We start from the raw sequence: 57,671 nt of genomic DNA on the forward strand, positions 1-57,671 counted from the left end.
TAAGCCACAATTTTTTGCAGCGGCCGGTCAGGCTCCTGTTTGAAACTGACATCGGCATCAATGACATCCATACGCCGGATCCTGTTTTCCATTCTGCTCTCGGTCAATTTTGTGGCCGGACCGGCCGTTGCCGCCTCGGACACGTTTTCGACCGAAGAACTCCTCGCAGGTTTTCACAAGACCGTCTTCGGGCTGGAATACCGCACCTGGAGCTGGCGGCCTTATCTGGTGAAAAAATATACGGTTCCGGTGCGGTTCTACGTCCATAATCTTTCGCGCAAGAACCGCGCGGGAACCGTGAATGCCTTTGTCCGCAGCCTGGGACGCAAGATCCACGGGCTGACAACGGATTTCGCCAGCAGCGCCGACAGCGCCAATTTCCAGATCTATGTCGTCGACCGCTCGCAATACCGGGAAGTCGTTCAAAAGGATGTCTACAAGGACACGAAGATCGATCCCCCGGGCCGATGCCTTGTCAGGGTCGTATCCGGGTCCCGGGCATCAAGCGATCTGCCGCCGTCATCGTCTCCGACGAAGGCGAATTTCTGTTCCACCGTTGCCTGGTCGAAGAGGTCCTTCAGGGGCTCGGCCCCATGAACGACGACGATACGCTGATCCATTCGGTCTTTAACGATCGGTCGCATCACAGCCGGTTCACGGCCTTCGACCAGATCCTTTTGAACATGCTCTACGACCCGCGGATCAAGCCGGGCATGTCGACGACCCAGCTTCAGAACATTCTGCCCCTGGTCGCCCGTGACGCCCGCCGTCGGGTAAATTAACCAGATTTTTCCGAATTTCCCTTTTGAATCATCGGTGTCGATTTCACGGTCGGCAGAGCGCCGCTGCCATTAATTATTCGTAAATCGTAAATCGAAACCGAACGCTAACCATCCTCGCAATTTCTGCGCATGGTTACGCCGCGATTCACCAATACCTATCCTTCCGTTTCTAACATGATTGCCAGTGTCTTAAGCCGCGGCCTCAAATTTGAGGCAACGCGCCGGACAGGTCTGATGATTTGTAGCGAGTCCATCGATGTACCGATCTATTCCATTGGCAGTCCTGATTGCCCTTGCCCCCGTTTGCGAGCCGGCGTTCGCCGGTAACATCGGCCGCGCGGCACCGCCGCCGCTGGTGCTCAGCCCGAACCTGACCGAGCCCTGGATCCTGCAGCTTCAGCCACAGCGCCAGCGGCAAATGCAGAGGCGCCAGGCCCAGCCGCCCAGAACACGCAACTGGCTGTTCGGCGGACATCCGCAAACGGCATCCCGCCGGCAGACCGCGTCGGTACAGACGGCCACGCGCCAGCAGCCGCGGCAGATCTCTCCCAATTTCCTGCCGACGATCGTGGATTACAACGGCCCCTACAAGCCGGGCACGATCATCATCAATACCGAGCAGCGTTATCTCTACCTGGTACAGCGGGACGGGACCGCGCGCCGTTACGGTGTCGGTGTCGGCAAGCCCGGGTTCGAGTGGGCAGGCACCCACAAGATCACGCGCAAGGCCGAATGGCCCGACTGGCGCCCTCCGAAAGAAATGCTTCAGCGCCGCCCGGACCTGCCGACCTTCATGGAAGGCGGGCCGCAAAACCCTCTTGGTGCGCGTGCGCTTTATCTCGGCTCGTCGCTTTATCGCATTCACGGCTCCAACCAGCCATGGACGATCGGCCATGCCGTATCGTCAGGGTGCATCCGCATGCGCAACCAGGATGTCGAAGATCTTTATGAACGCGTCGGTGTCGGCACCGAGGTGCACGTGATCTGAGGTCGATTACAGCACAACGTTTTCTACCCGCTACCCTTTCCATCGTCATCCCGGCCAAGCGAAGCGCGAGCCGGGACCGGAGAGGCCCCGGGCTAACGACGTCGGCGGGTTTGCCCTTACAAAGACCTTGGCTCTCCGGTCCCGGATCTCCGCTGACGCTTCGTCCGGGATGACGAAATCGGGTTTTGTGATTTAGCTCAGACCGCGAACGACAGGCGGTGCGGGCGGTCGAAATAATCCTGAAACAGGGCACGCCATTGCGCCTTGTCGCCGGTCCATTCGCTGTGGTCGGGTTGAAGGACTGTCAGTTCAGGATGGGTGATGCCACCGTGGCGATCCGGATAACTGACCACGAGATACTCGCAAGCCCTGCCGAGAAACCGGTCGACTGCCGTCTGCAAGCGGTTCATCTCACCGGCATGAAAGGCGATGGACCCCATTTCGGTTTCGACTGCCACCTCGGTCAGATTGTTCTGGCTGTTGGAAATGACGAAGACGACACGACGGCGGTTCGCGAGGTCCGCGAACTTATCCCTCAAGTACCCGAAGCGCGACAGCTCCTCATCGATATGCGCATCAATATCGGCATCTTCGTCTTCCACGCGGAAATGGTGCAGAAACCGGATCCCGTAGGGCAGCCATGTCGGATGCCCCGGTCCGGGCTCGATCTGATCCCGTGTAAAGAGCGGAAAGTCATCCTCAAACAGGGCGGCCATCCCACCCACCGGCGTAATGAGCCCATCGAAGAAATGCCGCTCCCGCTCGAAGGGTTCTCCCAGCGCACCGCTGAGGACATCCAGACTGGTGCGGATCTGGCGCGAACTCTGGCACGACATTCCGAGGCTGATTATGGCTGTATGGCTGCTTCCGGCCGACACGACTTCCACCTGATTTTCCGACCCGCTCAATATGGAGGCGCCAGCCGCAGATTTCAAAATGTCGACCGGACAGTGCGGTCCGCGCAGATACAGGCGGCTACAGTCGGTAGACCTGTTCCAGCCCTTCCGGCACCGGCCCGCCGTAGACCCAATCCAAAAGTTCCGCCGTGTGCACGATCGGCAGGTCCGTTCCCATCCCGATCTGCGTCATGCAGCCGATGTTGCTCTCGTGGCGACCAGATCCGGCGCTGTCTTTTCAATGTTGGCGACCTTGCGGTCCCGCAGCTTCCCGGCCAGCTCGGGCTGCAGGATGTTGTAGGTGCCAGCCGAACCGCAGCACAGGTGGCCTTCCGGGACATCTTTGACGACAAAGCCTGCCACCTTCAGCAAATCCTTGGGCTCACGGGTGATCTTACTGGCCATGCTGCATCGAACAGGCGGAGTGATAGGCAACCGTCAGGTTCGGAGCGAAGGCCGGCTCGCCCAGTTCGACCCCGGAAAGGAATTCGGTGATGTCCTTCGTCAGCGCGGACACCCGTTCCGCCTTTTCGGCGTAAGCGGGATCCTCGCGCAGCATGAAACCGTAGTCCTTGACCGTGGTGCCACAGCCGGACGCCGTGATCAGGATCGCATCGAGCCCCTCGCCCTTAATCTCGCGGGTCCAGGCATCCACATTGCGCCGGGCATTCTCAAGCGCGGCCTCTTCCTTGCCCATGTGATGCACCAGCGCGCCGCAGCAGCCCTCACCCTCCGGCAGGACGATCTCGTAGCCGGCACGCTGCAACAGGCGGATCGTCGCCTCGTTGATCGACGGCTTCAGGACAGGTTGGGCGCAACCAGACAGGATCGCGACCCGCCCCTTCCGCTGGCCCGTCTCCGCGGGAAAGCATGCCGGCCCCGCCATATGCGAGACCCCGGCGGCCTTCGCCGGTGCCAGTTCCAGCATGGCGCCCATCTTCGCGAAGGATCCGCCGAAGGATTTCAGAAGACCGGCCATGGGCCGCGCGAAGAACGCGCCGACCAGCGCCAGCCGGAACCGGCCCGGATAAGGCAGGACGAAGGCAAGCAGTTCTCGAAGCACCCGGTCGGCCAGGGGCCGCTTGTAGGTCCTGTCGATATGTGCCCGGGCATGGTCGACCAGATGCATGTAATGCACTCCGGACGGACAGGTCGTCATGCAGGACAGGCACGACAGGCAGCGGTCGATATGCTTGACGATCCGGGCATCCGCCGGCCGGCTGTTTTCCAGCATGTCCTTGATGAGGTAGATCCGCCCGCGGGGACTGTCGAGTTCGTCGCCCAGCAGTGTGAAGGTCGGGCAGGTCGCGGTACAGAAACCGCAATGGACGCATTTGCGCAGGATCTTTTCGGATTCCGCGACAGCACTGTCAGATAACTGCTCGGCGGTGAAATTGGTCTGCATGCGTCCTCGGTTTCGTCAATCGGCCGTCAATCCGGCCCACGCGACCGGCCTGTCGTGTCACTGCCGGCGGCGATCCTCTCCCTTTGTCATCAGACCTATAGCAGATGCTTGAGCCGCAACGAACCCGATCTCCCGCACAGGACTTTCGAAATTCCGCGAAAAGTTCACAGCTCGATGAACGGAATTTGAACGACGGTTTCAGGCACCATTCAAGGTAGCACCCCCATATGTCCTCCCGTGGGTTTGATTAAGACATACTTTTGGAGACACATTATGCAGACGAAAACACTTTTCCGGACCGCCCTGACCGCAGCAGCGCTACTGACCATGACCTCCGCAGGTTTTGCCAAGGACTGGGTAGAAAAGGTCAGCGTCAAGCAGGACGGCATCGACGTGAAGGTCATCGAGGTTTCCGCCGACGCAAACGGCTACACCAAGATCAAGACACCCAGCCACCGGTTCCTTTTGAACCTCTATGCCAAGGCCACCAACGGCGAACGCATTGTCGCCATGAAGCTCGGTGCTTTCCATAACGTGCTTTATTTCGAAGGCAGCGGGACCTCCTGGAACAAGAGCTTTGCGCACAGAGATGTCGGTTCCGGTTCCAAGCGGACCGTCAGCATCGGCTACAAGCCGGACATCCCGCTGCAGAAGCTTTCCTGGCACGGGTCCGATCCGAAGAAGCAGTGCGAACTGAATCTCAAGAACCAGATGAAAAAGGGCCTGTCGAAGACAGACGTCCTGTCGAAAGACTGGACGGTGAAGGCCCGTGCCTATTTCGAACTCGACGCGGTCGCCGCACACAAGAAGGCTGCGGAAAACAACAAGTGGAGCCTCAAGAACACCGCCAACCAGCGCGGTGGCATGACCTATGACCTGACCGTCAAGTGCAACGCCGGCCTGAAGAAGGCCCCGCCGCGCGCCTGATCCGGTCCGTTACCGCCTGACCGTTATTTTAAAAAAGCGCCGGGGAAGCGAATTGCTCCCCGGCGCTTTTCATCCGCGATATCGAGAGTTCAGGGAACCATCCGTCCAGGATTGAGAATCCCGTGCGGATCGAACTGCTCCTTGACCCGGCGGGCCAGGGCCGCAAGCGCATCCGGCTGCGGCTGGAAGACGGGAACGGATGCCCGCACCGGGGCGTCGGCCCGCACAAGCGTCGCGTGACCGCCGCCGCAATCGGCGACTGCCGACCGGATCGGTACATCGTGAACCTCGCCGTCGAGACAGTTCAGCCAGACAAGCCCTCCGGACCAGTCGTAAAACGCCTGCAGGTCCAGCTTGTCCCGCAATCGCGCGACCAGCTCTGCGCCAGAGGCCGGCGAAACGGAAATGCGCCAGACCGGCGTTTTGGCGCCGGCGAACGGCATCACGTCACGGATCCTCGCCCACAGGGCTGTCGATTCGTTGTTTTCGACGCGGCTGGGCGCGCCGAAAGGTGCAAGCAGCTTCCTCAAAGTGTCGAACCGGTAGTCGACCGAGGTCGCGAAGCCTTCCAGCCTGAGCAGCGTCCGGCTTTCTCCACCGTCAATGCCGGCTGGCAGATGGGCCGCGCCGGAGACTTCCCCCGACGACCCCATGGCCGCGCACATGGCCTTGACCGCATCCTCGTCCGACAGGCCAGCGAGGCAGAAACTCGCGCTGGTTTCCGGCTTCGGATTGACCTTCAAGGTGACGGTGGTGGCAACTGCCAGGGTTCCCCAGGATGAGCAGAGCGCACGCGGCAGATCGTAGCCGGTGACGTTTTTCACCACCCGGCCGCCGGAATTGAAGACCTCGCCGCGGCCGGAGACCGCTTCCATACCCAGAATATGATCGCGGGCAGCGCCTGCCTTGATCCGGCGCGGCCCGGAGAGATTGGCGGCCAGAACCCCGCCGATCGTTCCCCTGCCCACCGCTTCGCCCAGAAGCGGGCCGTAGTCCATCGGCTCGAACGACAGTTCCTGGCCGCTTTGAGCAACCAGCGTCTCAACGTCGGCGATCGGCGTCCCCGCCTTGACCGTAAGCACAAGTTCGGCCGGCTCGTAGACGTCCACGCCGCTCAGGTCCGACAGATCCAGCACATGGGCCGCCTGGACCGGCCGGCCGAGGGCACGCTTGGAACCCTGGCCGATGATTTCCAGCGGCGTATGCTCGGCGGCGGCCCATTTGACCGCCTCGCAGGTTTCGCGCGTGTCGCGCGGCTTCAGTGTCGCGTCCATGGCTTTTCCTAAAAACGGGGGATGTCCGGAAACGGAAGCTGTCCCTTGTGGACATGCATCTTCCCGAGCTCGGCGCAGCGGTGCAGCACCGGGAACACCTTGCCCGGGTTCAACAGGTGCTTGTCGTCGAAGGCGCATTTGACCCGCTGCTGCTGTTTCAGGTCCTCCTCGGAAAACATGTCTGTCATCAGGTCACGCTTTTCGATGCCGACCCCGTGCTCGCCGGTGAGGACACCGCCGACCTCGACGCAAAGCCGCAGGATATCCGCGCCGAAGGCTTCGGCGGCATCCAGTTCGCCCGGCTTGTTGGCGTCATAGAGAATGAGCGGGTGCAGGTTGCCGTCTCCAGCATGGAACACGTTGGCGACCCGCAATCCGTGCTTGTCAGAAAGCTCGCGCATGCGCGCCAGCACTTTCGGCAGTTCCCTGCGCGGGATCGTGCCGTCCATGCACAGATAGTCGGGTGAAATCCGGCCGACCGCCGGAAAGGCGGCCTTGCGCCCCGCCCAGAAGGTCATGCGTTCCTCTTCGCTCTCCGAAATCCGGATGTGGCCCGCCCCGTTCTTGCCCGCAATCTCCTCGACGAGGTCGATCAGATGGTGGACTTCCGCCTCCGGTCCGTCGAGTTCGACTATCAGGAGCGCCTCCACGTCCCGCGGATAGCCCGCGTGGACGAAATCCTCGGCCGCGTGAATGGCCGGCTTGTCCATCATTTCCATGCCGCCGGGAATGATACCGGCGCCGATGATATCGGCCACGCAGCGTCCGGCATCCTCGCTGGACTGGAAACCGATCAGAAGCGCCCGGGCGGTTTCGGGCTTTTGCAGGATGCGCACCGTCACTTCGGTGACAACGCCGAGCAGGCCCTCCGATCCGGTCATCAGGCCGAGCAAGTCATACCCCTCACTGTCGAGATGCTTGCCGCCCAGGCGGATCACCTCGCCGGTGATCAGCACCATTTCCAGGCCGAGCACATTGTTGGTCGTCAAGCCGTATTTAAGCGAATGCACACCGCCGGAATTTTCCGCAATGTTGCCACCGATGGAGCAGGCGATCTGGGACGAGGGATCCGGCGCGTAGTAAAAACCTTCGTGCTCGACGGCCCGGGTAATCCCGAGATTGGTGACGCCCGGTTGGACGACGACCGCACGGTTCGGATAGTCGATGTCGAGCACCCGGTTGAACTTCATCATGGACAGCAGGACGCCGTCGGCGAGCGGCAGCGCGCCGCCGGACAGCGAGGTCCCGGCACCGCGCGGCACCACCTTGACACCGTTTTCGTGGCAGTAGCGCAGGACCCGCGACACCTGGTCCACCGTCTCGGGCAGTACCACGATCAGCGGCAGCTGACGGTAGGCCGTCAAGGCATCGGTTTCATAGGGGCGCATTTCGGCTTCGTCATCGATCACCCCCTCCCCGGGCACGATGGCCTGCAGCGCTTTGACGATGTCCGCCCTGCGCGCGATGACCGCGCTATCCGGCTTCGGCATTGCGATCGCAGTCATGGCCTCTCCCTTTCCATTTCCGAACAAATATGATCTATTATTGCCGAAAAGACGTATAATCAATCCGGTTGATCGCGTCGGGATCCGGCGACTTGCCAATCCTGTCAAAAAACCGGGCCGGACGAAACGTCGACAAAGCAATAATAATCTTTCCGGGCAGTTGAAAATGAGCAATCTCACGGACATGGAGATTTTCGCCAGGGTCGTCAGCGCCGGCAGCATGTCGGCGGCGGGCCGGGAGATGTCGCTTTCCCCCGCGGTGGTTTCCAAACGGATCCGCAGGCTTGAGGACAAGCTCGGCACCCGGCTCCTGCAACGCACGACCCGCCAGATTGCCATGACCGAGGCGGGGCAAGGCTTTTACGAGCGGGTCGTGGCCATTCTTGCTTCCGTGGAAGAGGCCGAAGCGTTTGTTTCCCGCGGATCCGCTCAGGCGCGGGGCACGCTGAAGGTAGCGGCTCCGACCTCGTTCGGCCGGCTGCACATCGCGCCCTATCTCGGCAAGTTCCTGAAAGACAATCCGGACCTGTCGATCAATCTCGACCTGGGCGACGACTTCGTCGATATCGTCGGTGAGGGCTATGATCTCGCGATCCGGATTGCCGAACTGTCCGATTCCAGCCTCGTAGCGCGCAGGCTCGCCCCGGTGCACAGGATCCTGTGCGCTGCCCCCGGCTATCTGGCAGAACACGGTGAACCGGCCTCCATCGACGATCTTTTGGAAAACCATGTCTGCCTGGCGGCGGTCAATCAGGACCCGTGGCGCCTGATGGGCCCGCACGGCATCGAGACGGTGCGCACAATCGCCCCGATCCGGACCAATTCCAGCGAGGTCGTTCGCGAGTGCCTGCTGGCGGGCGTCGGCGTCGCCCTGCGCTCCACCTGGGACATCGGCCCGGAATTGCGGGACGGAAAACTCAAGATCGTCCTGCCGCAATACCGCGCGTCAAAGGATGTGGGCCTGCACGCCGTCTACCCCAGCCGGCGTTTTCTGCCGGCGAAGGTCCGCGTCTTCATCGATTTTCTCGCAGGACTATACGGCCCTTCCCCTTATTGGGACGCCGGGCTGGACGCATGGCTGGACGCTCCCGGCACAGCCAAGGCAAGCTGAAAAGTCACCCTTAGGTATCGGTTGCAAATTCGGACACGAAATGTCCCTTTTGGGATAAGCGGTTTTGCCACGAACCTGCGACATAGGCGCTCAAGTCCGGGAAAACCGAACAAGTTTTCCGGCTGCTCCCTTGCGTTGGGCTTCGTTTTTTTGTTCTAAAACTGCTATGTGATTACGTGTCTTTGAGGGAGAATGAAATGAAGCGTCTCGTAATGATTGCCGGTACGGCTCTCCTTGCCCTGACCGTAACCGCGTCGGCTGAAGGCGATGTGGACAAGGGCGAGAAGGTCTTCAAGAAGTGCAAGGCTTGCCATGCCGTTGGCCCCGATGCCAAGAACAAGGTCGGCCCGGAGCTGAACGGCATCGTCGACCGCAAGGTCGCCAGCATTGAAGACTTCAAGTACTCCCCGGCCATGAAGGAATTCGCAGAAGGCGACAAGGTGTGGGACGACGCGACCCTTCACACCTACCTGGAGAAGCCGAAGGATCTCGTCCCGAAAACCAAGATGGCCTTTGCCGGTCTGAAAAAGGATAAGGACCGCGACGACGTCATCGCCTATCTCGCCCAGTTCAACGCGGACGGCTCGACGAAGTAAGCGGTCACTCCGCAGAAAACAAAAAGGCCGGCTCCCCGCGAGCCGGCCTTTTTCCTTTGAGTTGCGTCGAATTACTTTCCCGTTTCGTCGTCGGCGCTTTCCGCGTGATGAGAGCGGATCCTGCGTACGATCAACCAGATCCCGACAACGACCACCGGCACCGCGAGCCCCGTGGTGACTTCCGGGCCGGGCATCGGAACCCCTGCCGTTTTTACGCCCTTGGCGAGGTAAGACAGCAGACCGATGACATAGTAGCTGATGGCGGCGACAGACAGGCCTTCGACCGTCTGTTGCAGCCGTAGCTGAACCCGGGCGCGCCTGTTCATGGATTCCAGCAGGCTCCGGTTCTGCTGTTCCAGATCCACATCGACACGCGTACGCAACAGCGTTGTCGCGCGCGCCAGCTTCTCAGACAGCTTTTCCTGACGCATTTCAAGCGCCTGGCAGGTGCGCATGGCCGGGCCGAGCCGACGCCCCAGAAATGCGGACATGCTCAGATCGCCTTGGGCCGCCTCTTCGCCCAGGGAGCGCAGACGGGCCAGGACGATCTCGTAATAGGCCCGGCTTGCGGCGAACCGGTAGGAGCTTGCCGCGGCCGCCGCCTCCAGGCTGGCAGCCAGCCTGGACAACTGTTCGAGCAAGGTCCTGTTTTCTTCCAGACCGGCCGTGTCCTGGATACTCTTGGTCAAGCCGACCAGTTCCGTCTCGATCGCGCCGATGTCGGATTGTCGGCTGTTCGCCTCGAACAGACCGAGCAATGCCAGGGTCCGGTACGTCTCGATTTCCAGAAGCCGTTGCACCAGGGCGCCGCACTGTACCGGCGTCATGGCTTCGTTGAAAACGACGATCCGGGTCAAGCCGTCCCCGTCCGGGCGGAAATCGGTTGCCGCAAGCCCGGTGCCGTTTTCCACCTTGAACACGGTCAGGCTTGCCGGGTCATAGTGGCTTCGCCAGTCCTCGGATGCCGGCGCCTTGCACAGATCAAGCCTGGTGGACACCAGCATCGGCCCCGGCGCCCGGAACGCAACCCCGAACGGATGCGTGACCGGCAGCGGTCCGAAAGGTTCCGAAGACGTTGCCGGGCCGTGCCATGTGTAGGTGATAAACTCGGTGTGCCATTCCCAGCTCAGCGTGCCGCCGCCGAATTCCAGAACGTGATGCCGTGCCGATTTTCCGGGCCCGGCTGCGCCCTGGCTGGCGCACAGGTCTGAAAACCACTTGTAATCGGCCGCCGCCTGTTCGGGCGTCGTGGTGAAAGCATAATGAAGGATGACGCTCGGCGCCGACAGCGGCCGAAAAGGACGGGCATGCACCTCACCCAGAACCGCCTCGCGCATGGGATGCGTTTTGAAGGCCGGTAACGGGTTCGCCCTGTCCTTCGAATTTTCGCCCATGACGTTTGCCAATCCTTCCGTCTACCAGGATGACCCCGATGATCCAGCCTGAGAATGGCTTATGGAGCGGAGCCTTGTCACGAGTTTTGGTTGGAAACGGCACGCGTTATCCCGCCGCAGGCAAAGATCCACAGGGATTTTCAACACGACGTCACAACTGAATGCAAATTCGAGAAACAATTCTCACCTAGCGAGAAATCATAATCCGTTGCCGGCAAATTTCTCAACCCGTTGTCGCACCGCAAAATTTCCACACCATCCCCGGACCTGATTTCTTGGGTCGACGCACCCTAGGGGCCACGCGTTGTGGTCCGTCCGAACGGGCGATGTCAGATGTCTCAATGGACCGACCGGTTCTATCCGGTTCTCGCATTTTATAAATGCATTCTATTATTCGCATTTTTCGAAATTGTTCTGGAACAATTTCGGTCTTTCCACGATCGCCAGACCGGCCCACTCGGACGCCAGGTAAACAGCCCACACGGATCACAACCCGACGCAGATGCGAAACAGACATTCTGCAGCGCAATATAATCATGCATAACTATTCCTCGAAAATATTGCTTAACAACTTAAACAAATAACTCAATATCCGGAAAAATCACTAGAATCCGATTTAACTCTATAAGCTTCAAAACACAGATCCTCTTGTTCTTCCTCAGGGATAATGGTTTCCTAACCCTGTTTAGGTCCGGCAAATCCATAAACAAAGCCGGTATAAACGGGAGGAAAACCATGACTGATACACTGAACAGGAGACGGTTCCTGAAAGGCAGCGCGCTTGCCGCCACAGCAACGGCAGGCACTCTTGCCGCGCCCGCCGTAGCGCGCGCCGAGCCGACCGTCCTGAAGATGCAGGCCGCCTGGGGCGGCGGCATCTTTCTTGAAAACGCCAAGTCCTACGTGGACACCGTTCATGCCATGGCCGGCAAGGATCTGAAGATCGACCTCCTGCCGGTGGACTCGGTCGTCAAGACCAGCCAGATGCAGGACGCCGTGCACCGGGGCGTGCTCGATGCGGCCCACTACGTTCCGGCCTACTGGTACTCCAAATCGAAAACCGCGTCCCTGTTCGGCACGGGCCCGTGCTTCGGCTGGTCGTCTCAGGAAGTGCTCGGCTGGGTCAATTACGGCGGTGGCCAGGAGCTGTTCGACGAACTGATGGCTTCGCTCGGTCTGAACGTCGTTTCCTTCTTCAACAGCCCGATGCCGGCACAGCCGCTCGGCTGGTTCAAGCAGCCGATCACCGACGCCGCGCAGATGAACGGCCTGAAATACCGCACGGTCGGCCTTGCCGCCGATGTGATGCTGCAGATGGGCCTTTCGGTCGTGCAGCTTCCCGGCGGTGAAATTCAGCCGGCGATGAAGTCCGGGCTGATCGACGCGGCCGAGTTCAACAACCCGACCTCCGACCGTGACTTCGGTATGCAGGACGTGTCGAAGGATTACATGCTGGCGTCGTTCCACCAAAGCCAGGAATTCTTCGAAATCACCTTCAACAAGAAGAAGTACGAGAACCTGCCGTCCGAGCTTCAGGCCGTCCTGAAGCATGCTTCGAACGCCGAGAACTCGAACTTCTACTGGCACAACACCAAGCGCTACGCGGAAGACCTCGTCAAGCTGCAGACCGAACAGGGCGTCAACGTTCATCGCACGCCGGATGCGGTCATGGCTGCTCAGCTCGATGCCTGGGATGCCGTTGTCACCCGCATTTCCGAGGAAGATCCCTTCTTCGCCAAGGTGATCGAGTCGCAGAAGAAGTATGCCAAAGAGGTGATGGGCTACCTGAACCTCAACCAGCCCGACTACAAGCTGGCCTACAAGCACTACTTCGGCTGATCCGAGCCCTTTTTGCCGGATGTTGCCGCGGGGACCCGTCACGGGCCCCCGCGCATTCCTGCCTGCAAACCGCCAGAGGCTGACGTGACAAGACTAATCTATACGATCGAAGGGCTGAGCGTCTGGGTCGGCCGGGCCTTCGGCTGGTGCATTCTCATCCTCACCCTGTCCGTTTCCTATGAAGTGTTCGTGCGCTACGTGCTGAATGCGCCGACCGTCTGGGCCTTCGACATGATGGTCCAGATGTACGGCGCCCTGTTCCTGATGTCCGGGCCCTATGCCCTGGCCCAGGACACCCATGTGCGCGGCGACGTTCTCTACCGCCTGTTTCCGGTCCGCTGGCAGGCCCGCATCGACTTCCTGCTGTACCTGCTGTTCTTCTACCCGGGCATGCTGGCGCTGTTCTGGTACGGGGCGGAAATCGCTTCCGACAGCTGGCGTTACAAGGAAGTGAGCTGGAACAGCCCGGCCCGCATCCAGATCTACTTCTTCAAGACCCTGATCCCGGTGGCCGGTTTCCTGCTGATGCTGCAGGGACTTGCCGAACTCGCACGCTGTTGGCGCGCCATGAAGACCGGGGAATGGCTACCGCGCCTGACCGACGTGAAGGAAACGGAGGACATCCTGGCCGAGGATCCCTTTGAAGACCAGCCCGCCGCCGGCCATTGACCGGACAGCATGTCTCTTTGATGAAAGTGTCCTGAGATGACGAATCCCGAAGTCGCGATCCTGATGCTGTGCCTGTTTATCCTGCTGGTGCTGCTCGGCTTTCCGATCGCCTTTACCCTTCTCGCCATGGGCGTTGCCTTCGGCTACTACGCCTATTATTCCGGTGCGGAAACCTTCGCAGACCTGTTTTCCAACAACATCTTCTATCTCCTGAACCAGAACACCTATTCGGTGATGGAAAACGACACGCTGGTCGCCATCCCGTTGTTCCTGTTCATGGGGTACGTGGTCGAACGGGCGAATATCGTCAACCGCCTGTTCTTCTCGCTGCAGATGGCCGCCCGCAACCTGCCCGGCTCCATGGCGATTGCCGCCCTGATCACCTGCGCGGTGTTTTCAACCGCATCAGGAATCGTCGGTGCCGTCGTGACGCTGATGGGACTTCTGGCCTTCCCGGCCATGGCCAATGCCAATTACAACAAGCAATTCGCCTCAGGCGTGATCTGTGCCGGCGGTACCCTCGGCATCCTGATCCCGCCCTCGATCATGCTGATCGTCTATGCGGCGATCGCCGAGCTGTCCCCGCTCCGCCTTTACGCGGCAGCGGTCTTCCCCGGGCTGATGCTCGCTGGCCTCTATATCCTCTATGTGATCGCCCGGGTTCTCCTCAATCCCAGAATTGCGCCCAAACCGCAGCAGGAAGATGTACCGCCGGTGGCGAAGATCTACACGGATCTGCTGGTTTCCTTCGTGCCGCTGACCGTGCTGATCATGCTCGTCCTCGGCTCCATCCTGGGCGGACTGGCAACGCCGGCGGAAGCAGCCGCCATGGGAGCGCTGGGAGGCCTGTTCCTGGCGTCTCTCTATCTTGGACCGACGGAAGACATCCTGAGGAAGTGCGTCACACTGAAAGACCCTGTCCCGGCCGGGCTCGCCGTGGTGTCGTTCGCAGTCTTCATCCTGACCGCCAAGGAACCGAAGCTGTGGCAGATGATCACCATTCCGGTTCTGGGCGCGCTCGCGGGCCTCTGGCTCTCGTGCCTCCGCCACGCCCACAAGGCGGTCTGGGTCCGACTGACGGAAAGCGTGTTCCTGACCGCCAAGGCAACCGCCATGGTGTGCTGGCTGTTCGTCGGCTCCTGGACCTTTGCGTCCGTGTTCTCCTATCTCGGCGGCCACGACATCATCGAACAATGGTTCCTGCACATGCAGCTTGAACCCTGGCAGTTCCTGATCCTGGTCCAGCTAATCATCTTCTTCCTCGGCTGGCCGCTGGAATGGTCCGAAATCCTGATCATCTTCGTACCGATCTTCCTGCCCATGCTCGATACGTTCAACGTCAACCCGTACTTCTTCGCAATGCTGGTAGCGCTGAACCTGCAAACCTCGTTCCTGACACCACCCATGGCCATGTCGGCCTACTATCTGAAAGGCGTGCTCAAGAAGGAGATCGAGCTGGTTGACATCTTCAAGGGCATCCTGCCGTATCTCGTGATCGTGATCTTCAGCATGGTGATGCTGCACGAGTTCCCCGCGATTGCCCTGTGGCTGCCTGATTACCTGTTCGGACCCTATATTCCATGAACCTGACACTGCCTGAAAATGACATCCTCAACCTCAGTGCCAGCGAGGCGGCCCGGAAAATCCGGGCCGGCCTTCTAACTTCGACCGACCTGGTTTCCGCCTGCCTTGAACGGATCGACGAGACCGACGGGCAGTTGAAAGCCTGGGCCCATCTGGACCGGGATAAGGCGCTGGCGGAAGCCGGCGAAATGGATGCGATCCGCCAATCGGGCCGCCCCCTCGGGGCCCTGCACGGCGTGCCGGTGGGTCTGAAGGATATCATCGACACGAAGGATTATCCGACGGAACGCGGGTCTCCGGTCTTCACAGGACGCAAGCCGGATCTGGATGCGGCCGTTGTCGAGCGCCTGCGCGATGCCGGGGCGGTGATCCTGGGCAAGACCAAGACGACCGAACTGGCCTTCGTTCATCCGGCCGACACCACCAATCCGCATAACCCGGGCCATATTCCCGGTGGATCTTCAAGCGGATCGGCAGCAGCGGTTGCCGCCCATCAGGTGCCGCTGGCGCTCGGCACACAGACCAACGGGTCGGTCATCCGCCCGGCGTCCTTCTGCGGCACCTACGGCTTCAAGCCGACCCGCGGTGTCATCTCACGCCGCGGCGTGCTAGCGACATCGGGCTCGCTCGACCAATTAGGCGTCTTTGCCCGCACCCTGGAGGACAGCGCGCTGCTGGCGGACGCGATCAAGGGCTACGACCAGACCGACGACAAGTGCTATCCGCACCCTCGGCCGGCCATGCTGGAAGGCTTTCAGGCAGAGCCGCCGGTGGCACCATCCCTGGCCTTTATCGACCTTCCCTTTGCCGATCGCCTGAGTGCGGATAGCCGGGCCGGGTTCGAGGAAATCATTTCCGCGCTCGGCGGGCGCGTGGAGCGGATCCCGGCGCCGCCCGCCTTTGCCGGTCTGGTCGAGGTGCAGCGGGTCATTCACGAATACGAGATCAGCCAGCTTCTGAAGGACACCTTCGACACGCATTGGGACAAGATCAGCGCGACGCTGAAGCCGGTGATCGAACGCGGACGATCGATTCCGGCCGCGGTCTACGAGGACGCCCTTTCGGTGGCCGAAGCGGCCGACGGTTTCTTTGCGGCCTTCTTCAAGGACTACGATGCGATCCTCAGTCCGAGCGCGGCCGGAGAAGCCCCGAAGATGGGGCCGAGCACCGGTGATCCGATATTCTGCACGATCTGGACGCTGGGCGGGTTGCCTGCGGTCTCCATGCCCCTGCTGGTCGGCGAAAATGGCCTGCCGATCGGTGTCCAGCTCATCGGTGCCGTCGAGCAGGACGACCGGTTGATGCGAACGGCCAGCTGGCTTCTCAAAACATTGAACGACGCCTGAGGCGAAACAAGGAGTTTCACATGTTAGGACGCAACAGCAAGATCCTCCTGGGGCTGATCGGAACCGCGCTGGTCTCGGTCTTCGTGATCGGGCTGGCCTACAGCATCTCCACCGGTTTTGCCGGTTTCTGGGGTGGTTTTCCTTGCTGGATCATCGTGATCTTCGTCTTGTCGCTCGCCGTCACCGACTATGTCCAGGAATGCGTTCTGGGCAAGGACGGGAACAACAAGAATGGCTGACAAGCCGGTCCTGTGGCTGCCCCGGCGGGTATCCGATGCGACCATCGCGCGGGCCCGGGAAAGCTACGAGGTTATCCTCAACGAGGCCGACGACGTCAGCACGGCCGACGAGATCGTCGCCATGAGCGCGCGCGTCGACGCGATGATGCCGTGCCACTCGGAGATCTTTTCAGCCGATGTGGTGAGCCGGCTCGATCCGCGCCTGAAGATCCTCGCCAATCACTCCGTCGGCACTGATCATTGCGATCTCGCTGCCCTGAAGGCGCGCGGCATTGCCGTGACCAACACGCCGGATGTGCTGTCGGACGCGACCGCCGAGATCGCCATTCTGCTGATGCTCGGTGCCGCGCGGCGGGCGGTCGAAGGCGACCGGATCGTCAGAAGCGGCGCGTGGGACTTCTGGAGCCCGTCCTTCATGGTCGGCAAGCAGGTCAGCGGCGCGCGGCTCGCCATCGTCGGTATGGGCCGGGTCGGCCAGGCCCTCGCCAAGAAGGCCCGTGGTTTCGACATGGAGATCCACTACTACAACCGGCAGCGCCTCCCCGAGGACAAGGAATACGGCGCGACCTATCACAGCTCGCTGGAAAGCCTCCTGCCCAACGGCGACTTCCTCTCGCTTCACTGCCCCGCCACCCCGGAGACGAAAAACCTCCTGAATGCGGACACCTTGAAGTTGCTTCCAGCAGGCTGTGTGGTCGTCAATACGGCTCGGGGAGCATTGGTCGACGAGGCGGCGCTGATCTCCGCGCTCAGGTCCGGGCACGCGGCTGCGGCCGGGCTGGACTGTTTTGCCAAAGAACCCGGCGGCAATCCGGCATTCGCAGACTTCGAGAATGTGTTCATGCTGCCCCACATCGGCAGCGCAACGGTGCGGACCCGCGATGCCATGGGCTTCCGTGCCCTGGACAATCTCAACGCCTTCTTTGCCGGCAAGACGCCCAGGGATCTTCTTTAGAGAGAATTGGATAATTTAATTGACCAATTTTACTCGCCGGGTCATTAAGATCCGGCGGGCGCGGTTTTGTGTGTCCGATACGAGTATCAACAGCAGGCACAAGCCATGTTCCGAAAGGCGCCATCTCTGAGGACCGCCGACGCCGTCGTGCAGCAGATCGAGGAGCTGATCCTCAACGGTGTGCTCCGACCGGGCGACCGGCTGCCGCCGGAACGGGAACTGGCGGGTGAGATCGATGTCTCCCGTCCCGTCCTGCGGGAGGCGCTGAAGCTCCTGGAGGAGCGCGGGCTGCTGACCAGCCGGCAGGGCGGCGGCACCTTCGTCGCCGATGTCATCGGGCCGATCTTTTCCGAACCGATCATAGCGCTGATCGAGCGTCATCCGGCGGCGATCGCCGACTATCTGGAATTCCGGCGCGACATGGAAGGCACCGCGGCAGCCCATGCAGCCGAGCGGGCCACTGCCTCGGATCGCAAGATCCTGAGCGATATTCTCGCCCAGATGGACGCGGCTTACGAGAGCGGCGATGCGCAGCGAGAAGTTGGGCTCGATGTGGAACTGCATCATGCGGTCGGCGAAGCGGCGCACAACATCATCCTGCTGCACGCCCTGCGCTCGTGCTACCGGCTTCTGGAAAACGGTGTCTTCTACAATCGCCAGAGGCTCTATCACCATCCGACCGCGCGTCGCACCGTCCTGGAACAGCACAAGCAGATCGTCGATCGCATCCTCGCCGGCGACCCCGACGGGGCGCGCCAGGCGTCCCACGACCATATCGATTTCGTTGCCGCCGCCTTGAAGGAGGCGGAACGCGCCGAAGGCTGGCAGGAGGTTGCCGACCTCCGGCTGAAACAGCGCCGCCAGACTCCAGGCCAAAATCGCACTGCCACCATTAAAAGTTAGATTTCCAGACCAATCGAGGAAAGCCCATGTCCGCCGTTACCTGCATTGCCGATCTGCAAGCCCTCGCCAGACGCCGTGTCCCGAAGATGTTCTATGAATATGCGGACACCGGCTCCTTTACGCAGAGCACCTATTACGACAACGAAGCCGCCTTTCAGCGCCAGAAGCTGCGCCAGCGGGTCGCGGTCAACATCGACAACCGCAGCCTCAAGACGACCATGATCGGCGAGGATGTGTCCATGCCGGTGGCGCTTGCCCCGGTCGGCCTCACCGGCATGCAGCATGCCGACGGGGAAATTCTCGCGGCCCAGGCGGCCGAGCAATTCGGCGTGCCGTTCACGCTGACCACGATGAGCGTCTGCTCCATCGAGGATGTGGCGGAACATACGACACGGCCGTTCTGGTTCCAGCTCTATGTGATGCGCGACCGCGGCTTTTCGGAATCGCTGATGACCCGGGCGCTCAACGCCGGCTGCTCCGCCCTCGTGCTCACGCTTGACCTTCAGGTTCTGGGGCAACGGCACCGGGACATCAAGAACGGCCTGTCGACCCCGCCGAAGCCGACGCTGCCGGTTCTGCTCGATCTCGCCTTCAAGCCGCGCTGGTGCTGGAACATGCTGCAGACCAAGCGGCGCCAGTTCGGCAACATCCACGGCCACGTCAAGGGCGTGGAGGACATGTCCTCGCTCGCGGAATGGACCAACAGCCAGTTCGACCCGACCCTCGACTGGTCGTCGGTGGAATGGGTCAAGAAGCACTGGAACCGCAAGCTGATCCTGAAGGGCATCAACGACGTGGAAGACGCCAAGATCGCCGTTGGAACCGGCGCAGACGGGATCATCGTCTCCAATCACGGCGGCCGCCAGCTCGACGGTGCGCAGGCCTCCTACGACGTTCTGAAGGAGATCGCCGATGCGGTCGGCGACAAGATCGAGGTCTATATGGACGGCGGCATCCGCTCCGGTCAGGACGTCTTCAAGGCCATCGCCATGGGGGCGAAGAGCACCTTCATCGGCCGCTCCTACATCTACGGCCTCGGCGCTATGGGCAGGCCGGGTGTGACCAAGGCACTGGAGATCATCCGCAAAGAACTGGATGTGACCATGGGCCTGTGCGGCGAAACCGACATCACCAAGGTGGGCCGGCACAACCTGGTGCTCTGAAGGCCCGGAATCCTTAACTTACGACCGATCGAGCAGCGCGACCCATGCTTCGGCGATCGCCTGCCCGGTCCGGTCGGACGCGGCCGCGTGTCGGTTCGCCTCCTCAGCGAAGCGTTGCGGCCAGTCGGGATCGTGGTCCTGGATCCGTTCGGAGAACAGCTCCGACCACAGCTTGACCTCCGGCAGCGCCACCTCGAAATGAAACTGGGTCGCATAAGTGGCGCGGCCCAGCCGGAAGGCCTGATGCGGCGTGGCATCGCTGCTGGCCAAATGCACGGCGCCTTCCGGTAAGGAAAAGGTGTCCGTGTGCCAATGGAAGATCGGCGAGCCTTCGGCCAGAATGCGGCCGATCGGATCGTCGCCCGCCGTGTCGACTGCCCGCACCTCGTGCCAGCCGAACTCGATCGGACGGTCCAGAATGTTCTCAGCGCCGAACGCCCGCGCAATCAGCTGGGACCCCAGGCAAATGCCGAGTACCGGTTTGTCTTGTTCGTGGAAGTTCCTGATGAGACCGCAGACTATCGGTAGGAAGGGATAGCCTTCGTCGTCGAGCGCATTCTGGGAGCCGCCCAGGACGACGAGCCCGGATCGTCCCGCGACCGTTTCGGGCACCGGCTCACCGGCATGGGCCTGCACGATGTCATAGGTGACCCCGGCTTGGTCGAGGGCCCGGCCGACATTGCCCATCGGGGCATCCGGATAGTTTTCAATCACCAGGACGGACATGGCCGGCAGCTCCAGATTACTGATTCTCTTCACGTATCATGATAGACTGCACCGCATCCGGCGAGACTTTCCTTGAAGGCCCGCAATGTCCGCAAGCACACCCCTGCAAAACCGGGTCACGCCGACCGGCGAGATCATCGCCACGCCCGCACGCGGCCTGTTCATGGGCAACCGGGGCGGCCGGATCCATGATCCGGAAACCAAAACCCTGACCAATCGACGTTGGGCCTCACGGCGCTGGATCTGCTGCGTCACCGATTTCAAGGGCCGGAGCCGAGAGATCATGGGCGACGGCTACACGGAACTGTTTTTTCTGGACGAGCCGACCGCGCTTGCCTCCGGACATCGCCCCTGCTTCGAGTGCCGCAGAGAAGACGCCAAAGCCTTTGCCCAGGCCTTTCCCCGGGACCGGTTGAAGCAAGGCGCGGCCTCCGCTGGCGCCATGGATCTACTCCTGCAGAAAGACCGGCTTGACGGACGGGGGCAGCGACACTTTCTGGCCCGCCTTGCGGATCTTCCGGACGGCACCTTCGTCGAGATCGACGACGTGCCTTATGCGCTCTTTGACGGCGACTTGATCGCATGGACGGTGGACGGATACAGCTCCTCGACGAAGCCCCGGCCAAAAGGAGACGTCACAGTCCTGACACCGAAATCCATATGCGAAACGCTCGCCAACGGCTACCGGCCGCACTGGCATCCGAGTGCCCGCACAGCGCTCCGGTAATGTTCAAATTCTCTGATCAATCGATCACGAACAATCATTTGTATTGAAACGATTTCGGGCGCAGATTGCATCCTGCACATCTGACCGGGATCTTCATGTCCGTTTCCACGTCCATTGACACCAGCCGGGAGCCGGTTCTGACGGCCACCGACTACGGCCTCTATGGCGCCACCGTCCTTGCCTGGGGCTTCAGTTGGATTGCCATGAAGGGGCAGGTCGGAGTTGTTGCGCCCGAAGTCTCCGTCTTCTGGCGGTTCGTGCTGTCCGCAGCCGTGATGTTCGGCTGGAGCCTCTACCGGAGACACGACCTCCGGTTCGGCTGGCGGGCACATATTCGGTTCGCCGGGCTCGGCGCCTTGATCTTCTCGACAAACTTCACCTTATTTTACTACGGCGCCCAGCTACTGCCGTCCGGTCTGCTTGCAGTGGTGTTCTCGCTGACATCCGTTTTCAACCTGTTCCTGGCCTTCGTCCTGTTCCGGCAAAAACCGGGGCTTGCCACGCTCGCAGCCGGCCTGATCGGCTTTACCGGGGTTGCCTTGATGTTCTGGCCGCAAATCATGGGCGCGGACATCGATTATCAGGCAGCCCTTGGACTGCTGCTGTGCACGCTCGGAACGGTTTCCTTCTGCCTGGGCAACATGCTGTCGGCCTCGACACAGCGGACGGGCATTACGGTCACGCCGGCAACGACCTGGGGCATGTTTTACGGTGCCGTCTTTCTCGGGGTCTTCGCCGCTGTCAGGGGCAACAGCTTTACCGTAGAGTGGACCGTCACGTATCTCGGCAGCCTCGTCTATCTCGCCGTGATCGCCTCGGTGATCGCCTTTGCCTCCTATCTGCGGCTACTCGGCCGCATCGGCTCGGCGCGTGCCGGCTATGCCACGGTCATCTTTCCCGTCATCGCCCTGGCGGTTTCGACCGTGTTTGAGGGTTACCACTGGACGGGCGGCGGCCTTGCCGGCCTGCTTCTGGTGCTGACCGGCAATGTCATGATGCTGAGGAAGCGCTAGCGGATCTATTCCGCAGCCATCTGGTTCGCCACGTTGCCGATGGCCGCGACGATGTGATTGCACAAGGTGTCGTGCATCGGCTGGCGCGCGGATACGGACCGCAACAGGCTGATCTCGCAAGGTGGCAGTGCCGGAAAACCGTCCTTTTCCTCCAGAATGCGCATGCCGTCACGGACCGCGCTTTCCGGGAATACCGTGACGGCCAGCCCCGCCTGCACGGCCCCGACCAGCGCCGACGCGCTGGAGCTGACATAGGCGACCTTGTAGGATCGGTCGACCCGGTCGAGAGCCTCCATGGACAGACGCCGCCAGGAACAGGTCGACGGTCCGACCGCCAACCGGATCACGTCCATGGCATGGGCGCAATGCTGGCTGGAGGACACCCAGTAAAGAGGCTCGCGGCGAATGACTTCTCCCCGGGATTCCGACTGGTCGTCGGAGGTGACGATGGCCACGTCGAGCTTGCCCTCGTGGATCTCTGTGCCCAGGCGTGTGCTACCAGCGCATTCCACCTGGATTTCGATCGACGGATTGAGCCGGTTGAAAGCCGCCAGAACCTGGGGCAGCAGGCGATCAGCATAATCGTCGGGGACACCCAGCTTCACCTGTCCGACTTCCTTGCGGTTGCCGAATGCGGACAGGGTCTCGTCGTTGAGGCTGATCATGCGCCGGGCATATTCCAAGAGGCGCTGCCCGTCTTCCGTCAGGCGGGACTGCCGCCCGTCCTTGGCGAAGATCGGCAGGCCGAGACGCTCTTCCAGACGGCGCATCTGCATGGACACCGCCGACTGGGTCTTGTGCACGGCTTCCCCGGCCTTGGTGAAGCTTCCGAGTTCCGCGATCGCCAGGAACGTCCGCAGCTGATCGATGTCCAGCACATGATTCATGAGAGACCTGCCGACTGGTGTTCATATAAGAGATTTTGATTGTTTAGGCATTATACATCAAGAGCGTTTGCACACCAAGAGGGGGACGTGCCTACCCGCAGGAAGGCATCACCGCCAAGGCGGACTTGAGAAAATTGTATGGATTTTACCCGACAAAACCAAACTAGAAAGAGTTTTTTCTTTTTAATTTCATGTACTTATTAATTCATAACGATATGTGATTGTTCCAATAAAAAACATTCGTTGGATATATGAAAGCGAATGCGCCATCTTCCAATTGTCCCAAGAAGACGAACCGCCGCAGCGCCGGCGCCGAGAGAACCTGCAAACGCCGTTTGCCGGTAACAGGAGAATTTTGCCATGACGCATTTTGCAAGACTGAGCCTGACTGCAACCATCGGCCATGCGATTGCCTGTGCATGGCGCACTTTTAAAAACCGGCGCGAGATCGTCAAATTGTACGAGATGTCGGACAGCCAACTCGAGGACATCGGCCTGACTCGAGGCGATGTTCGTCGCGCCTTACAGCTTCCTCTCTTCGTCGACCCGACTCCCGTTTTGAACGGCTGGGCGGACGAGAAGCGCGTGAGCTTCCGTCCGATTGTCCAGGACCGTTTGCCGACCGAACTCGGCACCAATCCGGACGCTCCGGAGAGCACTGTCATCAAGTTTTCAGAGCGTAAGCCCAAACTGGCCGCCTGATCCGATCTGCTACTGCAGCCCCGTCGGCACCTGTGCTGACACCTCACTGGCCCGCCACCCCCGGCGGGCCTTTTTTTTATTTCGAGTTCCCCAAATCGCGGGCGGCACGATTGAAGAAGTTGTCGAAGGCCTCGAACTGACTTGACTGAAAGTCCCGGCCCGCGGCCATCCAGTTCGCCATCATGGCATCGAATTCGGACCCCTCAGCCTGGTCCACGGTTTCGCCGTCATCGACGATGGCGTCTTCCTCCTCCGTATCGAAGTCGGCTTCGAGTTCGTCCTCTTCTTCCGGATGAGCCTCTTCCGTTTCCGTGCGTTGCAGAGGCTTGAGGAATTGGGACCAGAAGGCATTGACCGCCTCCGCATAGCCCTGGACGTAATCCATCGGCTTGGGAACCGGCTTCGGCCGTCCCCGCACGAACCCCCGCACGAAGGCATCCAGAAGCTCCTGAGCCTCACCGTGCAGATAAGGCCTGACGACCTGCGACATGGCCAGGGTCGCGGCGACAGGCATCATTTCCTGAACCGCCTTCTGTTGCAGCCCGGTTGCCTGGGCAATCTGTTCGGCGACCGCCTTGCGCACGAATTCAGGTCCGAAGAACGGCGACAGCTGTTCGTTCGAGAAGTCCTGCCCGGTCTTGCCGAACAGTTTCAGCGGATCGAAGAAATTGATCGGCTCCGCCGCCGGTGCCCGGAAGGGCGACAGCGACTGCGGTCCGAAATGCCGGAAGCCGGCCATCGCGGCGGGCATCAGGCGGGACATAGCATCGCTCAGGTCCTGGTTCGTCCAGCCGAAACGCTGCCGCATGTCTTCTGCGACAGCCGCCAGATCAAACGGATAAGTGAAGCCGGAATCATCTGCCATCGCCAAAGCCCTGAAACGTTTCGCCAATCCGCATGATCGGCGTTCGGCTCGCTCAGGTCAATTCGCGGTTTTTCATCAACTGCGAAAATAGCGAATGTTCAGGGATCAGACCCTAATAAGCATATTCCTTAAAGATGTGGCTGAGATCGCCATTCCAGCTGCCGTTGTAACGTTGCAGCAGGACGTCGGCCGGACACATGCCGGCCGCCAGACCTTCCTCGATCGGCGCCAGGTGTACCCGTTCGTCCAGATCACCGTCACTCAAACGGGCGCGCCGCTTCAAGCCTTCGCTGGAAAGCGCCAGGGCTTCCTTGGCGATATTCAGGACGGTGCCGGACCGGAAAGCGGTCTGCAGGGCGTCCTTGGGAACGCCTGCCCGCAAGGCGGCCCGCTCTTCGCGGGTCCAGTCCTTCACCAGCTGCCAGGCCTGATCGAGAATGCCATCGTCATAGAGCAGGCCGACCCAGAAGGCCGGCAAGGCGCAAATCCGGCGCCAGGGGCCGCCGTCGGCACCGCGCATCTCGATGTATTTCTTCAGGCGCACATCCGGGAACAGGGTGGAGAGATGGTTGTTCCAGTCTCCGAGATTCGGACGCGCATCCGGAATGCGGCCTTCAAGCGCCCCGTTCATGAACTCGCGGAAGGTGGTGCCGGTGACATCGTGATAGGCATCGCCACGCTTGACGAAATACATCGGCACGTCGATGGCCCATTCGACATAGTCCTCGAAGCCGAAACCGTCTTCGAAGGCAAAGGGAAGGTCACCCGTGCGGTCCGCATCCGTGTCGGTCCAGATCTGCGCGCGGAAGGATTTGAAGCCGTTGGGCTTGCCGTCGGTGAACGGCGAATTGGCGAAGATCGCGGTCGCGATCGGCTGCAGGGCCAGGCCGACCCGCATCTTCAGCGCCATATCGGCTTCGGAGGAAAAGTCCAGGTTCACCTGAATGGTCGAGGTCCGGTACATCATGTCCAGCCCGAGGCTGCCGACTTTCGGCATATAGCGGGTCATGATCTCGTAACGCGACTTCGGCATGGCCGGAACGTCTTCGCGGCGCCATGTCGGCGTCATGCCCGTTCCCAGAAAGCCGACGCCCATCGGATCGGCGACCTGGCGGACCTGCGCCAGATGCGCGTTCGTCTCGCGGCAGGTTTCATGCAGGTTGTCGAGCGGGGCGCCCGACAGCTCGAACTGTCCACCCGGTTCGATGGAAATGGCTCCGCCACCGACCGGATCGGCCAAGCCGATGATCTTGCCCGCATCCTCGATCCGTTCCCAGCCGAGCAGCTTTTCCATACCCGTGAGAACCGCCTCGACGCCCTGCGGTCCGCCATAGGGAATCGGGGACAGATCGGACTGGTGGAAACCGAATTTCTCGTGCTCGGTTCCGATCCGGAACCGTTCAGCCGGCTTGCAGCCTTCCTCTAGCGTCGCGGCAAGCGCAGCAGTGCCTTCAATCGGCGTCGAATCGACGGTGTCGCGAGCCATTCAGACTGTCCTCAATTTCAAGTCGGTGCATACAATAGCCAATCGATGGGCCATGCACATACGCGGTGAGTCATTTCGTTCTCGTGAACATCGAACGACTGCTGGCATTTAGGACCGTTTGGTCCGAAACGCAAGGCAGACCTATGGAGCGGATTTGAACTCACGCAATTCTGAAGACCGCCGCTGGCAAATTGCGGCCGCAAGGCCGACGGTTCCTTGCCGGTTCCAGCGTTGTCCGGATGTCTCAGACCCTCGCCGAATGCGCCTGTTTCCGGGTTCATCGCAACGACTCCGAGGGGCGTCAGCCCCAGTCACCAAGGGTTGCTTGAACGATCGCCAGCGCGGCCACCGCGGCAGTGTCGGCCCGCAGTATCCGTGGGCCAAGCGGGATCGGCGTGACGAAGCTCTGGGCGCGTAGAAGCTCTCTTTCCTCCGGCGAGAACCCGCCTTCCGGCCCGATCAGGACGGCAAGAGGAGCCGGTCCCCGATCCGCCAGATCCGCAAGCGCCTGAAGCGGGTTCTGGGTTTCCTCGCCTTCATCGCAGAACAGCAGACGCCGGCCCGGTTGCGTTTCCTCCCATGCGGAGAGGAGATCCTTCAGCGCCATCGGCTCCAGAACTTTCGGCACGGCAATGACGCCGCATTGTTCGGCCGCCTCGATGATATTGGCTTCCATACGCTCCAGATTGACCCGGCTCGCCTGGGTGTACTGGGTCATCACAGGCCTGAGGCTGCCGGCTCCCATTTCGACCGCTTTCTGCACCATGTAATCCAGGCGCGCATGTTTCAGCGGGGCAAAGAGATAGTGCAGGTCGATGGCGGTCGTCTGCTCACGCACCTGCTCCACCAGCTTCAGCAGGCAGGCCTTGCGTCCGGTCGCGACGATTTCCGCAAGCCACTCACCATCCCTGCCATTGAAGACGAGGATCCGGTCGGTGTCCTTGAGGCGCAGGACATTGAGAAGATAGTTCGCCTGACTGCGGTCGGCTTCTATCGAAGCGCCGTGGGCAAGAAGCGGGCGAACGAACAGACGCTGCATTTTGAAGTCGTATCTGGACATGAAACCAAAGTAAGGTGTGACCGGAGCCGAATTCAATGGCCGGCCGGGTCACATCCCCCCGGACTGTGGAAGATCTCTTTCGAAACGCGAACGCCGGCCCAAAAGGCCGGCGTCCGAAATCAGGCGTGTTGTCCAGCGTTTGGCGCTTCCGCCGGTTCGGCTTCGTCCTCGACCGGGGCCTTATCCGCATGGCCGACGTACATGTAGAACATCGGTACGACAAACAGGGTGAACAGCGTCCCGATGGACATGCCGGTGAAGATCACCAGGCCGATGGAGTAGCGGGCGGCAGCCCCTGCCCCTTCCGCGATGACCAGCGGCAGGACGCCGAGCACCATGGCTCCGGTCGTCATCAGGATCGGCCGCAACCGCTCCCGGGCCGCCTCGACGATCGCCTCGCGCTTCGACATACCGTGATGCTCACGCTGCGCATTGGCGAACTCGACCATCAGGATGCCGTGCTTGGTGATCAGCCCCACGAGGGTGATCAGACCGACCTGGGTGTAGATGTTCAGCGTGCCGAGGCCGAGGTTCAGCGGCACAAGGGCGCCGAAGATCGACAGCGGTACCGTCATCATGATGATGAACGGATCGCGGAAGCTTTCGAACTGAGCCGCCAGGACCAGATAGATCACGATCACCGCCAGCGCGAAGGCGATCAGGATCGTATTGCCCTGTTGCACCTCGAGCCGCGACTGGCCGGCATAGTCGAGGAAGAAGCCGGACGGCATCGCCTCGTTCGCGATCTGCTGCAGTTCGGCAAGGCCGTCGCCGGTGGTGACCGTCGGCAACGGCAGCGCCGAAATCGTCGCCGAGTTCAGCTGGTTGAACTGCTCGATGGAAACGGAGGTTGCCCCGATCGAGACCTTCACCACCGCCGCCAGAGGCACCATGTCTCCGCTCGCGGAACGGACATAGAAATCGCCGAGCAGATCCGGGTTCATCCGGTAGGCCTTCGACACCTGGGGAATGATGTCATAGGAGCGGCCGTCCCGGTCGAACTTGGATACGCTCGCATTGCCGACCAGAATGTTCAGCGTGCCCCCGATGGTGGAAACCGGAACACCCAGCGCGGCCGCGCGCTCACGGTCGATCAGGATCGTGGCCTGCGGTTTTTCGAAGGACATGGAGTTCTGGACCACGATGAACTTGCCCGACGCCATCGCCTTGTTCTTGACCTCTTCGGCGATCTCGTAGACCTGTTCGGCCGATCCGGTCGTCTGCAGCACAAGCTGGATCGGCAGGCCACCGCCGGACCCGGGAAGCGAAGGCGGTGCGAAGACGAAGGCCTGTACGCCCGCCGATTTCGAGATCCGCCCCTGGATCATCCCCTTGATCTGTTCCTGGGATTGTTCACGCTCGCCCCATGGCTTCAGCGCCCAGATGGCGAAGGCGGAATTGGTCGCGCCCGTTCCAACGATCTGGAACCGTGCCTCGACACCAGGAACGTCGTCCGTCATGTCGTAGAACTGGTTGGTGTAGAGCTGGGTGTAATCGGCCGTGGCGTATTGCGGCGCGGTCACCATGGCAAACAGCGCGCCCTGGTCCTCGTCCGGCGCCAGTTCGCTCGACGTCTTCAGGAAAAGGAACGCTGACGTCGCCAGCAGCGACACCACGATGAGGAGCGTCACCGGCTTGTAGTCGAGCGAGAAGTTCAGGCGCCGTCCGTACCAGTTGGTGAGTTTCGTGAACACCTTGTCGATAAAGGTCTGGAACCGGCTGCCGTGGGCCGACAGAAGGCGGGCCGACATCATCGGCGACAGGGTGACGGCGACGAAACCGGAGATGAACACGGCGCCTGCCAGCGTGAAGGCGAATTCCCGGAACAGCGCTCCGGTCAGCCCTTGGGTGAAGCCGATCGGCGCATAAACGGCACCGAGCGTGATGGTCATGGCCACCACGGGACCGAAGATCTCACGCATGCCGACAATCGCCGCCTGCATCGGTTTGAGCCCGTCCTCCAGATGCCGGTGGATGTTTTCAACCACCACGATGGCGTCGTCCACCACGAGACCGATCGCAAGCACCATGGCCAGGAGCGTCAGCGTGTTGAGCGAGTAATCGAGCGCCCAGAGGAAGAAACAGACCCCGATCAGAGACAATGGAATGGTCACGATCGGCACCAGCACGGCCCGGAAGGAGCCCAGGAACAGCAGGATCACCAGAACAACGATCACGACGGCTTCGCCGATGGTCTTGAACACTTCCTCGATGGAGGCGGAAATGAACTTGGTGGAATCGTAGACCACCTGGATCGACGTGCCCTTGGGCATGTTCGCCTGCAGCCGCGGCAGCTCCGCCCGCACGCCGGCGGCGGTATCGAGCGGGTTGGCGGACGGCGTCGGCATGATACCCAGGAACACGCCCTGCTGACCGTTGAAGGACACGCGGACGTCCGTGCTCTCGCTGCCGAGGGTGACGTCGGCAACGTCCCTGAGACGGACGACCTCCGTGCCTTCTCCGCTAACCGGCAATGCCCCGAAGGCTTCCGGGGTCTGCAGCGTCGTCTTCGCGGCGATCTGGTAGGCGACATATTCGCCTTCCGTCTTGCCCGGCGCGGACAGGAAGTTCGCCCCCTGGACCGCGGCCAGCACTTCGGCCGCGGTGACACCGCGCGAGGCCAGCTTGATCGGATCGATCCAGATGCGCATGGCGAAGGTCTGCTCGCCCAGGATCTGGGCGTCGGCCACGCCGTCGACCACCGACAGCTGCGGCTGGATCACGCGGGAGACGAACTCGGTAATCTGCTGCGGCGACATGCTGTCGGACAGGACCGAGAGATACATGATCGCAAAGGACCGTCCGGTGCCCTTCTTGATGACCGGATCCTTGGCCTCGTCCGGCAGATCACCCCGGACTTCCTGAACCTTGGAGATGACTTCGGTCAGGGCCTTGTCCGGATCGGTGTTGAGGCGCATGTGAACGGACACCGTCGACAGGCCGAGCGCACTCGTCGAACTGACATAGTCGACGCCTTCCGCCGATCCGACCGCCTTGGCGATCGGCGTCGTGATGAAGCCCTGGACGAGGTCCGGGCCCGCGCCGACGAACACGGTGGTGATGGTGATCACCGTTTCCTCGACCTTGGGATACTGGCGGACATTCATGTTCACGATGCCCTGCGCGCCAAGCAGCAGGATCAGCAGGCTGACGACCGTGGACAGAACCGGTCGGCGGATGAAAATCTCCGAGAAATTCACATCAGGCTCCCGGTTTTTCGGTGGCGTCGACCGGATTGACCGTGTTGTCGATGGTCACGGGGCTGCCGACCGTCAGCTTGTTCTGACCGCGGCGGACACGATCAGATCGCCCGGCTTCACGCCTTCGGTGATCTCGATCTTGCCACCGAAGCGGCGGCCGATCTTCACGAACACCTGGCGGGCCACCAGCTTTTTCTTGCCGTCCTCACCCGCCGAAGCACTCTCGTCTTCGGCAACCCGATAGACGTAGGTGCCATAAAGACTCTGGACGACCGCCGTTTGGGGCAGCGCGATGATGCCGTCTTCCTGCGGCAGGTCGATGCGGACGAAGGCGAACTGGCCCGGGCGCAGGGCCCCGTCGGAATTGTTGACTTCCGCCTGGATCGAGACCAGGCGCGACTGGGGATCGATCTTCGGGTCAATGCCGGTGATCTTGCCTTCATAGCCCATGGCATCCTCGGCAAGGCCCAGGTGAAGCGCCTGACCGATGTGGACTTCACTGAGACGCTGTTCAGCGACCGTGAAGTCGACCTTCATGACCTTGAGATCCTGCAACGTGGCGATGACCGTTCCGGCCGGCAGATATTCGCCGACGTCGATCTTCGGAATGCCGATGGTGCCGGAAAACGGCGCCCGGATCTTCTTCAGGTTGATCTGCGCCTTGACCCGTTCCATGACGGACCGGGAGGCATCGAGAGCGGCCTTGGCATCGTCCAGGGCAGAGGTCGAACTGACGCCCCTGTCGACCAGCGTGGTCGCGCGCTTCAGCGCCTGGCTATCGCGCGACTCATTGGCCTTGGCCGCAATCAGGGTCGCCTGCTCTTCCTCGTCGTCGAGCTGGACCAGCATCTGGCCCTTTTCGATCTGATCGTTGGCCTTGAACAGGATTTCAGTCACGATCCCGGCCGCCCGCGACGCCACATCGACGCCCTGGCGCGCTCCAACCGTTCCGATCGCCTCGATGCCGGGTTTCCACGTTTCAGCTTCCGCCTTCACGGTGGAAACCGTGACCGTCGGCCTCGGCCGGTTGGCGAAAAACTCGGCGATCTTCTGTTCCTTGAACAGATTGAAGCCGACCAGTCCGCCGCAGATCAGTACGATCAGAATGATGGCGATGATGAAACGCTTGATCATGAACCTTATCCGTCCGACCGCGCCCGCTCGATAAAGTCCGACAGGTTCGAAACTGTCGCGCAGGCATTGGGTCTATGCAAAAATTCCACGCCTACGGGCGCCGGAGCCGATGGCCGCGGCGCCCGTAGGCGACAATACTGTGATGCCTCGTTCCGCCACCGGGAGGAAGCGGCGGAACCTGAGTTGACCCCTAAATAGTGCGCCTTTTGTCTATTGAAAAGGTATGGGACCCTTATAAAATCCTTCTTGGGTAAAAAGGCGTTCATTTCTTTCGCGCGCAGCAATATCCAGCTCCGTGACATCCCCTTGCGGTGGTCCACATACGGCCCCAAACCTTCGCCGCCGGAGTTGTTTTTTTTCCTCCTTCAGCCAAGATGACATTGCGGTCAAACATTTACCCGCTCCGCAAGAGGAGCCCATCTTGTCCGGAATGAACCTGAAACGGTGGCTTTTCGCCGGCGTCCTTCCTGTCGGAAAAAACCGGATCCTGCCGGAGATCCTTGCCGGACTGACCCTGGCCGCCGTCGCGATCCCCGAAGTGATGGGTTACACCAAGATCGCCGGCACGCCGGTGATCACCGGGCTCTATACCATGCTGCTGCCGATGGCGCTGTTCGCGCTACTCGGATCATCGCGGCACCTCGTGGTGGGCGCGGATTCGGCGACCGCCGCGATCCTGGCAACCAGCCTCGCGGGCCTGGCCGCAACCGGCTCGGCCGATTATGTCGCGCTGGCGGGTCTGATCGCGCTGATGGTGGGCGTGCTGGTGCTGGTTGCAAGCGTGGCCCGCCTCGGTTTCATGGCCGATTTCCTTTCCCGGACGGTTCTGGTCGGTTTCCTGACGGGCGTCGGGATACAGGTCGCCATGAATTCTCTATCCGGCATGCTCGGCCTGACCATCCCGCATGCCAGCGGGCTGGAAAAACTCTCCCTGCTTCTGCCGTTGCTGTCGTCCCTGAACCTTCAGGCCGCAGGCATTTCCCTGAGCGCCCTGATTCTGATCCTTGGTTTCAAGGCCCTTTCCCGCTCCTTCCCGGGCGCGATCGTCGCACTGGGGCTGATCACGCTCGTCAGCTGGGTCTTCGACTTTCGCAACGCTGTTGCTGTTGTTGGCAGCGTGCCCGGCGGACTTCCTAACCTGACGCTGCCAAACATCGACTGGTCGTTTGCGCTCATCTGGCAACTCGGCCCGGTCGCGCTCGCCATGCTGGTGGTGATCCTCGCCCAGAGTGCTGCCACCGCCCGCGCCTATGCCACCAGATACGGCGAGACGCTGGACGAAGGCATGGACCTTCGCGCCCTGGGGCTGGCCAATCTCGGCGCCGGGCTGACGGGAACCTTCGTCGTCAACGGCAGTCCGACCAAGAGCCGGATCGTGGAAAGCGCCGGCGGCCGGAGCCAGCTTTCCATGCTGGTGACGGTCGGGATCGTCGTCCTGGTCCTGCTGTTTTTCACCGAAATCCTGGCCTACCTGCCGGAAGCCGCCCTCTCCGCCCTCGTATTTCTGATCGGCATCGACCTGATCGACATCAAGGGGCTCAAGGAGATCTATCGCGCGCGCCGGCCCGAATTCTGGGTCTCCGCTGTAACCATCCTCGTGGTGGTGCTTGCCGGCGTCGGTCCGGGCATCGTGCTGGCGATCGTCCTGTCCCTGATCGTCCATACCAGGCACGGCTATCATCCGGTCAACGTCCTGCTCACGCCCGAAACCACCGAAACCTGGCAGGTTCAACCGCTCAAGACCCGCGCCATGGCGTCTCCCGACCTGATGGTCTACCGGTTCACGCACTCCATGTATTACGCCAATGCGGAACTCATGACCGCGCAGATCAGGGACCTGGTTACGCCTGTCCCGAAAGGCCTGCGGTATTTCTGCATCGACTTCTCCTGCGTCGACGACATCGACTTCACGGCCCTGGAAGCGCTGAAGAAAATCCAGACGGATCTTGCCGGCGACGGCATCGAGTTGCTGTTCGCCCATACGCTGGACGACCCGTCTTCCCGCAGCCGTCGGCAACTGATCCACACCTTCGGCAAAAGCATCGTCTTTTCCACCGTCGGCGAGGTCCTGTCTTACATCAAGGCGGGCAAACCGCAGGCGCCCGATAGCCCCACCTCTTGACCCGATCCTCAGGGACGGCCAGTTTTCAGGGATCAGAGGGAATCAGCCTTGTCAGACTCCGCTTCCAATGTCGCCGAGTATTCGGTCTCCGAAATCTCCTTCTCCATCAAGAAGACGATGGAGGATACCTTCGGCTATGTGCGGGTGCGCGGTGAGCTGGGCCGCATTTCCCGGCCCGGATCCGGCCATATCTACCTTGACCTGAAAGACGACCGGTCAGTCCTGTCCGGCGTGATCTGGCGTGGCGTCGCCTCCAAGCTGAAAATCCAGCCGGAACAGGGCCTGGAAGTGATCGCCACCGGCAAGATCACCACCTTCCCCGGCCAGTCGAAATACCAGATGGTGATCGACGCGCTGGAGCCCGCGGGCGCCGGTGCGCTCATGGCGTTGCTGGAAGAACGCAAGCGGAAACTCGCCGCCGAAGGCCTGTTCGCCGAGGAGCGCAAGCAGCTCCTGCCGAGCCTGCCGCGCGTCATCGGCGTCGTCACCTCGCCGAGCGGCGCCGTCATCCGCGATATCCTGCACCGGATTTCCGACCGCTTTCCGCTGCACGTGCTCGTCTGGCCGGTCCGTGTGCAGGGCGAGACCTGCGGCGCGGAAGTGGCAAACGGCATTCGCGGTTTCAATGCGCTTGCCCCCGGCGGCCCGATCCCCCGCCCCGATCTCCTGATCGTCGCCCGCGGCGGCGGCAGTATCGAGGATCTGTGGGGCTTCAACGAGGAAGCGGTCGTGCGGGCGGCGGCGGAGAGCCACATTCCGCTGATTTCCGCGGTTGGCCACGAGACCGACTGGACGCTGATCGATCTGGCCGCCGACGTACGCGCACCGACCCCGACGGGAGCCGCGGAAATCGCCGTGCCGGTCAAGGCCGACCTGATGGCCATGACCGACGACCTGTCGCGGCGCCTCTTCTCCGGCCTCAATCGCCTCATCGCCAACCGGCGCACGGAACTGCGCGCGGCCGGCGCCGCGCTGCCTGCTCCGCGCGACCTGCTCGCCCTGCCCCGCCAGCGTTTCGACACCGCCGCCGGCAGCCTGGAACGGTCGCTGATCGTCAACACCCGCAGCCATCGCAGCACCTATCAGAACGCGGCCGGCCGCCTGTCGCCGTTCCTGCTTGCCCGCGTCACCACCAAGGCGCGCGATCAGCTGGACGGCTTCGGCGAACGCCAGGGCCGCGCGCTTCAGGTCGCCGTCCGGCAGAAGCGCCAGGGCTATGTGGCCATCTCCGACCGGCTGACGCCGATCCGGCTCAAGCATCAGATCACCATCGGCAACGAGCGCCTGTCCGGCCTGTCTGAGCGTATGGACCGGGCCTATGCCATCCGGCTGACGAAATCGCGCGATCGTCTGGACGGGCTGGAGAAGCTCTTGAAATCGCTGTCCTACAAGGACGTGCTCGCCCGGGGCTACGCCCTCCTGCGCGACGACAAGGGCCAGCCGGTGCGTTCCGCGAGCGCGATTTCTTCCGGCGATGCGCTCAGCATCGAGCTTGCCGACGGAACCATCGATGCGGTCGCCACATCCGGCTCCGCTGGTCCGGCGAAGAAAGCGAAGAAGCCGGCAACGTCAGAAGCCAAAGGGCCGACCTCGCAGGGCAGCCTGTTTTAAATCCACGGTCTTTTCGGAGACTGACGATGAATGAAAAAATTCAAACAACGACAGACTGGCTCATACTGATCACAGGCTTAGTGATCGCCTATACAGTCGCGTATTTCGGCACAAAGTCCTATCGCCGCGAGAAGAAGAATAGCGACCACCTTTTCATAAATCTACCCTTGATAAAACGCTATGCTTTTCAATTAATTGCATCAAACATAGCTTTTCTCCTCATAATGTTCGCAACAATGGTGGCGATCGTATATTTTTAGTACGCAAACCTATGACATCATCGGCATAACGAAAAAAGACCGTGCCAGTTTCCCGGCGCGGCCTTCATTTCAGTTTCCGGCTCCCCGACTACATCAGCGACGGCAGCCAGGTGATGATTGACGGGAAGGCCAGCAGGCCGCCGATCGTGATGATGTCTGCGACGAAGAACGGGACGCAGCCGCGGAACACTTCCTGAACCGGAATGTCCGGCCTCACACCCGCGACCACGAAACAGTTCAGGCCGATCGGAGGCGTGATCAGGCAGAGCTCCGCCATTTTCACCACCAGAATGCCGAACCAGATCGAACACGCCTCGCCGGACATGCCGAGCGTGCTGTCCGCGGCACTGACGCCCTCGCCACCGTTGAGCGCCATGACCGCCGGATAGACCACTGGCAGGGTCAGGACGAGCATCCCGATGGCATCGATGAACATGCCGAGTACCGCGTAGGCGCACAGAATGAGGATCATCGTCAACATCGGATCGTGCGGCAGGCTGACGATGAAATCCCGGAACGCATCCGGCAGACCGGCAAAGCCGAGGAAGCGCACATAGACCAGCACGCCCCAGATCAGAGTGAAGATCATCACCGTGAGCTTGGCGGTTTCGTGCAGGGCCTGGCCCAGCTGCTTGCCGCGCATCCCCTTCACGAAAGCAGTGATCAGGACGACAAAGGCGCCGAGGGCACCGGCTTCCGTCGGCGTCGCGGCGAACTGGTAGCCGCCGATGTCGATGCCGAACAGACCGATGAAGATCACGGCCACCACCGCAAAGATCGGAAACGTTCCCGGGATAGACGCAAAGCGCTCCGACCAGGTGTACCCCTTGATCGCCGGCGCGTCGCCGCGCCAGGCCGCCATGCCGACGATGATCAGGATGTAGATCAGCGCCGAGTAAAGCCCCGGCAGGAAGCCCGCGATGAGCAGTTTTCCGACCGATTGCTCCACGAGGATCGCGTAGATCACCAGGATCGCGGAGGGCGGGATCAGCGAGGCAAGCGTGCCGCCGGCCGCAACCACGGCCGATGCCAGACGCTTGGAATAGCCCACCGCCAGCATTTCCGGAATGGCGACACGGGCAAACACGGCGGCGGTCGCCACGCTGGCGCCGGATACGGCCGCGAACCCGGCGGTCGCGAACACGGTGCCGACGGCCATGCCGCCCGGCATCCAGCCAAGCCACTTCTTGGCCGCATCGAACAATTGCTTGGTCAACCCCGCGTAGAACGCGAGAAAGCCGATCAGGATGAAGGTCGGCAGGACCGACAGGGAATAGGTGACCGACTTTGAATGGGGCACGGTGCCCGCCATCTTCAACGCGGTGATGACGCCTCTTTCAAAGCCCATGCGCATGGAGAAGATGATGATCAGGCCGGTCAGCCCGACAAAGGCGGCGGCGAAGGCAACCCGTACGCCGATGAGCACGAGGACCAGCAGCACGCCGGTCATCAGCAATCCAACTTCAAATGGTGTCATCGGGAAGTCTCCCCGTCGTCTTCGCCGAAGGCTTCCTCGATTTCATGTTGTGCCGCTTCCTTGACATCCATGATGAGTGGAACCGCAAGGGGCGTACGTGTCGGATCCGCGATCAGCCGCCAATAGCCGTAGAGCTGCAACAGCAGCCGGAGAGCGAGCAGGGTCAGAGCGACCGGAACGAGCAGTTTCGACGGCCAGGTGGGCAGCCCGACGTCAATGGTGGAATCGCCGATACCCCAGGACCGTTCGAAATGGAACCAGGAGCCGTAGATGAGTCCGCAGACCACCAGGAAAATGATGAATACCCCGAAGAATTCGGCCGTCCAGAGTGCACGGCCCTTGAGCTTGCCCAGCAGGATTTCCATACGGATGTGCCCGCCCACACGCTGGCAGTAGGCAATCCCCATGAAGGTGAACACGGCCATCCCCTGTTCGGTGATGTCAATGAACCCCGGAATGGGCTGATTGAGGAAGGTGCGACCGAAGATCTGCACGACGGCCATGAGCATCAAGAGCAGGATACTGGCCGCGGCGATCAGATTGAAACCGTTTTCTATCCTGGCGAGGACACCATCGAACACGATGTAACGCGGCGCCTCTGCGGTCGCGACGGACCGTTCTGGAGTGTTCATTTTTATACGCCCAAGGAAGGCCTCCGGCGTAAAAACGCCGGAGGTTGTAAGATCGACTGGTTTGTTCGAGCTCTCGGCCGGTCAGCCGTCGTTGCCGAGCGTCGTGTTCACCAGATCCAGCAGTTCCTGGCCCGGAATGCCCTTGGCATCCATGTCCTTGACCCACTGTTCGTGAATCGGGGCAGCCTTGGCGCGCAGGGCCGCAAGATCTTCTGCGGAGAATTCGATCTGCTTGATGTTGCGCTTTTCCAGGTCCGGCCACCACCGGTCATAGACCTTGGCATAGGTCGCCAGATAATGATCGACCGCTCCCGGGACGGTTTCGTCCAAGGCCGTGCGGAGATCGTCCGGCAGGGCGTTATAGGCGTCGGTGTTCACGACCACCGGGCACTGTACCGTTCCCGGGTTCATGTTGGCGGTCCACCAGGTGCCGACTTCCACCGTCTTGAATGCCAGGTGGGCATGGGGCGCAAAGGACGCGGCGCGGACCGTGCCGGATTCCATGGCCTGGTAGGTTTCCGAAGCCGTCACCGTGGTCGGAACGGCGCCGACTGCGGACATCAGGTTACCGATCCCGCCCAGCGCGCGAACCCGCATGCCTTCGAAGTCCTTCGGTGACGTCGGAGCGTCGCCGTTGCCGATGAAGTTGTACTGCGGCATCGGCGAGGGCATCAGAACCTGTGCGTTCCACCGGGCAAGATCCTTCTTGACCGCCGGGTGCTGGTAAACCGCTTCGCTGACCTTCACTTCCGCGTCCAGGTCCTTCACGCCCAGGAACGGCAGTTCGAGGACCGTCAGGGTCGGGTTCTTGTCGGCATGGTAGGAAGCGCAGATCTGGGCCATTTCGAAAGCCCCGAAGGAAATCCCGTCCAGGTTTTCGCGCGACTTCGAAAGCGCCTCGCCGTAAGCGATCTTGACTTCGAATTTGCCGCCGGTCTTTTCGGCGACCTTCTCTGCCAGGTATTCAATGTGCTCGGTGAAGGCGCGGCGCTTGCCCCAGACGGATACGTTCCAGGTGACGTCGGCAGCGAAGGTTTCGGTGGCGAAGACCATCCCCAAGACAGCTACGGATGCAGCGGTCGCGAACTTGCGAACAGTGAGCATGTGTATCCTCCCAGATAGTGAGTGCTCTTCAGTCTGGATGTCCCGGCGACGCTACCTCCTGCAGCTTCAGCCCGCATCCAGCTAGGGAATTATTTAGCATGTCCCGTGCCAACACGTGACAAGGCGGGGTTTTCCCCGAAACCCCGCAGTTTCGGATGGCAGCACGTCTATGCCGCCTCCGTCAATCGGCGATTTCTTGCCGATACAGTTTCCCCATGGGCGGAATCTTGCCGGAGCCTTCCGTTTCAGGACAAAGGCGCCAGAGCCCCGTTCCTAGTAAATGCCGGGAAACAACCGATATCGCACGCGGCGTGTGTATTCCCGATATCCCGGCAGTTCTTCCTGAAGTGCGCGATCTTCGAATGCGGTTCTGATCACGGCGACGAGCAGCGCGACCGCAACCGGTATGAGTGTCCATGCAGACCCAAGGGCCAACACAATGCCGGGCAGCGCCAGAAGATTTCCGGCATATCCCGGGTGCCGGACGACCCGATACGGGCCGCTGTCACATACCGCGTGTCCCCGATCGGTCTGGATGCGCATCAGGCTGGAGAAAAAACGGTTTTCCGCCAAAGCCCACGCTGCAAAGGCGTATCCAAGCGCAATCAGAAAGAGACCGCCGATATTCAGCCATGTTGGGAACTCGGGCGACCAGCCAAAGCGGTGATCCAGCCCCGCCACGATGACCAAAGGGAAGGAAAGGGTCAGGGCCATGAGCGGTCCAAGGACTTTGTCCCATCCTTTCACACCAGATGTCTTCTGCGACAGGGTTCGGTCTCGCTCCACCAACAACCCCGGATGCCGTCCTTCTGCCCAGACGCGCCCACCGACACCTGCTGTAAAGAAAAGCAGGAGAAAGACCCAGGCCTGCCACCAGCGGACATCTCCTCCGCAGGCCAGAAGGATCAGCGGTATGGCAAGATGGACGACGATCAGGCGAAACCACTCACGGGAGGTTGCGGTCTGAACCGCGCCTGGATCACCTGTTTTCGGTTGCATATCGTTCCTCCGTCTGGAGTGACCTGGCCGCGGACTGCTTCTCGTTTCCTGCTGCGCCACCTCCCCTTTGAGGGGACGTGTCTTAATCGTCAGAGACCGTCAGCCCGGCCTTCGGGCGGGTCAGGCCGAGACGGGTCATCTTTTCGTTCAGCGTCCGGCGCGGAACGCCGAGTTCCTCCATTACGGCGGCAATCCGGCCGTCGTGCCGACGCAAGGCGCTGGCGATGATATTGCGTTCGTAATTGTCCATGATCGTGCGCAAGGTCTCGCCTTCGCCGATCTCTTCCGCAGCGTTGTTACCGGTTACGAGCGTTTCCAGCGGCTGGCGCCCGACACCGGCATTCAGCACGAAACGCTCGGCCGCATTTCTGAGTTCGCGGACATTGCCCGGCCAGGCATAGGTCTGCAAAAAGGCCTCGTCGCGGGCGCTCGTTTCGGGGCGCTTCAGTCCGTATTGGGCTGCGAACCGGTTGACGAACGTGTCGAACAGCACAAGGCAATCACTGCCCCGGTCCCGCAGAGGCGGGATGGTGATTTCAATGGTGTTCAGGCGGAACAGAAGATCCTCGCGCAGGGCCTTTGTGGCGACCGCCTCGCGCGGATCGACATTCGCCGCACTGACGATGCGAATATCGACCGGCACCGGCTTGCGCCCACCGATCCTGTCGACCTGCTTTTCCTGGAGCACACGCAGAAGCTTCGGCTGCAGGCTCATCGGCATCGACACGATTTCATCCAGAAAGAGGACGCCGCCATGGGCCGCCTCGATCCGTCCCGGCCGCATCCGGTCCGCGCCGGTGAAGGCCCCGGCCTCGTGGCCGAACAGCTCCGCCTCGACCATGGTGTCCGGCAGGGCCGCTGCATTGATCCCAACGAAGGGGCCGTTCTTCCGGCTGCCGAAATCATGCAACGCCTGGGCGACGAGTTCCTTGCCCGTCCCGGTTTCTCCGGTGATCAGCACGGCGGCATCGGTCGAGGCGAAATGCAGGATCCTCTCGCGCAGGGCCCGCATCGACGGACTGTTGCCGAGAAGCCTGCTTTCCAGGCTCGAGCCATCCTCCAGGCGCCGGGTCAGCGCCCGGTTTTCCAGAACGAGGGTACGCTTTTCTACGGCGCGGCGAACAATCTCGGCCATGTTGTCCGGATCGAACGGCTTTTCGACGAAATCATAGGCGCCGTTGCGCATCGCCTCGACGGCCATGGGGACATCGCCATGGCCGGTGATCAGGATCACGGGGATTTCCGCGTCGATCTCCCCGATCCGGCGCATCAGACTGACCCCGTCTTCTCCCTGCAGCATCACGTCGGAGACGACACATCCCGGGAAGCCGGAGGAAATCTTGCCGATTGCCTCCTGGGCGCTCGCAGTTTCAATCGGGCTGAAGTCCGCCAGTCCCATCCATTGACGCAAGGCCGCGCGCATGGAGGGGTCGTCATCGACGATCAGAACCGGGGCCTGTGCTTGTGGCGCGGTCATTCCGCGGGAACCTCCTCCACGTTGGTTTCGCCGATCTTATCGCGCTGGCGATCGCGCCTGGGCTGGACCTCGCGCGCGGCCGGCAGAGACAGGGTGAAGGTCGCTCCGCCGAAGTCGTTGGTCGCGACCGCCAGGGAGCCGCCGATGTCTTCCGCAATCCGCCCGGAAATGGAGAGCCCGAGACCGAGGCCGCCGCTGCTCAGTTTTGTGGTGAAGAACGGATCAAAGATCTTTTCCCGGATTTCCTCCGGAACACCGGCGCCGTTGTCGGACACCTTGATAACGACGGCCTCCTCCAGCCGCTGGGCTTCCAACCTCACCTTGCCGTCCGCAACCTGGGACGCGGCGTCCGCACCATTGCGTAGCAGGTTCAACAGAACCTGCTCGACCGGCAGCGGCGCCGTTTCCAAACGGAGCGGTTCCTCCGGCAAGTCTACCGTAAGCTCGACCCCGGTTTCCTCGAACCGCGGCAGGGCAATCTTGGCGGCAGCGCGGATGTTTTCCTTCAGGTCGATCGACTCGATCCGGCTTTCCGCCGGCCGCGCGAACCGTTTCAGCTCCTGGGTCAGCGCCGCCATGCGGTGCTGCAGAGCGTCGATTTCAGACAGGTTTTCCCGCGCCGCCTCGATGTTCAGCTTTTCCAGGAACTTGCGGGTACCGGCGACGAACATGCGCAAGGCCGCAAGAGGCTGGTTCAGTTCATGGGCGACGGCCGCCGACATCTGGCCGACGGCGGCAAGACGGCTCGACCGCGCAAGCCCTTCCTGGGCCTTGATCAGCTCGCGTTCGATGCGTTTGCGTTCCTCGACCTCATCGGTCAGCCGCAGGTTCAGTTCCCGCAGTTCTTCCGATTCCTGACGCAGCAGAGCAGAGGCCCGGCGCAACGCCCTGCCCCGGAACACCAGCACCCCGACCGCATAAAGCAGACTGAGACCGAAGGCCGATACCCAGACCGGCCAGAGGTTCTCTTTCGTCTCCGCGACGGGGACAAGGAAATGCAACCTCCAGCCGAGCAGGCCGACATCGGCCTGGTTGTGGCGGTAGCTGCGCCCGTCGATCGACAGGACGTTTTCCGCAGTACTGGATGCATCCGACAGCGGCTCCAGCGGCAGACCCGCAAACTGGCGGGTCTGGCGGATTTTCTCCAGGACGCCGTCGCTGAGCGCATGCAACGCCTTGTAACGCCATTCGGACACGCTGGAGAGGATGATCACCCCGTTGGCATCGGAGGCAAAGACGATCTCGCCGCCTTCCGCCCAGGCCCGCTCCAGCGGCTGCATGTCGACCTTGACCACGGCGACGCCACGCGGCGTGCCTTCGACCGGCGTCGGTCGCGACAGGAACAACCCCGGTTCACCGATGGTCGCGCCGATGGCGAAGAAACGGCCTTCCTCTCCGGCCATGGCTGCCTGGAAATAAGGCCGGAACCCGTAGTTGCGTCCGACCAGGGACAGTTCGTCCTGCCAGTTGCTGGCGGCCAATGTGTTGCCGTCCGTGTTCATGACATAGAGCAGATAGGCCCCTGAGTTCTCCGCCATCTCCTCCAGGAACCGGTTTGCGGATTCCGTCGTCTGCTGCATGTTCAAAACGATGGTCGCCCGCGGATCGCGCGCCAGTACGTAAGGCAGATAGCGGTACTTGTCGTATTCCCCGAGGATGGTCTGGCGATAAAGGGTCAACCGTTCGGACGCCTTGCGATCGGCGCTCTCCTCGTCCCGCGCCGCGATCAGCTGCACGATGACGGCAGCGATCAGCAGCAAGACAAGCGGCGGCAGGGCCAGAAGAATGAAACGGGTCCTCATGCTTTCTTATGTCCTGTTTGGATCAAGGCCGCAAACCGGAAAGGAGATCATGGACAATGGCTCCAGCGTCCGGTTAGGGTCAGGTCCCACTAATTTTGCTCATTCTGTTTGACAGGGAAGGTTGGAATGAGCGTAAGAGCGAGCGCAGGACAGGTTTGTCCCTATCCAAGCTCGATTTTGCGGTCAGGCCAGCCTTCCCTGTCAAACCCGAAGGGCGGGGCGTCTTTGCCTCCTGACAGCGTTAGAGACCCTTGAAAACCGAATGGTTTCCTGCGGCTCTCTGCCTTGTCAGCAGACAAAGCCACTCCCGCAGAATGCGTAAAATTAGTGGGTCCTGACCCTAGGTCTGGCAACTTCTAAAAAACCGGAAACGCCCCATGCACTTCGAACTGACTGAAGAACAGCAGATGATTTCTGACGCCGCCCACCGGCTGGCGGCCGACCGTCTGGAACCGCTGGCCGAAAAGGTCGATGCCGGGGAAGGCCGGGACGAGTTCCTCGACAATCTGCGCCTGCTTGCAGAAAACGGCTTCATGGGGCTGAACGTTTCCGCCGACTACGGCGGCACGGAAGCCGGCGCCATCGGCTTTTCCCAGGCCGTTCAGGCATTGGCTGGCGGCTGTGCTTCCACCGCCGTCACCGTGTCTGTGACCAACATGGTCGGCGAAGTGATCCAGGCAGTGGGTTCGGACGAACAGAAGGCGGAGTACCTGCCGAAGCTGGCGGACGGCACCTATGCCGCCGGCGGGTTCTGCCTGACCGAATCCTCCGCCGGTTCCGATCCGTCGGCGATGAAGACCCGCGCGGTCAAGGACGGCAATCACTATGTGCTGAACGGCGCCAAGCTCTATATCACCTCCGCCGAATATGCCGGCATCTTCGTCGTCTGGGCCGTGACCGATCCGGACGCGCCCAAGGGCAAGGGCATTTCCTGTTTCCTGGTCGAGGCGGGAACGCCCGGTCTCGTGATCGGCAAGGCGGAAAAGAAGATGGGCCAGACCGGCTCTGCCACCAACGAGGTCCTGTTCCAGGACTGCCGGGTTCCGGCAACGGCCATGATGGGCCGGGAAAATGACGGTTTCCGGATCGCCGTCGGCGAACTGGCCGGCGGACGCATCGGCATCGCTTCGCTCGCACTCGGCATCGCCCGCAAGGCCATGGACACCGCCAAGGCCTTCGTCAAGGAACGCGAGCAATTCGGCCGGCCGCTAGCCGACATGCAGGGCCTGCAGTGGATGATCGCCGACCGGGAAACGGAACTGGAAGCTGCGCGCTTGCTGATCCTCCAGGCCGCAGCCCTCAAGGATGCCGGCAAGCCCTATTCCAAGGAAGCCTCCATGGCCAAGCTCTACGCCTCGGAAGCCGCCCAGCGCGCCACCTACACGGCGCTGCAGCTGCACGGCGGTGCCGGCTACATCAAGGACTATCCGCTTGAACGCTTCGCCCGTGACGCGCGGATCACGACCATCTACGAAGGCACATCGGAAATCCAGCGCCTGATCATCGCCCGGGAGGTGATGAAGGCGGTTTAGAGCCGTGTGTGGTGCCATCTGATCGAAATGGAGCCTTATGAACGCTTTCCCCGTCCTGACCGGAGTGCCTGTCCTGCAGACACCAAGGCTTGTGCTGCGCGCTCCGGCTGTTGCGGACTTTCCGGCCTTTCTGTCCTATTCCGGCTCCGAGCGGAGCCGGTTCGTGGGCGGACCGAAGCCCCGGCACGCTGCGTTCGAAAAATTCTCGAGCATGATCGGGCATTGGGCCCTCCGCGGTTTCGGACGGTTTGTGATTACGGACAGAACGAGCGGAGAGGTGCTCGGGCACGTGGGCCCGTTGCAGCTCGATGATACCGTTCTGCCCGAATTGACCTGGACCCTCTGGTCGGAGGCGGCGGAAGGCAAGGGATTTGCCTATGAGGCCGCACAAGCGGCCAATTCCTGGTTTTTCCATTCCTTCGGCTGCAAGGAGGCGATGGCGGAGGTTCAGCGGGAGAACAGGCGCTCACATGCCCTGGCAGAACGGCTGGGCGGACACGTCTGGACGGACGGGCCCAAGGGCTGGATGGACGACGGTGTCGTCTATCGTTTCCAGGCCGAAGTTTGCGATATCGTCAAATAAAGGCGATGTAAGTTTTTGCGGCAACACCGCTTTGAGTTGATCCTTCTCAAAGAGGGGGTTCAAATTCCTGCATAAATTGCCGATATAAATTACGGGCACTCGCCCGTTTTTCTGGACGGAGAAAATACCATGGCACTCAAGGACATTCTGACGATCGTCGACCTTTCCGGGTCCCAACCTGCGCCGAAATACGCGCTGGAACTCGGGCGGCAGTACGATGCCCACGTGACGGGTCTGGCGATCGCCTTCGAACCCGTGGTACCGGCCTTCGCCGCGGCACCGATGCCGGTGGATTACCTGGAAGCGGCCCACGAACAGGCCGTCGGCGCCGCCAAGGATTCCCAGAAGCAGTTCGAGGAACTGGCGCGTCTGTCCGGCGGCAAGTCGGAAAGCCGGGTCGAGGAAATCCTGACCGGTGGTCCGCTGGAAAGCGTGCTGCAGCACTGCCGCACCACCGATCTGGTGGTGATCGGTCAGACCAATCCGGACACGCCGGAACCGATGCGCGAACTCTTGATCGAAACGGTGCTGTTTGAAAGCGGCGTGCCGGTTCTTCTTGTCCCTTATATCGGCGTTTCCGACTACACGCCGAACAACGTACTGATCGCCTGGGACGGCAGTTCGACCGCGACCCGCGCCATCCATGCGGCCCTGCCGATGCTGGACAAGTCCGACAAGATCACCGTTCTCGTCGTGGAGAAGAAGGCCGAAAGCGGCCGCCAGCCGGGTGCGGAAATCGCGACCTATCTCGCCCGCCACGGCCTCGACGTCACCATCGACGTGGTGACCAACCCGCAGACGAGCATTGCCGATACGTTGCTCAACTACGTCTCCGACCATGGCAACGACCTTGTCGTCATGGGCGGTTACGGCCACAGCCGGATGCGCGAGTTCCTGTTCGGCGGCGCAACCCGCGAAGTTCTGGAAGCTATGACCGTACCGGTCCTGATGGCTCACTGATCCGGACGGATCACCGGAGAATTCCGGTGATTTGAATGGTCACGTTACGTAATTTTAAGGGGCGGAGGGTTTTCTGAACTCTCCGCTTCATTTGAATCGACAGACAGGCGGCGAGGCAGTCCGCGTGACCATAAGAAATCTGGAGGGGTTTTTCGCCCCGCAGTCCATCGCCGTCATCGGTCCGTCCCGCCACGATCCGGCGGTCACCGACCATCTGTTGCAAGCCTTGTCCGGGTTCTCCGGCAAGGGACCGGTGCACCTGATCGGCCTCAAGGCCGACAACGGGCTTTCCGGCTTCGACAGTGCGTCCTCGATCGACGACCTGACGGCCGGCCCCGATCTCGCGATTTGCCTCGGCCCTTCGGAGGACATTCCGCAGACGATCGCCGGGCTTGCGGCCCGCGGAACGCGCGCCGTCCTGCTGCTGTCACCCGGGTTCGAGAACTGGCCGGAGGACCTGCTCCAGCGGTGTCGTGAGGCCGCCCGGCCGACGAACCTGCGCCTGATCGGCCCCGGCAGTCTGGGGTTCGCCGTCCCGGCCCTGTCCCTGACCCCGCTCTTGGGAGCCGCAAAGCCGCTTGCCGGAGATATCGCTTTCTTCGCTCGTTCCGGCGCGGTCCTGAACGGAACGCTCTCCTGGGCCGCCAGCCACCAGATCGGGTTCTCCGGCGTGGTGTCGCTCGGCGCGCGCATGGATGTGGATATCGGCGACCTGATCGATTATTTCGCGCAGGACTACCGGACGCGGGCGATCCTGCTGCACCTGGAAAACCTGTCCTCGCCGCGAAAATTCATCTCCGCCGCAAGGGCGGCCGCGCGCAGCAAACCGGTCATCGTTATCCGCTCCGGACGCAGCCTGGAAACCGTCGGCACGGGGCGCACCCATGCCGGGCGGCTGGCCAATCCGGACCTTGTCTACGAGGCCGTCTTCCGCCGCGCCGGTCTGTTGCGTGTCGATGACCTGGACGAGATGTTCGAGGCGGTCGAGACCCTGTCGCGGGTCCGGGTTCCCCATTGCGAATCCCTGGCCGTGGTCGCCAACGGGCGCAGCCTGGCGGCTTTCGCCTCCGACCGCCTGTCGGACCTGGGCGCCAGCCTCGCCCGGCTCGACCCGGAGACCGTCGACGCCATTACTCCCTTCTGCCGGCCCGCACGCAATCCGGAAAGCACGATCGGAGCGAGAGGCAAGGTCGTGCTGAGGGAAGACCTGCCGGCAGAGGATCTCAAATTCACCCTCGACCGGATCCTGCAGGACAAGACCGTCGACGGATTGCTGACGCTGCACTCGGGAACAGCTTTCACCCCGCTCGGCGAGATCGGCAAGGCGATTGCCGAAACGGCCGTCGAAAGCCGCAAACGCACCCGGCGCTCCAAGGCGCTTGTCACCGGACTGATCGGCGGCGACAGCACCATTCGCGCGCCGCTGGATGCAGCCGGGCTTCCCTGTTATTTCAGCTCCGGCGAAGCCGTGCGCAGCATCATGCACCTGGCGCGCGATGCGAGGGCGCGCGACTTCCTCATGGCCGTTCCGCCCAGCATGCCGGCCGACTTCACGCCGGACAAAGCCTCTGCACGGCGCATCGTCGACAAGGCTCTGGCGGAAAACCGGACCTGGCTTTCCCCGGTCGAAGTCTCAGCCGTTCTGGCGGCCTATCAGATCCCCCTGATCGGGACCGAGCTCGCCGCAACGGCGCAGGAGGCGGCCGAGATCGCCCGGCACTTCTTCCGCTCCGCCCGCCACTGCGTCGTCAAGCTGGTCTCTCCCGACCTGCCGTTCAAGTCGCAGATCGACGGGGTTCGGCTCGGCCTGGAAAGTCCGGAAGCCGTCGAAGCGGCCGCACAGCAGCTGCTCGACCAGACCCGGGAGATGTTTCCCGCCGCGAGCATCAGCGGTGTCAGCGTGCATCCCATGCTGGAGGACCGGAACGGCCTGGAACTCTATCTTGGTCTTGCCAATACGCCGGTGTTCGGGCCGCTCATCGTGTTCGGACAGGGGGGAACGATCGTCGAGGAAAGCGGCGATGTCTCGCTCGAACTGCCGCCGCTTGATCTCAAGCTCGCCGACGCCCTGATCGGGCGCATCAGAATCAGCCGGCTGCTCGCGGGAACGCGCGCCCGGCCGCGCCTTGATCGGGAGGCGGTCTCCTTGACGTTGGTCAAGCTGTCCCAGATCTGTGTCGACATTCCGGAAATCCTTGAACTCGACATCAACCCGCTGGTGGCGCGCCAGGACGGGGTGCTTGCGCTTGACGCCCGCATCACGCTCGGCGAGCCGGTGAAACATCGTGGCCGGCTCGGACGGTCCCGGCTGTCGATCGCGCCCTATCCGAGCGAATGGGAACAGACGCTTTCCGTCAAAGACGGACGGTCCGTCTTCGTCAGGCCGATCCGGCCCGACGACGAAGACCTGCTCAAGGCCTTTTTCGAGACGATTTCACCGGAAGACCTGCGGCTGCGCTTCTTCGCGCCTGTCCGCGATTTCAGCCACCGTTTTCTCGCGCAGCTCACCCAGCTCGATTACGCCCGCGCCATGGCGTTTGCCGCGATCGATCCGGAAAGCGGCACCCTCCTCGGCGCCGTCCGATTGCACACGGACCCGGACCACCAGACCGGCGAATATGCCGTCATCGTGCGCTCCGACCTCAAGGGCATCGGCCTTGGTTGGGCCCTGATGCAGCTGATCATCCGCTATGCCAAGGCGGACGGGATCGCCACGATCAAGGGCGAGGTGCTCAGGGAAAACACCTCCATGCTCGCCATGTGCGAAAAGCTCGGCTTCTCGGTCAAGACCTCGCGGGACGACCCCGGCATTGCCGACGTCACCCTACCTGTGACGGGCCTGGACGAAGACCTCGAGGGATAAAACTTACTTTGCTTCGGCTTCGGCGCGGATCTGGCTCAGGGACCGGGCCGGCGTGATCGCTTCCGGATCGAGCTTCAAATGCAGCAACGCCGGTTTGCCGGAGGCCTGCGCCCGCTCGAAGGCCGGGCCGAAGTCTTCCGTCTTTTCGACCGTCTCCGCATGGGCGCCGTAGGACCGGGCAAGGGCGGCGAAATCCGGATTGACCAGCTTGGTCGCCGACGGACGGCGCGGATAGTTGCGCTCCTGATGCATGCGGATCGTCCCATACATGCCGTTATCGATGGCAAGCACGATGATCGCCGCGCCCTCCTGGCAGGCGGTGCCGAATTCCTGCATGGTCATCTGCAGGCAACCGTCGCCGGCAAAGCACACCACCGGACGCTCGGGGAAGGTCAGCTTGGCGGCAACGGCGGCCGGAAGGCCATAGCCCATCGACCCGGAGGTCGGGGCGGCCTGGGTGCCATAGCGGCGGAAGCGGTGGAAGCGATGCAGCCAGGTGGCGTAGTTGCCCGCACCATTGGTGAAGATCGCATCGTCGGGCAGGTTGGCCTCGATCCAGTCCATGACGCCCGACATCTGCAGATCGCCCGGCGTTTGCGGCCGGGCACCGGACCATGCCAGATAATCCTCATGGGCGCTGGCCGCCCCGCCTGCGCCCTTCAGCTCGGTGGGCGGCTGCAACCCTTCGGCTGCCTTGCAGAAGGCAGCAGGGCTTGCATGGATGGCCAGCGTTGGCCGGTAGACCCTACCAAGCTCTTCCGCATCCGGATGAACATGGACCAGCGCCTGGTCCGGCTCGGGAATGTTCAGAAGCGAATAGGACTGGCTCGGCATTTCCGACAGGCGGCCGCCGACGAGCAGGATCAGGTCGGAGGCCTTGATCCGCTCAGTGAGCTTCGGGTTGATGCCGATGCCCACGTCTCCGGCATAATTCGGGTGCAGGTTGTCGAACAGCATCTGTCGGCGGAAGGAACAGGCGACCGGAAGGTCGAAACGCTCTGCGAAACGGGCGAAGGCCGCGACCGCGTCCGCCGTCCAGCGGCTGCCGCCGAGGATCGCGATCGGACGTTCCGCCGCCCAGAGCCGCTTCTGCAGATCGGCCATCAGCGTGAGGCCCGGATGGGTTTCGACCTGGCGCCAGGGTTCCGGCTGTCCGACCGCCGCCGTCTCGACCAGCATGTCTTCCGGCAGGGCAAGCACGACCGGGCCGGGACGGCCGGAGGTCGCCACATGATAGGCTCTTGAAATGAATTCCGGCACCCGGTCCGCGTGATCGATCTCGGCGACCCATTTCGCCATGCCGCCGAACATCTGCCGGTAATCGACTTCCTGGAACGCCTCACGCTCGCGCATGCCGCGCTCGATCTGGCCGATAAACAGGATCATCGGGGTGGAATCCTGGGCGGCCACATGAACGCCGGCGGCCGCGTTGGTCGCGCCGGGTCCGCGGGTCACCATGCAGATGCCCGGCTTGCCGGTGAGCTTGCCGTAGGTGTCGGCCATCATGGCCGCGCCGCCTTCCTGGCGACACACGGTCACGGGAATATCGGCATCGTAGAGAGCGTCCAGAACGGCCAGATAACTTTCGCCGGGAACGCAGAAGACGCGTTCGGCTCCATGAAGCTCCAGCGCCTCGACAAGCAGCTGACCACCGGTTTTCGGAAGATTATTCATAAACGCCTCAAAGTCGAATTCCCCGGCAGGGGAATGCAGATCCGTGGAATGACTACTCGTTATAACGCAAACCGGCACACCGGTGCAGGGCCTCTGCCACGTAATTTGGCAATGACTTCATTCCGCTCCGGAACAAAGCGCCACGGTCTGCCAACCCCGAAAAACAAAGGGCAGCCGCGAATGACTGCCCTTTTCAATTCTCGTCGGTGCCTGAGCGTGCAGGCGATGCCCTCAAGCTGCCGGAATACGCAGGACCTGGCCCGGATAGATCTTGTCCGGATCGGAGAGCATCGGCTTGTTCGCCTCGAAGATCGCCTGATACTTGGCGCCGTTGCCATAGGCCTTTTCAGCCACCTTCCAGAGCGTGTCACCCTTCTCGACCGTGTGGAAGGTCGCTTCCGGCTCGCTCGAGCTGACCGAAATCTCCTCTTCGACCTTCGAGATCCCGAGAACGTTTCCGGCGGCAAGGATCAGCTTTTCGCGTGCTTCCTGCGTCGGCGCCGCGCCGGCGATCTTGACCGTGTCGCCATTGACTTCGACCTTCACGTCGCCGTCCAGACCGAGCTCGGCAACTTCCTTTTCGATGGCTTCAGCACTCGATTCCGGCGCTTCGTCATCACCGAAGAGCTTCTTGCCGGCGTCCTTCACAAAATCAAAGAAACCCATGTCTTTTTCCTTTTAAACATACGCACAAACACCCGCCGACAGATTCGGCAGGCGGCAATTTAACGTTACGGGACCATATTGCAGAATTACGAAGCCATCGGAAGCAGGTTGTCGCCGTCATGCCCAAAATGCCTCAGGCACCAGAACAGGCTTCCGGCGCGGCATGGATACATGATGCGCCGTCGACCTAATGGCCGGGTCCGGCGCCCGTTTCTCCAGCCGCCGCGCCGGTTGGATCCGCCTGCGGATCAGCCTTTGCGCTTCACTTCGATCTTTTTGGTCTTCTCGGTCGTTTCCGCCGGGCGTGGCAGAACAACGGTCAGAACGCCGTTGTCCATATGCGCCTCGACCTTGGCGGCATCCGGCTCGAACGGCAGGGTCAAGACGCGTCGGAATGACCCGTAGCTGCGTTCGCTGACATAACGGTCTTTTTCATCGACGGTCTTTGCGGCGGTCTTTTCGCCCTTGATGGTCAGCGTCCGGTCGGAGACGGAAACGTCGATATCCTTTTCCGCAATCCCGGGCAATTCAGCCGTCAGCTCCAGACCGGTGTCCGTATCGTGGACGTCGATCGCCGGAAAACTGGTCACAGGCGCTCCGGCAGCCGGCAGCTTTCTGCCGAAATCCTGGAACATCCGGTCCATTTCCTTTTGCAGGGACGTAAACGGGTTATCGTCATTTCCCCAAAGCGAAGGCAACAGATTGCTCATTTGAACCACCTTTCCTCACCACATGATTCAAGCTGTCTTGCACTTGGCGGAACTCGAGCGGATCGAGCCCCGACCCTCCTTATTTTTACCCGACAACCGCAGCGTTTCGTTTGACTCACATCAACCTTGAGACGGCGCCACCGCAAATGCGAGACCGAACCGCACAGCCCGATACGACGACGGGGCGCGAATCGCTTCGCGCCCCGTCATCAGAATTCGCGTACCTAAAGGGTCAGACGGGCTGAACCGTCACGACCTGGAACGTATAGAGATCGCCGTCTTCATCCTTGATGGAGACATATTCGCCGGGCTGGAAGGCGTGGGTGCCGAAACGGTAGCCCGCCTCGTCGTCGTCCTCGCCCTCGATGTCGTAGTGGAACGCCCAGGAACCGCCCGGTTTGTGAACCAGATGGCCGATTTCCTCTTCTTCTGCGCCCCAGAATCGGCGCACCCTGCAATGCTCGCGCTCTTTCTTCCACATTCCAGCATCGATATGGCCGGTTTCATCGAGTGGGGCCGTGAATTCATAGCCATGGTGTGCCGAGCCTTGCGGAAACTCCTTGGTCCGGGCCAGATTCAGCCTGATCTTCCTCAAAGCCGGATATTCACTCATGACAGTCCTCCTTGAAATCTTTCTGCCGTGCCACTGTCATAGCAGCTAGAGCGTAAGGCGATAAATACATCATTGAGAAAGATCAAACGCTTGTCAGCGTTCTTGCGGCAGTTTGCCAATCAGGCACACATAAAAGGGAAATCAGGATGAACAAACCGGACACCACCCAGGACCGTGTGTTTGCCTTTCTGGAAAGCCTGAAGCCGGACGATGCCTCCGGACTTGCGACCAAGCGGATCGACACCCACGCCAATACGGTCGTCCTGGTGGGCTCCAAAGCCTACAAGGTCAAACGGGCCGTCCGCTTTCCCTTCCTCGACTATTCCACCCTTGCGCTGCGCAAGGACGCCTGCGAGCGGGAAATCATCTACAATTCCCGCTACGCTGAAAGCCTCTACGTGAAGGCCGTCCCGGTCACGGAGGAAGCAGACGGGTCGCTCGCCCTGGACGGATCGGGGGTGCCGGTCGAATGGGTCGTGGTCATGAACCGGTTTTCCCATGAGGACGAGTTGGACGACCTTGCCGAAGCCGGACCGTTTTCCGATGCGCTCGCCGATGACCTGGCCGTCATGATGGTGACCGCCCATGACAACGCGCCGGAGCGCGCGGCCGACGGGTTCATCGCCGAGCTTCAAAGCTACGTGGAGCAGAACGCCGCCGCCTTGGCCGAACATCCCGAGCTGTTTCCGCCGCAGGAGGCGGCCCATCTGAACGAAAGCGCGCGCCTCTGGCTGGAGCGGATCGTCGACCTGATCCGGACGCGGGGACGGCACGGCCTGATCCGCCTGTGCCACGGCGATGCGCACCTGCGAAATATCGTCCTTCAGGACGGCAAGCCGGTTCTGTTCGACGCCGTCGAGTTTTCCGATGCCATCGCGACCGGTGACGTGCTTTATGACCTCGCCTTTCTTTTGATGGATCTTTGGGAACGCGGGCAGACGCGCGCGGCCAACCGGGTCTTCAACCGCTATTTCGACAAGGCGCGCCGGGAGATCGATATCGAGGGCCTCGCCGCCCTGCCCTTTTACCTGATGATGCGCGCCGCAATCCGGGCCAAAATCGCGGCAAGTGCCGCGCTGAACCAGTCGGACCAGAAAGAACGCAAGCGCCAGGAAGACCAGGCCCGGGCCTACTTCCGCCATGCGCTCGCGTTCCTCGACCCGCGCGAACCGGTGCTGACCGCCATCGGCGGCCTGTCGGGAACAGGCAAGACGACGCTTGCCTATGGCATTGCACCGGAGATCGGCCGGGCTCCCGGCGCGCGGGTGCTGAGAACCGATGTCATGCGCAAGGCCCGCCTCGGGCTGGCGGAGACGGAAAAGGCTCCGGCCGAGGCTTATACGAAGGAAGCCAGCGACGAGGTCTATGCGGCGCTCGACCGGCAAATCCAGTCGGTGCTCGCCGCCGGACATTCGGCAATCTTCGATGCTGTCTTTGCAGATGAAAAAGAACGGTCTCATGTGGCAGCGGTCGCTGCCCGCGTGGAAGCGCAGTTTTGCGGGATATGGCTGTATGCCCCCGAAGCGGTCCTGAAGCAGCGGGTTTCTGCCCGCAAAGCGGATGCATCGGACGCCGACGCCGACGTGGTCTCGCTCCAGCTCCGCTACGATCTCGGCGATCTGACCTGGGCGAGCGTCGATGCCTCGGGCTCCGTCGACGACACGCTGCGGAACGCCCGGCAGGCGCTTCTGCAATGCGGCGTTCTTCAGAACCCGTAAGCGCGCATGGCAGCCGCGGCTCCGACCGCGAAAACCACCGCGATGAATTCCTTGCGGACCCATGCCATTACGGCAGCCGAAATAACCAGGCATAGCATGACGGGGACGCCGCCTTTCAGGGCGATCGGCAGGATGGTGGAGACGATGATTGCGCCGGGTAGCGCTTCCAGCGCGCGGCGGATCCTCGGCGTCAGCGGAATGCGGCCCATGATCCAGTAGCCGCCGGCGCGCATGGCATAGGTCACCAGCGTCATGCCGGTGATGGCGAGCAGGAACATGCCGTCGACGGAAAGGATCCCATCAGTCATCGAGGTATGCCCCCGCGATCGCGCCGGCAACCGCGCCGGTCAGGATGCCCCAGTAGCCACCGACGAGATACCAGGTCGCGATCGCCACTCCGCCGGCCACCGCCCAGCTCACCGTCTGACGCCGTCCCTTCCACAGCGGCACCAGAAGGGCGACGAAAAACGCCGGCATGATGACGTCGAGCCCCCACAGCTTCGGGTCGGAGACCAGGCTGCCAAGGAAGTAGCCGGGCATCACCGCCAGGCTCCAGATGATCCAGGTGAAGATGCCGCTGCCGAGAAAGATCCCCCAGTCGCGTTCGCCTTCATTGTATTGGCGAAGGGCGAGCAGCCAGTTGATGTCGGTGAGCAGGAACAGCGCGGGATAGGTCTGGACGCCCGGCACCTGGCCGAGCCAGGGCCTAAGGCTTGCGCCGATCAGCAGCATGCGCATGTTGACGGCTGCCGTCACGCCGATCATCGCCAGGGCTCCGGCCCAGGTCAGCGGGTCGCCGTAGACTTCCATGGCGACGAACTGGGAGGCGCCGGCATAGACGAAGGAGTTGATCAGGAGCGTCTCGGCGAAGCTCAGCCCCTTCTGCGCGGCAACCGTACCGAAGGCGGCCCCGAAGGCGATCACGCCGGGCAGGATCGGCAGGCACAGCAGGGCCCCGCGCACGCAGCCGGCCATGGTCAGAGAAATCCGTTTTTCGGTCATTCCGCGATCTGTCGAAAGGGGAGCCGGCAGGAGGACCGGCTAGAGAACTTCTACGATGGCCCGCGGGCCAGCCGCGGACCAATGAATTTTTGTGATCCGTCGATTTACGGCGCTACTGGAACGGACGCGTGCAGGTCGCGGCTGGCTTTAAAACAGCACACCATAAATCATGCGCAGACCGGTGAAGCCGAGGAACAGGGCAAAGACCAGCTTCAGCTTCGACGGATCGATCGTATGGGCGATCTTCGCGCCAAGCGGCGCTGCAAAGGTCGACGCCGGAATGATCAGGAGAAAGCCGATCAGGTTGACATAGCCGAAGGAAAACGGCGGCCGGCCGGGTTCGCCCATGCCGAAATAGATCGACATCAGTGTTCCGGGAACGGCGATGATCAGCCCGATCGCCGCGGCGGTGCCGACGGCCTTGCGGATCGGGTAGTTGAACAGCGTCAGCGTCGGCACGCCGAGCGTTCCGCCGCCGATGCCCATCATGACCGAGATGCCGCCGATGATGAAACCCATCAGTTCCTTGAGCGGGGAACCGGGAAGCTTTTCGGCGAGAGCGGATCCGTCCTTGCGGAACAGCATGTTCGCCGAAACGGCCAGCGCCACGACACCGAAGATGAGCGTCAGGGAACCGCCGGAAATGTTACCGGCAAGCGTCGCGCCCGCGATCACACCGAGGCCGATCGCCCACCACCAGCGTTTGAGAAGATCCATGTCGACGCTGCCGCGCTTCCAGTGGGCGCGCGCCGAGGAGGTCCCGGTCGCCAGGATCGTGGCGAGCGAAGTGCCGACCGCCACATGCATCAGCACGGATTGATCAATTTTGAGGGCGGTGAACATGTAATAGAGCACCGGCACGATGACGATGCCGCCGCCCACGCCCAGGAGCCCCGCAACGATCCCGGCCACAAGGCCCGTTGCCAGAAGTGCCGCCGCCAGAAGCGCCAGCTCGAACATGCTGAAGTCAGCCATTTGCGTTCCGATTCACAATTCCAGAAGTTGCGCGCACCATACAGGCGAGACCGGCCTGAACGCCAGCACACAGTACTGTTGCCATTTCAGAACAAAAGGCCGGGAATGATCCGAGGTTGTGGCAAGACGGGTTGCAGCCGGTTTGAATTGCGATGATCTTGCCGGCTACCGCCTTTATCTTCAGGACCACGACCGTCATGCACCATGTCTGAGCCCCGTCTTGCGCTTTACACCTTTAGCCTGTTCGTCGCCCCTTATGAAAGCGAACAGATAAAAGGCTTCCGGGATACGGAACCGCATGTTTTCGAGACGATCGGAAACGCATCCGGGTTTCTCGGCCGGTCCGGATACGAGGATGAGCCAGACATCCCCATGTGGGGAGAGCAGGTGTTCCCGAAATACTGGCAGGACAACGGCGACGGCTGGGCGCCTTCAACGCTGTCACTGTGGGAAAGCATCGAGGCCGCGCTGGCGGCCTGCTATCACGGCCTTCACGCGAAGGCCCTGAAACGCGGACGGGAGTGGAACGTCAAACCGGACGGCTGGCCGAACTACGTGGCGTGGTGGGTGGCCGGCAACCATCGGCCGGACTGGAGCGAAGCCGTCAGCCGCCTGGAACACCTCGGCGACCACGGCCCCTCAGCGACCGCCTTCACTTTCAAGACCATGTTCGGCCCGGACGGACAAGCGGCGCGCATCGACACAGCCGAAGTCAAATGCCTCGCCGCGGAGAACGCGGCAGCGGCGGAGGGATAGTGTTTTTTGAGGAATGGTACAGACGAGTGGATTCGAACCACCGACCTTCGGAGCCACAATCCGACGCTCTAACCAACTGAGCTACGTCTGCAAATATCGAAGTGGCGCGAAACCTATTGGCTTCGAGCTCCCGTTTCAAGGGGGTCTTCTAACCGGCTTTCAGTCTATCCACAAGCGGGAATTTTTTAAAGAGCCCCGGTAATTTTCGACCCGTAGTCAGAAGGAAATGCGCGGCAGCTCCGACCTTACCGGGAAGCGCCATGAACAAAAAAACGCCCCGGCACCTGGGTACCGGGGCGTTTTGTCATTTCAAGCGAAAGAGGCGCCTCAGGCGGCCTTCATGCCCTTGAAGGTCTTCTCGACGGCTTCCTTGACCGGAGCGGTCACGTCGGTGCTCAGCTTGGTCGCGAACTCCTGCATGTCCTTGGTCTGGGTGCTCAGCGTGTCGAACTGCTGACGGGTATAGGTCGACTGCAGTTCGATGGCTTCTGCGAGCGACTTGGCAGCCATCAGGTCCTTCATGAAGGAGAAGGCAGCGTCGGCATTCGCCTTGGCCGCGTCGACAGCCTTGTGGTTGAATTCGACGATGCCCTGACGGGAGGTTTCGAAGGTGTCTTCCATCAGGTCGGTTGCGTCTTCAGCAGCCGTCTTCACCTTGGCATAAGTGTCGCGGGCCTGTTCGATGCTCTTTTCGGTCGCTTCGCGGAAAGCAGACGGAATTTCCATTTTCGGCATGGCAAAAGCCTCGAAGTTCGGGAA

General features: G+C 61.7%; 47 protein-coding genes, 1 tRNA gene and 3 pseudogenes (1 of these 51 running past the window's edge). 24 read left to right on the forward strand and 27 right to left on the reverse strand.

The window, feature by feature from the left end; all coding sequences use genetic code 11:
* The first annotated feature begins 60 nt into the window (after nt 1-60).
* Both ABIN98_RS03795 and ABIN98_RS03800 read left to right on the forward strand, forming a co-directional pair.
* A pseudogene (locus tag ABIN98_RS03795) lies at nt 61-782 on the forward strand (DUF2927 domain-containing protein).
* Between the two features lie 256 nt (nt 783-1,038).
* Nucleotides 1,039-1,770 (forward strand): L,D-transpeptidase, encoded by a 732-nt coding sequence (locus ABIN98_RS03800; protein ID WP_346907540.1) that lies wholly within the window; start codon nt 1,039-1,041, stop codon nt 1,768-1,770.
* Between the two features lie 197 nt (nt 1,771-1,967).
* Here ABIN98_RS03800 and ABIN98_RS03805 read toward each other — a convergent pair whose 3' ends face one another.
* Nucleotides 1,968-2,657, reverse strand: coding sequence for a hypothetical protein (locus ABIN98_RS03805; protein WP_346907542.1), 690 nt, complete (start codon nt 2,655-2,657; stop codon nt 1,968-1,970).
* Between the two features lie 88 nt (nt 2,658-2,745).
* Nucleotides 2,746-4,071, reverse strand: a pseudogene (glcF, locus tag ABIN98_RS03810) (glycolate oxidase subunit GlcF).
* 273 nt (nt 4,072-4,344) lie between these two features.
* On the opposite strand from glcF, the gene ABIN98_RS03815 reads away from it, so the two are divergent.
* On the forward strand, nt 4,345-4,998 hold the full coding sequence (locus tag ABIN98_RS03815; RefSeq protein ID WP_346907544.1) for a hypothetical protein: 654 nt from the start codon (nt 4,345-4,347) through the stop codon (nt 4,996-4,998).
* A gap of 89 nt (nt 4,999-5,087) precedes the next feature.
* Here the strand turns inward: ABIN98_RS03815 and glcE are convergent, their stop codons facing one another.
* Both glcE and ABIN98_RS03825 read right to left on the reverse strand, forming a co-directional pair.
* Nucleotides 5,088-6,272, reverse strand: a complete 1,185-nt coding sequence (gene glcE / locus ABIN98_RS03820; RefSeq protein ID WP_346907546.1) for a glycolate oxidase subunit GlcE — start codon at nt 6,270-6,272, stop codon at nt 5,088-5,090.
* Between the two features lie 8 nt (nt 6,273-6,280).
* The gene (locus tag ABIN98_RS03825) at nt 6,281-7,777 is read right to left on the reverse strand and encodes an FAD-linked oxidase C-terminal domain-containing protein (RefSeq protein WP_346907548.1); all 1,497 of its coding nucleotides are present in this window, start codon (nt 7,775-7,777) and stop codon (nt 6,281-6,283) included.
* Between the two features lie 166 nt (nt 7,778-7,943).
* On the opposite strand from ABIN98_RS03825, the gene ABIN98_RS03830 reads away from it, so the two are divergent.
* Together ABIN98_RS03830 and ABIN98_RS03835 are read left to right on the forward strand one after the other, a co-directional pair.
* Nucleotides 7,944-8,888 carry a LysR family transcriptional regulator gene (locus ABIN98_RS03830; RefSeq protein WP_346907549.1) on the forward strand — a complete coding sequence of 315 codons (945 nt, stop codon included), beginning with the start codon at nt 7,944-7,946 and terminating at the stop codon, nt 8,886-8,888.
* Between the two features lie 197 nt (nt 8,889-9,085).
* Nucleotides 9,086-9,484: a cytochrome c family protein gene (locus ABIN98_RS03835; RefSeq protein WP_346907551.1), complete on the forward strand. Its 399-nt coding sequence runs from the start codon at nt 9,086-9,088 to the stop codon at nt 9,482-9,484.
* A gap of 71 nt (nt 9,485-9,555) precedes the next feature.
* Here ABIN98_RS03835 and ABIN98_RS03840 read toward each other — a convergent pair whose 3' ends face one another.
* Entirely contained in the window at nt 9,556-10,878 is a 1,323-nt protein-coding gene (locus tag ABIN98_RS03840; RefSeq protein ID WP_346907553.1) for a DUF3422 domain-containing protein, read from the reverse strand.
* Nucleotides 10,879-11,613: 735 nt separating this feature from the next.
* Between ABIN98_RS03840 and ABIN98_RS03845 the strand changes: the two genes are divergently transcribed.
* The 8 genes from ABIN98_RS03845 to ABIN98_RS03880 all read left to right on the forward strand — a co-directional run bounded on the left by ABIN98_RS03845 (nt 11,614) and on the right by ABIN98_RS03880 (nt 19,576).
* Nucleotides 11,614-12,717: a TRAP transporter substrate-binding protein gene (locus ABIN98_RS03845; RefSeq protein WP_346907555.1), complete on the forward strand. Its 1,104-nt coding sequence runs from the start codon at nt 11,614-11,616 to the stop codon at nt 12,715-12,717.
* Between the two features lie 84 nt (nt 12,718-12,801).
* The gene (locus tag ABIN98_RS03850) at nt 12,802-13,386 is read left to right on the forward strand and encodes a TRAP transporter small permease subunit (RefSeq protein WP_346907557.1); all 585 of its coding nucleotides are present in this window, start codon (nt 12,802-12,804) and stop codon (nt 13,384-13,386) included.
* 36 nt (nt 13,387-13,422) lie between these two features.
* The gene (locus tag ABIN98_RS03855; protein WP_346907558.1) at nt 13,423-14,970 is read left to right on the forward strand and encodes a TRAP transporter large permease subunit; all 1,548 of its coding nucleotides are present in this window, start codon (nt 13,423-13,425) and stop codon (nt 14,968-14,970) included.
* Nucleotides 14,967-16,316, forward strand: a complete 1,350-nt coding sequence (locus ABIN98_RS03860) for an amidase (protein WP_346907559.1) — start codon at nt 14,967-14,969, stop codon at nt 16,314-16,316. The genes ABIN98_RS03855 and ABIN98_RS03860 overlap by 4 nt, the downstream gene beginning before the upstream one ends.
* Before the next feature lie 20 nt (nt 16,317-16,336).
* Complete coding sequence (locus ABIN98_RS03865; RefSeq protein WP_346907561.1) at nt 16,337-16,555, forward strand: hypothetical protein; 219 nt, start codon at nt 16,337-16,339, stop codon at nt 16,553-16,555.
* The gene (locus ABIN98_RS03870) at nt 16,548-17,510 is read left to right on the forward strand and encodes a D-glycerate dehydrogenase (protein ID WP_346907563.1); all 963 of its coding nucleotides are present in this window, start codon (nt 16,548-16,550) and stop codon (nt 17,508-17,510) included. The genes ABIN98_RS03865 and ABIN98_RS03870 overlap by 8 nt, the downstream gene beginning before the upstream one ends.
* Before the next feature lie 105 nt (nt 17,511-17,615).
* A complete protein-coding gene (locus ABIN98_RS03875) occupies nt 17,616-18,413 on the forward strand; it encodes an FCD domain-containing protein (protein WP_346907565.1) in 798 nt (265 codons plus the stop codon).
* Nucleotides 18,414-18,439: 26 nt separating this feature from the next.
* A complete protein-coding gene (locus tag ABIN98_RS03880) occupies nt 18,440-19,576 on the forward strand; it encodes an alpha-hydroxy acid oxidase (RefSeq protein WP_346907566.1) in 1,137 nt (378 codons plus the stop codon).
* 18 nt (nt 19,577-19,594) lie between these two features.
* Here the strand turns inward: ABIN98_RS03880 and ABIN98_RS03885 are convergent, their stop codons facing one another.
* Nucleotides 19,595-20,302 (reverse strand): type 1 glutamine amidotransferase, encoded by a 708-nt coding sequence (locus tag ABIN98_RS03885; RefSeq protein ID WP_346907568.1) that lies wholly within the window; start codon nt 20,300-20,302, stop codon nt 19,595-19,597.
* A gap of 85 nt (nt 20,303-20,387) precedes the next feature.
* Here ABIN98_RS03885 and ABIN98_RS03890 point away from each other — a divergent pair, with 85 nt between their 5' ends.
* Nucleotides 20,388-21,029: a hypothetical protein gene (locus ABIN98_RS03890; RefSeq protein ID WP_346907570.1), complete on the forward strand. Its 642-nt coding sequence runs from the start codon at nt 20,388-20,390 to the stop codon at nt 21,027-21,029.
* Between the two features lie 95 nt (nt 21,030-21,124).
* Complete coding sequence (locus tag ABIN98_RS03895) at nt 21,125-22,042, forward strand: DMT family transporter (RefSeq protein ID WP_346907572.1); 918 nt, start codon at nt 21,125-21,127, stop codon at nt 22,040-22,042.
* A gap of 5 nt (nt 22,043-22,047) precedes the next feature.
* Here the strand turns inward: ABIN98_RS03895 and ABIN98_RS03900 are convergent, their stop codons facing one another.
* Nucleotides 22,048-22,929 carry a LysR substrate-binding domain-containing protein gene (locus tag ABIN98_RS03900; RefSeq protein ID WP_346907574.1) on the reverse strand — a complete coding sequence of 294 codons (882 nt, stop codon included), beginning with the start codon at nt 22,927-22,929 and terminating at the stop codon, nt 22,048-22,050.
* Nucleotides 22,930-23,289: 360 nt separating this feature from the next.
* Between ABIN98_RS03900 and ABIN98_RS03905 the strand changes: the two genes are divergently transcribed.
* On the forward strand, nt 23,290-23,631 hold the full coding sequence (locus ABIN98_RS03905; RefSeq protein ID WP_346907576.1) for a DUF1127 domain-containing protein: 342 nt from the start codon (nt 23,290-23,292) through the stop codon (nt 23,629-23,631).
* A gap of 76 nt (nt 23,632-23,707) precedes the next feature.
* Here the strand turns inward: ABIN98_RS03905 and ABIN98_RS03910 are convergent, their stop codons facing one another.
* The 5 genes and pseudogenes from ABIN98_RS03910 to ABIN98_RS03930 form a co-directional block, all read right to left on the reverse strand.
* Nucleotides 23,708-24,496, reverse strand: coding sequence for a hypothetical protein (locus ABIN98_RS03910; RefSeq protein ID WP_346907577.1), 789 nt, complete (start codon nt 24,494-24,496; stop codon nt 23,708-23,710).
* Nucleotides 24,497-24,608: 112 nt separating this feature from the next.
* The gene (locus tag ABIN98_RS03915) at nt 24,609-25,982 is read right to left on the reverse strand and encodes a glutamate--cysteine ligase (RefSeq protein ID WP_346907579.1); all 1,374 of its coding nucleotides are present in this window, start codon (nt 25,980-25,982) and stop codon (nt 24,609-24,611) included.
* Between the two features lie 301 nt (nt 25,983-26,283).
* The gene (locus ABIN98_RS03920; protein ID WP_346907581.1) at nt 26,284-27,042 is read right to left on the reverse strand and encodes a 16S rRNA (uracil(1498)-N(3))-methyltransferase; all 759 of its coding nucleotides are present in this window, start codon (nt 27,040-27,042) and stop codon (nt 26,284-26,286) included.
* A 119-nt stretch (nt 27,043-27,161) separates the two neighbouring features.
* Entirely contained in the window at nt 27,162-30,242 is a 3,081-nt protein-coding gene (locus ABIN98_RS03925) for an efflux RND transporter permease subunit (protein WP_346907583.1), read from the reverse strand.
* Nucleotide 30,243: 1 nt separating this feature from the next.
* Nucleotides 30,244-31,376 (reverse strand): annotated as a pseudogene (locus ABIN98_RS03930) (efflux RND transporter periplasmic adaptor subunit).
* 430 nt (nt 31,377-31,806) lie between these two features.
* Here ABIN98_RS03930 and ABIN98_RS03935 point away from each other — a divergent pair.
* Both ABIN98_RS03935 and xseA read left to right on the forward strand, forming a co-directional pair.
* Nucleotides 31,807-33,498 (forward strand): SulP family inorganic anion transporter, encoded by a 1,692-nt coding sequence (locus ABIN98_RS03935; RefSeq protein WP_346907655.1) that lies wholly within the window; start codon nt 31,807-31,809, stop codon nt 33,496-33,498.
* 48 nt (nt 33,499-33,546) lie between these two features.
* The gene (xseA, locus tag ABIN98_RS03940; protein ID WP_346907585.1) at nt 33,547-35,109 is read left to right on the forward strand and encodes an exodeoxyribonuclease VII large subunit; all 1,563 of its coding nucleotides are present in this window, start codon (nt 33,547-33,549) and stop codon (nt 35,107-35,109) included.
* 348 nt (nt 35,110-35,457) lie between these two features.
* Here the strand turns inward: xseA and ABIN98_RS03945 are convergent, their stop codons facing one another.
* From ABIN98_RS03945 to ABIN98_RS03970, 6 genes are all read right to left on the reverse strand, one after another.
* Nucleotides 35,458-36,846, reverse strand: a complete 1,389-nt coding sequence (locus ABIN98_RS03945; RefSeq protein WP_346907587.1) for a TRAP transporter large permease — start codon at nt 36,844-36,846, stop codon at nt 35,458-35,460.
* Nucleotides 36,843-37,478, reverse strand: coding sequence for a TRAP transporter small permease (locus ABIN98_RS03950; RefSeq protein WP_346907589.1), 636 nt, complete (start codon nt 37,476-37,478; stop codon nt 36,843-36,845). Before ABIN98_RS03950 ends, ABIN98_RS03945 begins: the two co-directional genes overlap by 4 nt.
* 81 nt (nt 37,479-37,559) lie before the next feature.
* Nucleotides 37,560-38,582, reverse strand: a complete 1,023-nt coding sequence (locus ABIN98_RS03955; protein ID WP_346907591.1) for a C4-dicarboxylate TRAP transporter substrate-binding protein — start codon at nt 38,580-38,582, stop codon at nt 37,560-37,562.
* Nucleotides 38,583-38,855: 273 nt separating this feature from the next.
* A complete protein-coding gene (locus tag ABIN98_RS03960; protein WP_346907593.1) occupies nt 38,856-39,296 on the reverse strand; it encodes an isoprenylcysteine carboxylmethyltransferase family protein in 441 nt (146 codons plus the stop codon).
* Between the two features lie 367 nt (nt 39,297-39,663).
* Nucleotides 39,664-41,058: a sigma-54 dependent transcriptional regulator gene (locus tag ABIN98_RS03965; RefSeq protein WP_346907595.1), complete on the reverse strand. Its 1,395-nt coding sequence runs from the start codon at nt 41,056-41,058 to the stop codon at nt 39,664-39,666.
* Nucleotides 41,055-42,860, reverse strand: coding sequence for an ATP-binding protein (locus tag ABIN98_RS03970; RefSeq protein ID WP_346907597.1), 1,806 nt, complete (start codon nt 42,858-42,860; stop codon nt 41,055-41,057). Before ABIN98_RS03970 ends, ABIN98_RS03965 begins: the two co-directional genes overlap by 4 nt.
* 377 nt (nt 42,861-43,237) lie before the next feature.
* Here ABIN98_RS03970 and ABIN98_RS03975 point away from each other — a divergent pair, with 377 nt between their 5' ends.
* The 4 genes from ABIN98_RS03975 (at nt 43,238) to ABIN98_RS03990 (ending at nt 48,798) form a co-directional block, all read left to right on the forward strand.
* Nucleotides 43,238-44,392, forward strand: a complete 1,155-nt coding sequence (locus ABIN98_RS03975) for an acyl-CoA dehydrogenase family protein (RefSeq protein WP_346907599.1) — start codon at nt 43,238-43,240, stop codon at nt 44,390-44,392.
* A gap of 37 nt (nt 44,393-44,429) precedes the next feature.
* On the forward strand, nt 44,430-44,975 hold the full coding sequence (locus ABIN98_RS03980) for a GNAT family N-acetyltransferase (RefSeq protein ID WP_346907601.1): 546 nt from the start codon (nt 44,430-44,432) through the stop codon (nt 44,973-44,975).
* A gap of 129 nt (nt 44,976-45,104) precedes the next feature.
* Nucleotides 45,105-45,935: a universal stress protein gene (locus ABIN98_RS03985; RefSeq protein ID WP_346907603.1), complete on the forward strand. Its 831-nt coding sequence runs from the start codon at nt 45,105-45,107 to the stop codon at nt 45,933-45,935.
* A gap of 124 nt (nt 45,936-46,059) precedes the next feature.
* A complete protein-coding gene (locus ABIN98_RS03990; RefSeq protein WP_346907605.1) occupies nt 46,060-48,798 on the forward strand; it encodes a GNAT family N-acetyltransferase in 2,739 nt (912 codons plus the stop codon).
* 3 nt (nt 48,799-48,801) lie between these two features.
* Here ABIN98_RS03990 and ABIN98_RS03995 read toward each other — a convergent pair whose 3' ends face one another.
* The 4 genes from ABIN98_RS03995 to ABIN98_RS04010 all read right to left on the reverse strand — a co-directional run bounded on the left by ABIN98_RS03995 (nt 48,802) and on the right by ABIN98_RS04010 (nt 52,461).
* Nucleotides 48,802-50,472: a thiamine pyrophosphate-binding protein gene (locus ABIN98_RS03995; protein ID WP_346907606.1), complete on the reverse strand. Its 1,671-nt coding sequence runs from the start codon at nt 50,470-50,472 to the stop codon at nt 48,802-48,804.
* Nucleotides 50,473-50,703: 231 nt separating this feature from the next.
* The gene (gene lysM, locus ABIN98_RS04000; protein ID WP_346907608.1) at nt 50,704-51,138 is read right to left on the reverse strand and encodes a peptidoglycan-binding protein LysM; all 435 of its coding nucleotides are present in this window, start codon (nt 51,136-51,138) and stop codon (nt 50,704-50,706) included.
* A 248-nt stretch (nt 51,139-51,386) separates the two neighbouring features.
* On the reverse strand, nt 51,387-51,848 hold the full coding sequence (locus ABIN98_RS04005; protein WP_346907610.1) for an Hsp20/alpha crystallin family protein: 462 nt from the start codon (nt 51,846-51,848) through the stop codon (nt 51,387-51,389).
* Between the two features lie 232 nt (nt 51,849-52,080).
* Nucleotides 52,081-52,461 carry a hypothetical protein gene (locus ABIN98_RS04010; protein WP_346907612.1) on the reverse strand — a complete coding sequence of 127 codons (381 nt, stop codon included), beginning with the start codon at nt 52,459-52,461 and terminating at the stop codon, nt 52,081-52,083.
* A 146-nt stretch (nt 52,462-52,607) separates the two neighbouring features.
* Between ABIN98_RS04010 and ABIN98_RS04015 the strand changes: the two genes are divergently transcribed.
* Complete coding sequence (locus tag ABIN98_RS04015) at nt 52,608-54,179, forward strand: AAA family ATPase (RefSeq protein WP_346907613.1); 1,572 nt, start codon at nt 52,608-52,610, stop codon at nt 54,177-54,179.
* On the opposite strand, the gene ABIN98_RS04020 is transcribed toward ABIN98_RS04015, so the two are convergent.
* From ABIN98_RS04020 to ABIN98_RS04030, 3 genes are all read right to left on the reverse strand, one after another.
* Nucleotides 54,167-54,487 carry an AzlD domain-containing protein gene (locus ABIN98_RS04020; RefSeq protein ID WP_346907615.1) on the reverse strand — a complete coding sequence of 107 codons (321 nt, stop codon included), beginning with the start codon at nt 54,485-54,487 and terminating at the stop codon, nt 54,167-54,169. The genes ABIN98_RS04015 and ABIN98_RS04020 overlap by 13 nt on opposite strands.
* Entirely contained in the window at nt 54,480-55,181 is a 702-nt protein-coding gene (locus ABIN98_RS04025; protein WP_346907617.1) for an AzlC family ABC transporter permease, read from the reverse strand. Before ABIN98_RS04025 ends, ABIN98_RS04020 begins: the two co-directional genes overlap by 8 nt.
* A gap of 147 nt (nt 55,182-55,328) precedes the next feature.
* Nucleotides 55,329-56,156, reverse strand: coding sequence for a sulfite exporter TauE/SafE family protein (locus ABIN98_RS04030; RefSeq protein WP_346907619.1), 828 nt, complete (start codon nt 56,154-56,156; stop codon nt 55,329-55,331).
* Nucleotides 56,157-56,360: 204 nt separating this feature from the next.
* On the opposite strand from ABIN98_RS04030, the gene ABIN98_RS04035 reads away from it, so the two are divergent.
* Entirely contained in the window at nt 56,361-56,912 is a 552-nt protein-coding gene (locus tag ABIN98_RS04035) for a DUF3291 domain-containing protein (protein ID WP_346907620.1), read from the forward strand.
* A 14-nt stretch (nt 56,913-56,926) separates the two neighbouring features.
* Here ABIN98_RS04035 and ABIN98_RS04040 read toward each other — a convergent pair.
* Together ABIN98_RS04040 and ABIN98_RS04045 are read right to left on the reverse strand one after the other, a co-directional pair.
* Nucleotides 56,927-57,003: transfer RNA gene (locus ABIN98_RS04040), tRNA-His, on the reverse strand.
* Nucleotides 57,004-57,239: 236 nt separating this feature from the next.
* Nucleotides 57,240-57,671: the 3' portion of a phasin gene (locus ABIN98_RS04045; protein WP_346907622.1), read on the reverse strand. It continues 81 nt past the right edge of the window; only the last 432 of its 513 coding nucleotides appear in the window; its start codon lies beyond the right edge, outside the window; the stop codon is at nt 57,240-57,242.

It is taken from the genome of uncultured Roseibium sp. (assembly GCF_963675095.2).
Taxonomy (GTDB): Bacteria; Pseudomonadota; Alphaproteobacteria; order Rhizobiales; family Stappiaceae; genus Roseibium.

Excerpts from the sequence above, each read along its gene's own strand:
- ABIN98_RS03800 (WP_346907540.1), top strand. The coding sequence starts at position 1,039 with ATGTACCGATCTATTCCATTGGCAGTCCTGATTGCCCTTGCCCCCGTT.
- ABIN98_RS03815 (WP_346907544.1), top strand. The coding sequence starts at position 4,345 with ATGCAGACGAAAACACTTTTCCGGACCGCCCTGACCGCAGCAGCGCTA.
- glcE (WP_346907546.1), bottom strand. The coding sequence starts at position 6,272 with ATGGACGCGACACTGAAGCCGCGCGACACGCGCGAAACCTGCGAGGCG.
- ABIN98_RS03825 (WP_346907548.1), bottom strand. The coding sequence starts at position 7,777 with ATGACTGCGATCGCAATGCCGAAGCCGGATAGCGCGGTCATCGCGCGC.
- ABIN98_RS03830 (WP_346907549.1), top strand. The coding sequence starts at position 7,944 with ATGAGCAATCTCACGGACATGGAGATTTTCGCCAGGGTCGTCAGCGCC.
- ABIN98_RS03835 (WP_346907551.1), top strand. The coding sequence starts at position 9,086 with ATGAAGCGTCTCGTAATGATTGCCGGTACGGCTCTCCTTGCCCTGACC.
- ABIN98_RS03840 (WP_346907553.1), bottom strand. The coding sequence starts at position 10,878 with ATGGGCGAAAATTCGAAGGACAGGGCGAACCCGTTACCGGCCTTCAAA.
- ABIN98_RS03845 (WP_346907555.1), top strand. The coding sequence starts at position 11,614 with ATGACTGATACACTGAACAGGAGACGGTTCCTGAAAGGCAGCGCGCTT.
- ABIN98_RS03855 (WP_346907558.1), top strand. The coding sequence starts at position 13,423 with ATGACGAATCCCGAAGTCGCGATCCTGATGCTGTGCCTGTTTATCCTG.
- ABIN98_RS03860 (WP_346907559.1), top strand. The coding sequence starts at position 14,967 with ATGAACCTGACACTGCCTGAAAATGACATCCTCAACCTCAGTGCCAGC.
- ABIN98_RS03865 (WP_346907561.1), top strand. The coding sequence starts at position 16,337 with ATGTTAGGACGCAACAGCAAGATCCTCCTGGGGCTGATCGGAACCGCG.
- ABIN98_RS03870 (WP_346907563.1), top strand. The coding sequence starts at position 16,548 with ATGGCTGACAAGCCGGTCCTGTGGCTGCCCCGGCGGGTATCCGATGCG.
- ABIN98_RS03875 (WP_346907565.1), top strand. The coding sequence starts at position 17,616 with ATGTTCCGAAAGGCGCCATCTCTGAGGACCGCCGACGCCGTCGTGCAG.
- ABIN98_RS03880 (WP_346907566.1), top strand. The coding sequence starts at position 18,440 with ATGTCCGCCGTTACCTGCATTGCCGATCTGCAAGCCCTCGCCAGACGC.
- ABIN98_RS03885 (WP_346907568.1), bottom strand. The coding sequence starts at position 20,302 with ATGTCCGTCCTGGTGATTGAAAACTATCCGGATGCCCCGATGGGCAAT.
- ABIN98_RS03890 (WP_346907570.1), top strand. The coding sequence starts at position 20,388 with ATGTCCGCAAGCACACCCCTGCAAAACCGGGTCACGCCGACCGGCGAG.
- ABIN98_RS03895 (WP_346907572.1), top strand. The coding sequence starts at position 21,125 with ATGTCCGTTTCCACGTCCATTGACACCAGCCGGGAGCCGGTTCTGACG.
- ABIN98_RS03900 (WP_346907574.1), bottom strand. The coding sequence starts at position 22,929 with ATGAATCATGTGCTGGACATCGATCAGCTGCGGACGTTCCTGGCGATC.
- ABIN98_RS03905 (WP_346907576.1), top strand. The coding sequence starts at position 23,290 with ATGACGCATTTTGCAAGACTGAGCCTGACTGCAACCATCGGCCATGCG.
- ABIN98_RS03910 (WP_346907577.1), bottom strand. The coding sequence starts at position 24,496 with ATGGCAGATGATTCCGGCTTCACTTATCCGTTTGATCTGGCGGCTGTC.
- ABIN98_RS03915 (WP_346907579.1), bottom strand. The coding sequence starts at position 25,982 with ATGGCTCGCGACACCGTCGATTCGACGCCGATTGAAGGCACTGCTGCG.
- ABIN98_RS03920 (WP_346907581.1), bottom strand. The coding sequence starts at position 27,042 with ATGTCCAGATACGACTTCAAAATGCAGCGTCTGTTCGTTCGCCCGCTT.
- ABIN98_RS03935 (WP_346907655.1), top strand. The coding sequence starts at position 31,807 with ATGAACCTGAAACGGTGGCTTTTCGCCGGCGTCCTTCCTGTCGGAAAA.
- ABIN98_RS03945 (WP_346907587.1), bottom strand. The coding sequence starts at position 36,846 with ATGACACCATTTGAAGTTGGATTGCTGATGACCGGCGTGCTGCTGGTC.
- ABIN98_RS03950 (WP_346907589.1), bottom strand. The coding sequence starts at position 37,478 with ATGAACACTCCAGAACGGTCCGTCGCGACCGCAGAGGCGCCGCGTTAC.
- ABIN98_RS03955 (WP_346907591.1), bottom strand. The coding sequence starts at position 38,582 with ATGCTCACTGTTCGCAAGTTCGCGACCGCTGCATCCGTAGCTGTCTTG.
- ABIN98_RS03960 (WP_346907593.1), bottom strand. The coding sequence starts at position 39,296 with ATGGCCCTGACCCTTTCCTTCCCTTTGGTCATCGTGGCGGGGCTGGAT.
- ABIN98_RS03965 (WP_346907595.1), bottom strand. The coding sequence starts at position 41,058 with ATGACCGCGCCACAAGCACAGGCCCCGGTTCTGATCGTCGATGACGAC.
- ABIN98_RS03970 (WP_346907597.1), bottom strand. The coding sequence starts at position 42,860 with ATGAGGACCCGTTTCATTCTTCTGGCCCTGCCGCCGCTTGTCTTGCTG.
- ABIN98_RS03975 (WP_346907599.1), top strand. The coding sequence starts at position 43,238 with ATGCACTTCGAACTGACTGAAGAACAGCAGATGATTTCTGACGCCGCC.
- ABIN98_RS03980 (WP_346907601.1), top strand. The coding sequence starts at position 44,430 with ATGAACGCTTTCCCCGTCCTGACCGGAGTGCCTGTCCTGCAGACACCA.
- ABIN98_RS03985 (WP_346907603.1), top strand. The coding sequence starts at position 45,105 with ATGGCACTCAAGGACATTCTGACGATCGTCGACCTTTCCGGGTCCCAA.
- ABIN98_RS03995 (WP_346907606.1), bottom strand. The coding sequence starts at position 50,472 with ATGAATAATCTTCCGAAAACCGGTGGTCAGCTGCTTGTCGAGGCGCTG.
- lysM (WP_346907608.1), bottom strand. The coding sequence starts at position 51,138 with ATGGGTTTCTTTGATTTTGTGAAGGACGCCGGCAAGAAGCTCTTCGGT.
- ABIN98_RS04005 (WP_346907610.1), bottom strand. The coding sequence starts at position 51,848 with ATGAGCAATCTGTTGCCTTCGCTTTGGGGAAATGACGATAACCCGTTT.
- ABIN98_RS04010 (WP_346907612.1), bottom strand. The coding sequence starts at position 52,461 with ATGAGTGAATATCCGGCTTTGAGGAAGATCAGGCTGAATCTGGCCCGG.
- ABIN98_RS04015 (WP_346907613.1), top strand. The coding sequence starts at position 52,608 with ATGAACAAACCGGACACCACCCAGGACCGTGTGTTTGCCTTTCTGGAA.
- ABIN98_RS04020 (WP_346907615.1), bottom strand. The coding sequence starts at position 54,487 with ATGACTGATGGGATCCTTTCCGTCGACGGCATGTTCCTGCTCGCCATC.
- ABIN98_RS04025 (WP_346907617.1), bottom strand. The coding sequence starts at position 55,181 with ATGACCGAAAAACGGATTTCTCTGACCATGGCCGGCTGCGTGCGCGGG.
- ABIN98_RS04030 (WP_346907619.1), bottom strand. The coding sequence starts at position 56,156 with ATGGCTGACTTCAGCATGTTCGAGCTGGCGCTTCTGGCGGCGGCACTT.
- ABIN98_RS04035 (WP_346907620.1), top strand. The coding sequence starts at position 56,361 with ATGTCTGAGCCCCGTCTTGCGCTTTACACCTTTAGCCTGTTCGTCGCC.